The sequence below is a fragment of the Dietzia sp. IBK-p2-16D genome (genome assembly GCF_057773085.1).
The window spans coordinates 227,949-283,547 of sequence record NZ_JBYMTL010000002.1; the positions used below are offsets into that span (position 1 = coordinate 227,949).

General features: G+C 71.6%; 55 protein-coding genes (2 of these 55 running past the window's edge). 24 read left to right on the forward strand and 31 right to left on the reverse strand.

From position 1 onward, the window contains the following. Positions 1-236, forward strand: the final stretch of a protein-coding gene (locus AC3DE3_RS05385; protein WP_260486024.1) for a dihydrofolate reductase family protein. The gene continues 328 nt to the left of window position 1, outside the view; only the last 236 of its 564 coding nucleotides appear in the window; its start codon lies off the left edge, out of view; it ends in the stop codon at positions 234-236. 212 nt (positions 237-448) lie between these two features. Next, the gene (locus AC3DE3_RS05390) at positions 449-1,909 is read left to right on the forward strand and encodes an MFS transporter (RefSeq protein WP_260486023.1); all 1,461 of its coding nucleotides are present in this window, start codon (positions 449-451) and stop codon (positions 1,907-1,909) included. A 184-nt stretch (positions 1,910-2,093) separates the two neighbouring features. Here the strand turns inward: AC3DE3_RS05390 and AC3DE3_RS05395 are convergent, their stop codons facing one another. The 8 genes from AC3DE3_RS05395 to AC3DE3_RS05430 all read right to left on the reverse strand — a co-directional run bounded on the left by AC3DE3_RS05395 (position 2,094) and on the right by AC3DE3_RS05430 (position 9,870). Continuing rightward, positions 2,094-2,612, reverse strand: coding sequence for an HdeD family acid-resistance protein (locus AC3DE3_RS05395; protein ID WP_260486022.1), 519 nt, complete (start codon positions 2,610-2,612; stop codon positions 2,094-2,096). 203 nt (positions 2,613-2,815) lie between these two features. Continuing rightward, a complete protein-coding gene (locus tag AC3DE3_RS05400) occupies positions 2,816-3,313 on the reverse strand; it encodes a beta-class carbonic anhydrase (protein ID WP_260486021.1) in 498 nt (165 codons plus the stop codon). Between the two features lie 72 nt (positions 3,314-3,385). After that, entirely contained in the window at positions 3,386-4,585 is a 1,200-nt protein-coding gene (locus AC3DE3_RS05405) for an oxidoreductase (RefSeq protein WP_260486020.1), read from the reverse strand. A 124-nt stretch (positions 4,586-4,709) separates the two neighbouring features. Beyond that, the gene (locus AC3DE3_RS05410) at positions 4,710-5,642 is read right to left on the reverse strand and encodes an NAD(P)H-binding protein (RefSeq protein ID WP_488369250.1); all 933 of its coding nucleotides are present in this window, start codon (positions 5,640-5,642) and stop codon (positions 4,710-4,712) included. Further along, on the reverse strand, positions 5,639-5,896 hold the full coding sequence (locus AC3DE3_RS05415; RefSeq protein WP_488369251.1) for an HPr family phosphocarrier protein: 258 nt from the start codon (positions 5,894-5,896) through the stop codon (positions 5,639-5,641). Before AC3DE3_RS05415 ends, AC3DE3_RS05410 begins: the two co-directional genes overlap by 4 nt. A gap of 74 nt (positions 5,897-5,970) precedes the next feature. Further along, on the reverse strand, positions 5,971-8,064 hold the full coding sequence (locus AC3DE3_RS05420; RefSeq protein WP_488369252.1) for a PTS fructose transporter subunit IIABC: 2,094 nt from the start codon (positions 8,062-8,064) through the stop codon (positions 5,971-5,973). Between the two features lie 82 nt (positions 8,065-8,146). Next, positions 8,147-9,106 (reverse strand): 1-phosphofructokinase family hexose kinase, encoded by a 960-nt coding sequence (locus tag AC3DE3_RS05425; RefSeq protein ID WP_488369253.1) that lies wholly within the window; start codon positions 9,104-9,106, stop codon positions 8,147-8,149. Next, a complete protein-coding gene (locus AC3DE3_RS05430) occupies positions 9,103-9,870 on the reverse strand; it encodes a DeoR/GlpR family DNA-binding transcription regulator (protein WP_488369254.1) in 768 nt (255 codons plus the stop codon). The genes AC3DE3_RS05425 and AC3DE3_RS05430 overlap by 4 nt, the downstream gene beginning before the upstream one ends. A gap of 140 nt (positions 9,871-10,010) precedes the next feature. Here AC3DE3_RS05430 and AC3DE3_RS05435 point away from each other — a divergent pair, with 140 nt between their 5' ends. Next, positions 10,011-11,747 carry a phosphoenolpyruvate--protein phosphotransferase gene (locus tag AC3DE3_RS05435; RefSeq protein ID WP_488369255.1) on the forward strand — a complete coding sequence of 579 codons (1,737 nt, stop codon included), beginning with the start codon at positions 10,011-10,013 and terminating at the stop codon, positions 11,745-11,747. 80 nt (positions 11,748-11,827) lie between these two features. After that, positions 11,828-12,595 (forward strand): dienelactone hydrolase family protein, encoded by a 768-nt coding sequence (locus tag AC3DE3_RS05440; RefSeq protein WP_488369256.1) that lies wholly within the window; start codon positions 11,828-11,830, stop codon positions 12,593-12,595. Positions 12,596-12,614: 19 nt separating this feature from the next. Here the strand turns inward: AC3DE3_RS05440 and AC3DE3_RS05445 are convergent, their stop codons facing one another. From AC3DE3_RS05445 to AC3DE3_RS05460, 4 genes are all read right to left on the reverse strand, one after another. Continuing rightward, positions 12,615-14,789 carry a bifunctional lysylphosphatidylglycerol flippase/synthetase MprF gene (locus AC3DE3_RS05445; protein WP_488369257.1) on the reverse strand — a complete coding sequence of 725 codons (2,175 nt, stop codon included), beginning with the start codon at positions 14,787-14,789 and terminating at the stop codon, positions 12,615-12,617. Between the two features lie 133 nt (positions 14,790-14,922). Further along, positions 14,923-15,450, reverse strand: a complete 528-nt coding sequence (locus AC3DE3_RS05450; RefSeq protein WP_488369258.1) for a bifunctional adenosylcobinamide kinase/adenosylcobinamide-phosphate guanylyltransferase — start codon at positions 15,448-15,450, stop codon at positions 14,923-14,925. Beyond that, the gene (locus AC3DE3_RS05455; RefSeq protein ID WP_488369259.1) at positions 15,450-15,746 is read right to left on the reverse strand and encodes a hypothetical protein; all 297 of its coding nucleotides are present in this window, start codon (positions 15,744-15,746) and stop codon (positions 15,450-15,452) included. The genes AC3DE3_RS05450 and AC3DE3_RS05455 overlap by 1 nt, the downstream gene beginning before the upstream one ends. Beyond that, the gene (locus AC3DE3_RS05460) at positions 15,743-15,961 is read right to left on the reverse strand and encodes a hypothetical protein (RefSeq protein ID WP_488369260.1); all 219 of its coding nucleotides are present in this window, start codon (positions 15,959-15,961) and stop codon (positions 15,743-15,745) included. Before AC3DE3_RS05460 ends, AC3DE3_RS05455 begins: the two co-directional genes overlap by 4 nt. Positions 15,962-16,152: 191 nt before the next feature. Here AC3DE3_RS05460 and AC3DE3_RS05465 point away from each other — a divergent pair, with 191 nt between their 5' ends. The 4 genes from AC3DE3_RS05465 (at position 16,153) to AC3DE3_RS05480 (ending at position 20,218) form a co-directional block, all read left to right on the forward strand. Further along, positions 16,153-16,971, forward strand: coding sequence for a mycofactocin-coupled SDR family oxidoreductase (locus AC3DE3_RS05465; RefSeq protein WP_260486007.1), 819 nt, complete (start codon positions 16,153-16,155; stop codon positions 16,969-16,971). Positions 16,972-17,183: 212 nt separating this feature from the next. Continuing rightward, complete coding sequence (locus tag AC3DE3_RS05470; protein WP_488369261.1) at positions 17,184-17,861, forward strand: potassium channel family protein; 678 nt, start codon at positions 17,184-17,186, stop codon at positions 17,859-17,861. Then, the gene (locus tag AC3DE3_RS05475; protein WP_488369262.1) at positions 17,858-19,303 is read left to right on the forward strand and encodes a protein adenylyltransferase SelO; all 1,446 of its coding nucleotides are present in this window, start codon (positions 17,858-17,860) and stop codon (positions 19,301-19,303) included. The genes AC3DE3_RS05470 and AC3DE3_RS05475 overlap by 4 nt, the downstream gene beginning before the upstream one ends. 138 nt (positions 19,304-19,441) lie before the next feature. After that, complete coding sequence (locus AC3DE3_RS05480) at positions 19,442-20,218, forward strand: hypothetical protein (RefSeq protein ID WP_488369263.1); 777 nt, start codon at positions 19,442-19,444, stop codon at positions 20,216-20,218. A 14-nt stretch (positions 20,219-20,232) separates the two neighbouring features. Here AC3DE3_RS05480 and AC3DE3_RS05485 read toward each other — a convergent pair whose 3' ends face one another. The 4 genes from AC3DE3_RS05485 to AC3DE3_RS05500 form a co-directional block, all read right to left on the reverse strand. Further along, positions 20,233-21,801: an FAD-dependent oxidoreductase gene (locus AC3DE3_RS05485; protein ID WP_488369264.1), complete on the reverse strand. Its 1,569-nt coding sequence runs from the start codon at positions 21,799-21,801 to the stop codon at positions 20,233-20,235. A gap of 11 nt (positions 21,802-21,812) precedes the next feature. Further along, on the reverse strand, positions 21,813-22,808 hold the full coding sequence (locus AC3DE3_RS05490) for an AurF N-oxygenase family protein (protein WP_488369265.1): 996 nt from the start codon (positions 22,806-22,808) through the stop codon (positions 21,813-21,815). Between the two features lie 513 nt (positions 22,809-23,321). After that, positions 23,322-23,984 (reverse strand): TetR/AcrR family transcriptional regulator, encoded by a 663-nt coding sequence (locus AC3DE3_RS05495; RefSeq protein WP_488369266.1) that lies wholly within the window; start codon positions 23,982-23,984, stop codon positions 23,322-23,324. Beyond that, entirely contained in the window at positions 23,981-25,018 is a 1,038-nt protein-coding gene (locus AC3DE3_RS05500) for an AraC family transcriptional regulator (protein ID WP_488369267.1), read from the reverse strand. Before AC3DE3_RS05500 ends, AC3DE3_RS05495 begins: the two co-directional genes overlap by 4 nt. Before the next feature lie 90 nt (positions 25,019-25,108). On the opposite strand from AC3DE3_RS05500, the gene AC3DE3_RS05505 reads away from it, so the two are divergent. Both AC3DE3_RS05505 and AC3DE3_RS05510 read left to right on the forward strand, forming a co-directional pair. Continuing rightward, entirely contained in the window at positions 25,109-26,704 is a 1,596-nt protein-coding gene (locus tag AC3DE3_RS05505; RefSeq protein WP_488369268.1) for a flavin-containing monooxygenase, read from the forward strand. Continuing rightward, a complete protein-coding gene (locus AC3DE3_RS05510) occupies positions 26,701-27,534 on the forward strand; it encodes an SDR family NAD(P)-dependent oxidoreductase (protein WP_488369269.1) in 834 nt (277 codons plus the stop codon). Before AC3DE3_RS05505 ends, AC3DE3_RS05510 begins: the two co-directional genes overlap by 4 nt. A 34-nt stretch (positions 27,535-27,568) precedes the next feature. Here AC3DE3_RS05510 and AC3DE3_RS05515 read toward each other — a convergent pair whose 3' ends face one another. Genes AC3DE3_RS05515 through AC3DE3_RS05525 form a run of 3 tightly spaced genes read right to left on the reverse strand, consistent with a single transcriptional unit; the run spans position 27,569 to position 31,325 of the window. Beyond that, positions 27,569-28,660, reverse strand: a complete 1,092-nt coding sequence (locus AC3DE3_RS05515) for an ABC transporter ATP-binding protein (RefSeq protein ID WP_260485997.1) — start codon at positions 28,658-28,660, stop codon at positions 27,569-27,571. After that, a complete protein-coding gene (locus AC3DE3_RS05520) occupies positions 28,653-30,233 on the reverse strand; it encodes an ABC transporter permease (RefSeq protein WP_260489218.1) in 1,581 nt (526 codons plus the stop codon). The genes AC3DE3_RS05515 and AC3DE3_RS05520 overlap by 8 nt, the downstream gene beginning before the upstream one ends. 48 nt (positions 30,234-30,281) lie before the next feature. Continuing rightward, positions 30,282-31,325, reverse strand: coding sequence for an ABC transporter substrate-binding protein (locus tag AC3DE3_RS05525; protein WP_488369270.1), 1,044 nt, complete (start codon positions 31,323-31,325; stop codon positions 30,282-30,284). A gap of 150 nt (positions 31,326-31,475) precedes the next feature. On the opposite strand from AC3DE3_RS05525, the gene AC3DE3_RS05530 reads away from it, so the two are divergent. Next, positions 31,476-31,940 carry an SRPBCC family protein gene (locus tag AC3DE3_RS05530; protein ID WP_488369271.1) on the forward strand — a complete coding sequence of 155 codons (465 nt, stop codon included), beginning with the start codon at positions 31,476-31,478 and terminating at the stop codon, positions 31,938-31,940. Between the two features lie 104 nt (positions 31,941-32,044). On the opposite strand, the gene AC3DE3_RS05535 is transcribed toward AC3DE3_RS05530, so the two are convergent. Both AC3DE3_RS05535 and AC3DE3_RS05540 read right to left on the reverse strand, forming a co-directional pair. Beyond that, the gene (locus AC3DE3_RS05535; protein WP_488369272.1) at positions 32,045-32,254 is read right to left on the reverse strand and encodes a hypervirulence associated TUDOR domain-containing protein; all 210 of its coding nucleotides are present in this window, start codon (positions 32,252-32,254) and stop codon (positions 32,045-32,047) included. A 52-nt stretch (positions 32,255-32,306) separates the two neighbouring features. Continuing rightward, a complete protein-coding gene (locus AC3DE3_RS05540; protein WP_488369273.1) occupies positions 32,307-33,185 on the reverse strand; it encodes an alpha/beta fold hydrolase in 879 nt (292 codons plus the stop codon). Positions 33,186-33,455: 270 nt separating this feature from the next. On the opposite strand from AC3DE3_RS05540, the gene AC3DE3_RS05545 reads away from it, so the two are divergent. Then, positions 33,456-33,797 (forward strand): transglycosylase family protein, encoded by a 342-nt coding sequence (locus AC3DE3_RS05545; protein WP_312027409.1) that lies wholly within the window; start codon positions 33,456-33,458, stop codon positions 33,795-33,797. Positions 33,798-33,924: 127 nt separating this feature from the next. After that, the gene (locus AC3DE3_RS05550) at positions 33,925-35,265 is read left to right on the forward strand and encodes an MFS transporter (RefSeq protein ID WP_488369274.1); all 1,341 of its coding nucleotides are present in this window, start codon (positions 33,925-33,927) and stop codon (positions 35,263-35,265) included. On the opposite strand, the gene AC3DE3_RS05555 is transcribed toward AC3DE3_RS05550, so the two are convergent. Then, entirely contained in the window at positions 35,262-35,855 is a 594-nt protein-coding gene (locus tag AC3DE3_RS05555) for a dihydrofolate reductase family protein (RefSeq protein WP_488369275.1), read from the reverse strand. The genes AC3DE3_RS05550 and AC3DE3_RS05555 overlap by 4 nt on opposite strands. Positions 35,856-35,968: 113 nt before the next feature. Between AC3DE3_RS05555 and AC3DE3_RS05560 the strand changes: the two genes are divergently transcribed. The 3 genes from AC3DE3_RS05560 (at position 35,969) to AC3DE3_RS05570 (ending at position 39,051) form a co-directional block, all read left to right on the forward strand. Beyond that, on the forward strand, positions 35,969-36,463 hold the full coding sequence (locus AC3DE3_RS05560; RefSeq protein ID WP_488369276.1) for a glutathione peroxidase: 495 nt from the start codon (positions 35,969-35,971) through the stop codon (positions 36,461-36,463). 81 nt (positions 36,464-36,544) lie between these two features. Beyond that, on the forward strand, positions 36,545-37,786 hold the full coding sequence (locus AC3DE3_RS05565; RefSeq protein ID WP_488369277.1) for an alpha/beta hydrolase: 1,242 nt from the start codon (positions 36,545-36,547) through the stop codon (positions 37,784-37,786). A gap of 86 nt (positions 37,787-37,872) precedes the next feature. Further along, on the forward strand, positions 37,873-39,051 hold the full coding sequence (locus AC3DE3_RS05570; protein ID WP_260485988.1) for an alpha/beta hydrolase: 1,179 nt from the start codon (positions 37,873-37,875) through the stop codon (positions 39,049-39,051). Between the two features lie 128 nt (positions 39,052-39,179). On the opposite strand, the gene AC3DE3_RS05575 is transcribed toward AC3DE3_RS05570, so the two are convergent. The 3 genes from AC3DE3_RS05575 to AC3DE3_RS05585 form a co-directional block, all read right to left on the reverse strand. Further along, the gene (locus tag AC3DE3_RS05575; RefSeq protein WP_488369278.1) at positions 39,180-39,554 is read right to left on the reverse strand and encodes a type II toxin-antitoxin system death-on-curing family toxin; all 375 of its coding nucleotides are present in this window, start codon (positions 39,552-39,554) and stop codon (positions 39,180-39,182) included. After that, positions 39,551-39,754 (reverse strand): CopG family transcriptional regulator, encoded by a 204-nt coding sequence (locus AC3DE3_RS05580; protein ID WP_488369279.1) that lies wholly within the window; start codon positions 39,752-39,754, stop codon positions 39,551-39,553. The genes AC3DE3_RS05575 and AC3DE3_RS05580 overlap by 4 nt, the downstream gene beginning before the upstream one ends. A gap of 195 nt (positions 39,755-39,949) precedes the next feature. Then, a complete protein-coding gene (locus AC3DE3_RS05585) occupies positions 39,950-41,179 on the reverse strand; it encodes a pyridoxal phosphate-dependent aminotransferase (protein ID WP_488369280.1) in 1,230 nt (409 codons plus the stop codon). A gap of 95 nt (positions 41,180-41,274) precedes the next feature. On the opposite strand from AC3DE3_RS05585, the gene AC3DE3_RS05590 reads away from it, so the two are divergent. From AC3DE3_RS05590 to AC3DE3_RS05610, 5 genes are all read left to right on the forward strand, one after another. Continuing rightward, the gene (locus AC3DE3_RS05590) at positions 41,275-42,816 is read left to right on the forward strand and encodes an aminotransferase-like domain-containing protein (RefSeq protein ID WP_488369281.1); all 1,542 of its coding nucleotides are present in this window, start codon (positions 41,275-41,277) and stop codon (positions 42,814-42,816) included. 46 nt (positions 42,817-42,862) lie between these two features. Further along, entirely contained in the window at positions 42,863-43,690 is an 828-nt protein-coding gene (locus AC3DE3_RS05595; RefSeq protein WP_488369282.1) for a mycofactocin-coupled SDR family oxidoreductase, read from the forward strand. Between the two features lie 108 nt (positions 43,691-43,798). Then, on the forward strand, positions 43,799-45,259 hold the full coding sequence (locus AC3DE3_RS05600) for an FAD-dependent oxidoreductase (RefSeq protein ID WP_488369283.1): 1,461 nt from the start codon (positions 43,799-43,801) through the stop codon (positions 45,257-45,259). A gap of 129 nt (positions 45,260-45,388) precedes the next feature. Beyond that, positions 45,389-45,796, forward strand: a complete 408-nt coding sequence (locus tag AC3DE3_RS05605; RefSeq protein ID WP_488369284.1) for a cupin domain-containing protein — start codon at positions 45,389-45,391, stop codon at positions 45,794-45,796. Positions 45,797-45,821: 25 nt separating this feature from the next. Next, complete coding sequence (locus AC3DE3_RS05610; protein WP_488369285.1) at positions 45,822-47,078, forward strand: glutaminase; 1,257 nt, start codon at positions 45,822-45,824, stop codon at positions 47,076-47,078. On the opposite strand, the gene AC3DE3_RS05615 is transcribed toward AC3DE3_RS05610, so the two are convergent. From AC3DE3_RS05615 to AC3DE3_RS05635, 5 genes are all read right to left on the reverse strand, one after another. Then, positions 47,075-48,517: a flavin-containing monooxygenase gene (locus AC3DE3_RS05615; RefSeq protein ID WP_488369286.1), complete on the reverse strand. Its 1,443-nt coding sequence runs from the start codon at positions 48,515-48,517 to the stop codon at positions 47,075-47,077. The two genes, AC3DE3_RS05610 and AC3DE3_RS05615, sit on opposite strands and share 4 nt — an antisense overlap. A gap of 50 nt (positions 48,518-48,567) precedes the next feature. Continuing rightward, positions 48,568-49,497, reverse strand: a complete 930-nt coding sequence (locus AC3DE3_RS05620) for a patatin-like phospholipase family protein (protein WP_488369287.1) — start codon at positions 49,495-49,497, stop codon at positions 48,568-48,570. A gap of 72 nt (positions 49,498-49,569) precedes the next feature. Beyond that, entirely contained in the window at positions 49,570-50,007 is a 438-nt protein-coding gene (locus AC3DE3_RS05625; protein WP_260485977.1) for a nitroreductase family deazaflavin-dependent oxidoreductase, read from the reverse strand. Between the two features lie 75 nt (positions 50,008-50,082). Further along, on the reverse strand, positions 50,083-51,288 hold the full coding sequence (locus tag AC3DE3_RS05630; RefSeq protein WP_488369288.1) for an alpha/beta hydrolase: 1,206 nt from the start codon (positions 51,286-51,288) through the stop codon (positions 50,083-50,085). 1 nt (position 51,289) lies between these two features. Then, on the reverse strand, positions 51,290-51,739 hold the full coding sequence (locus AC3DE3_RS05635) for a pyrimidine dimer DNA glycosylase/endonuclease V (RefSeq protein WP_260485975.1): 450 nt from the start codon (positions 51,737-51,739) through the stop codon (positions 51,290-51,292). 56 nt (positions 51,740-51,795) lie between these two features. Here AC3DE3_RS05635 and AC3DE3_RS05640 point away from each other — a divergent pair, with 56 nt between their 5' ends. After that, positions 51,796-52,473: a DNA alkylation repair protein gene (locus AC3DE3_RS05640; protein ID WP_488369289.1), complete on the forward strand. Its 678-nt coding sequence runs from the start codon at positions 51,796-51,798 to the stop codon at positions 52,471-52,473. A gap of 69 nt (positions 52,474-52,542) precedes the next feature. Here the strand turns inward: AC3DE3_RS05640 and AC3DE3_RS05645 are convergent, their stop codons facing one another. Then, the gene (locus AC3DE3_RS05645) at positions 52,543-53,733 is read right to left on the reverse strand and encodes a glycosyltransferase (RefSeq protein ID WP_488369290.1); all 1,191 of its coding nucleotides are present in this window, start codon (positions 53,731-53,733) and stop codon (positions 52,543-52,545) included. Between the two features lie 61 nt (positions 53,734-53,794). On the opposite strand from AC3DE3_RS05645, the gene AC3DE3_RS05650 reads away from it, so the two are divergent. Further along, positions 53,795-54,712, forward strand: coding sequence for a WcbI family polysaccharide biosynthesis putative acetyltransferase (locus AC3DE3_RS05650; RefSeq protein ID WP_488369291.1), 918 nt, complete (start codon positions 53,795-53,797; stop codon positions 54,710-54,712). Continuing rightward, positions 54,709-55,599, forward strand: partial view of a glycosyltransferase family protein gene (locus AC3DE3_RS05655; RefSeq protein ID WP_488369292.1) — the 5' portion only. Its footprint extends 132 nt past the window's final position; 891 of the gene's 1,023 nt are visible here — the first part of the coding sequence; its start codon is at positions 54,709-54,711; the stop codon falls past the right edge of the window. Before AC3DE3_RS05650 ends, AC3DE3_RS05655 begins: the two co-directional genes overlap by 4 nt.

Below are 55,599 nucleotides of genomic sequence, written 5' to 3' on the forward strand. Positions count from 1 at the left end.
ACACGCTGCGCCGCATCGTCGACGAAGCCCCGGGCGAGGTCGAGATCTTCGGGCCCACCACGGCGGCGGAGGCGATCCGGGCCGGGGTGGTCTCCGACTTCAAGTTGTTCGTCGTCCCCCGGGTGGTGGGCGGCGGGCTCCGTGCCCTGCCCCCGGACGCGACGCTGGATCTGGAGCTCGTCGATCACCGCGTCTTCGAGAACGGAACCGCCTATTCGCACTACCGGAGGCGCTGAGCCGGGTCACCACCTCACCCGCCCTCACCCCCACGAGCATCGAGGGCGGGGACTGCGATTGGACACCGTGCGCAGCCGTCGCGAAAATCGATGGGCTGATCTGTGCCACCTGCACAACCATCACCGGGCAGGGTGACCGACATCACTTGACCGCCTAGCCTTGTCGCGGTCGACGGTCGTCGGCACTCTCCGCCTGACGCCCTAGGAGGAACATGGCAACGCCGGACGGGTCCACCGAACCCCACGGGACGGGTACCGCGGTCACCGAGACGATCTCGGCCGAGCCGGTGCCCCGGCGACGGATCATCCTCGCCTCGCTCATCGGTACCACGATCGAGTTCTACGACTTCTACATCTTCGCCACGGCCGCGGTATCGGTCTTCCCGCTGCTGTTCTTCGCGGGCGGTGACTCCGGAACCGCTCTGCTGGCCTCGATGGCCACGTTCGGCACGGCGTTCATCGCGCGGCCGCTCGGGTCCATCGTCTTCGGCCACTACGGGGACCGCCTGGGTCGCAAGGTCACGCTGGTCGGCGCGCTGCTGACCATGGGTATCGCCACATTCCTCATCGGCCTGCTGCCGACGATCCACCAGATCGGCCTGTGGGCACCGGCGATGCTGACGATCCTGCGCTTCTTCCAGGGCATCGGCCTCGGTGGCGAGTGGTCGGGCGCCGCGCTCCTGGCGTCCGAGACGGCGCAACCGGGCAAGCGGGCGTTCGCGGCGATGTGGCCGCAGCTCGGCGCACCGTTCGGCTTCATCCTGGCCAACGGCATCTTCCTGCTGCTGACGATCTGGTTCTCGTACGACTCCACCGCGGCCGATCTGGACGACCCGTTCCTGGTGTGGGGTTGGCGCCTGCCGTTCCTGTTGTCGATCGTCATGGTCGGTGTCGGCCTCTACGTGCGGCTGCGCATCGAGGAGACCCCGGTCTTCGCCCGCGCGATCGTCAACAACGAGCGGGTCAAGACCCCGGTCTCGGAGGTGTTCCGCAAGAACTGGTGGGAGATCATCCTCGGCACGTTCATCATGCTGGCCACCTACGGCCTGTTCTACCTGATGACCACGTGGATCCTGTCGTTCGCGATCGGTGACGCGGACGCCGGCGGGCTCGGCTACGGGTACCAGTCGTTCCTCATCATCCAGGTGATCGCGATCCTGCTGTTCGCCGCGTTCGTCCCGATCGCCGGCTGGCTGGCCGACCTGCTCGGACGCCGCCGGATGCTCATCGGCGTCACCGCCGCGATCATCCTGTTCGGTCTGAGCTTCGGGTGGTGGCTCGAGCCGGAGGCGATGGGGACGGGCGACGACCTCGACGTGACCCGCATGCTGCTGTTCCTGTGCGTGGGCATGATGCTCATGGGCCTGACCTTCGGGCCGATGTCCGCCGTGCTGCCCGAGCTGTTCCCCACCAACACCCGCTACACGGGCTCGGGGGTGGCGTACAACTTCTCCGCGATCCTGGGTGCGGCGCTCACCCCGTTCGTCGCGGTGTGGCTGGTGCAGAACTACTCGGTCGCCTACGTCGGCTACTACCTGGTCGGGCTCAGCGTGCTCACCATCATCTCGCTGGTCTTGGCGCCGGAGACCAGCAAGACCTCCCTGTACTCGGACGAGACCGGCCCCGGAGCATCGTCTGCGGGCGAGACGCAGGCCGGCGTCCGGACCTCCTGAGGACCAGCCCTCGCGAGGGAAGGCCCCGGGACCGATGTGGTCCCGGGGCCTTCTGCGTTGTCCGGACCGATCAGGAGAGGCCGCCGAGGACGTCGGTCGGCAGCAGGCCGGTCGTGGCCGCAGTTCCCCAACGCAGTCGCAGGCCCGCCCTCCCGGGACGGTTGCGCGACGCCGGCCCACGGGGTCAACTCCTCAGCGGGAACGCACGCACCACGTTGAGGATCCCGAGCACGAGCAGCGAGATCGCGAAGAGCCACCAGAGGAATCCCGCGCCCCACACCGGGGTGCTGAGCAGGGCGAAGCCGGCGAGGACCGAGATGATCGCGAACAGGACCGTCACGGCGGTCGATCCCGTCTCACCGAGGGTGAACAGCGCCGTGAAGCCCTCCACGATCCACATGACGCCGATCATGATCGTGACGAACAGTGCGAGAAAGACCGCGGATTCTTGGAGGGAGGCGAACGCGTACGCCCCGGCGAGAATGAACAGCAGGCCCAGCAACCCGTGACCGATGCGGCTTCCGGTGCTCTGCCATGTGGCGACGACGGCGACGGCGATGTAGACGAGACCGGCGAGGATCGCGTACACGGCGAGCACGCCGGTCACGGCGAGGGCGGTCTTGACGGGCCAGACGAGGACGGCGATGCCGAACCCGACGGCGATGAGGCCTCCGATCAGCAGGGCGACGCGGAACGGGTTCACGGAACGAGTGTTCTCGGCAGTGTGACTGGGTGCGGACACGGCGTGAGCTCCGATCGGGATCGCCGGGGTGGCCCGGCGCTGAGTGAAGGAACTTTCAGCGTAGGCCGATCGCCACCTGCCGGGAAGGGAGCTCGCGGACCCTGTTGACGTGACTCGGCCGGGGCGGATCCCTCGAGCGTCTCCCGGGATCGCGTGTCCGGGTGTCAGTCGCGGGCGACCTCGCGCAGTTCGCCGGTGCCGACGTCGTAGACGAAGCCGCGGACGGCGGTGGCGTGGAGCAGGAACGGGTCGGACTCGACCCGGGCGATGGACTGGCGCACGTCCGCCTCCGGCTCGGGGAACGACTCCGGGGCCCAGCGGGGCCGCAGTCCGGTGTCGGCCTGGACCCGGTCCTTGAAGTCGTCGTCGCGGAAGGTGAGCATCCCGCAGTCCGTGTGGTGGATCAGGACGATCTCCTCGGTGCCGAGGAGGCGTTGGCTGATCGTCAGCGAGCGCAGGACGTCGTCGGTGACGACCCCGCCGGCGTTGCGGATGACGTGGGCGTCGCCCTCGGTCAGGCCCAGCAGGCCGTAGGGGTTGAGGCGGGCGTCCATGCAGGCGACCACGGCGATCTTGCGGCCGGGGGGCATGGGCAGATCGCCCTTGTCGAACCCGGCCTGGTAGGCCCTGGCGGCCTCGAGCAGTTCATCGGTGACGGTCATGGCCGAAGGCTAGTCCCGATTCAACGGGCCGGCCAGGGTTCGTTTCTCGCCGCCGGAAACCCGCACGCCGGGTCAGGCGGGCGCGCGCAACGGCATCTCGTGGACCTCGCGGACGAACTCCGGCAGCGGCCCGGCGCCGCGCAGGACCCGGGCGATCGCGGGGTCGGCCAGGTGGAGTCGGCCCACGGAGATGAGGTCGAACTCGCCGCGCTCCAGGCACTCCACGACCGCGTCGATGTTGTCTGCTGCGATCGCGGGCGTGCCCGACTTCTGCTCGCGCAGGGACGTCCCGATCCCCACCCCGCCCACCGCGCCGCTCGGCTTGCCGGTGAGCCTGCGGGCCCACCCGGCCAGGGTCACCTCGCCGTCGTCGCCTCCCAGGTCGGGGAAGGCCGGGTCGCTGAACCGCCTGGTCGAGGCGTCGAACAGGTCGGCGCCCGCCTCGGTGAGCGCACCCAGGTAGACGCCCAGTTCATCGGGAGTGGCCGCCTTGCGGACGGTGTAGTCCTGCTGTGTGTGCTGCGAGAACCGGTAGAACAGCGGCGCCTCGGGGCCGATCGCCCCACGGACCGCCGCGACCACGGCTGCGGGGAAACGGCTGCGCGCGGCCAGGTCACCGCCCCAGTCGTCGGTGCGGCGGTTGGTGTCGGCCCAGACGAACGCGTCGAGCAGGTAGCCGTGGCCGCCGTGCAGCGTCACGCCGTCGAACCCGGCGTCGATCGCCAGTCGGGCGGAGCGGGCGAACGCGTCGATCACCTCGGTGATGTCGCCGTCGGTCATGGGTGCGACCTCGGGCGACCACCGGGCGACGCTGCGCTCGGAGTACGTGGTGACGCCCGGCGTGCCCCATCGGCCGGACGGGCGCATGGGGTGCATCTCCATCAGCCGGTCGCGGTGATCGCGGTCGAAGCGGGCGTTGGCGCCCCAGAGCGGACCGACGTGCCACAGCTGGGCGATGATCCGCCCGCCGGCGGCGTGGACGGCATCGGTGACCACGCGCCAGGCCGCCACGGATTCCGGCGTGTCCAGGCGGGGGATCCCCGAGTGGTCGACCGAGGTCGGGTGGTCCACGCCGATCCCCTCGGTGACGACGAGCCCGGTCCCGCCGGCCGCGCGGGCGGCGTAGTAGTCGCGGTTGACCTCGTCGGGCAGGCCGCCTGGGCAGCCCATGCGGGTCATGGGGGACATGACGAGGCGGTTGGACAGCGCGAGGGAGCGGACCGCGAGGGGGCGGAACAGCGGCTCACGACCGGGGGCGACGGAAGGCGTCATCGCGGGCTCGACCTCATGGTTTCTGTTCGTGGAGTCGGTGCCGGGGCACGGCAGCGCCGCCCCGCACCGGTTGACATGTGTCAATGATAGCCGGTCCGGCAGCCGATGCGCGGGGAAAACCCCGTCAGGGCCCACCGCCGGGGCCGTGACCGGGGCCCCCGTCGAGCGCGAGACGGATGGCCTCGTCGACCCCCGTCATCACCCAGCCCTCGGGGAACACCCCCGTGGCCGGTTCGCCGACCACCATGTCGTGTTGCAGGCTCTCGATCAGTGCGCCGACCGTGGCGCCTTCCTGTTCCACCAGGGGCGAGAGTCCCGCGGCGACGAGGTCCCACGGCACCCCGGGCACCGGCACCCGCACCGTGGCCAGTCCGGCGAGGCGGGAGTAGCGGGCGAGCAGGGCGGGGTAGGTCAGGGCCTCGCCGCAGCCGAGGTCCGCGTGGCCGGTGCGGGGCTCGCCGTCCAGGGACCGGCACAGGGCCTCCACCACGTCGCGTTCGGCGACGGGTTCGACCCTACGATTGCGCATCCACCGCGGCACCGGCTGGACGGGGAGCAGTTCGCACAGCGTGCGCAGGACCTCGAAGCTCGCCGAGCCGGCACCGAGGATCACCCCGGCCCGCAGGGTGAACACGGGAGTGGGCCCGGCGGACAGCAGCGACTCCACCTCGAGCCGGGACGCCATGTGCCGGGACAACGCGGGTCGATCGCCGCCAGAGGGGGCCAGCCCGGAGACGTAGGAGCACCGCCGTGTGCCCGCGGCCGCCATCGCCTGGCGCATCGCGACGGCACCCGCCGCGTCCTCCCGCCGGAAATCGGGGCCGGCGCCCATGCGGTGGACCAGGTACACCACGTCGTCGACCCCGTCGAGGGCGTCCGCGAGGCAGGACGGGTCGAGAACGTCGGAGTGCACCGTCTCGACCCGGTCCGACCAGGCGTGCTCCACCGCCCGACGCGGATCGGACACCCCTGCTCGCACGCGGTGGCCGCGTGCGAGCAGGGCGGGGACCAACCGCGAGCCCAGGTACCCGCCGGATCCGACGACGAGGACGGTCACTCCGCGTCGAGGTCCTGCTCGATGAGGGCGGCGATCTCGGCCACCGCGTCGGCGTTCTCACCGCTCACCGTGACCTGGGCGCCCTTCTCGGCCCCGAGGGCCATGATGAGCATGGCGGAGGCGGCGTCGGCCTCCTCCTCGCCGTAGGCGATCTCGATGTCCGTCTCGTACTTCTCGGCGGCCTCGGCGATGATCCCCGCCGGGCGGGCGTGCAGGCCCTCGGCGGATCCGACGGTGACGGTGGTGCTGGGCATGGTGTCTCCTTCTCCTACGCGGTGGTGCGGCGTTCCGATGACGGGACGTTCCCGCCATCGTGCAGGCTCCGGCCTCAGGCCGCGACCGGCTGGGCCGCGGCGACCGGGGTCGGGGTGGGGTCGCGGCGGGCCGTCTTGGCGGCCACCACGGCCGCGCACGCCACCAGGGTCCCGGCGAGGATCGCCAGGAGGTAGCCCCAGACCGGGTTGATGGCGAACACCACGAACAGGCCGCCGTGGGGCGCGTACGACTCCACGGAGAACGCCATGATCAGCGCACCGGTCACGGCGCCGCCGGCCATCATCGACGGGATCACGCGCAGCGGGTCGGCGGCGGCGAACGGGATGGCGCCCTCGGAGATGAAGCTCGCGCCCAGCAGGAACGCGGCGCGGCCGTTCTCCTGCTCGACCGGGCTGAACAGCCGCTTGCGCACGACCGTCGCCAGGCCCATCGCCAACGGCGGGACCATGCCGGCGGCCATCACCGCGGCCATGATCCGCAGCGTCGCGGGGTTGTCGGCGACCAGTCCGGCGGTGGCGAACGTGTATGCCGCCTTGTTGACGGGCCCGCCCAGGTCGAAGCACATCATCAGACCCAGGATCACGCCCAGCAGGATCACCGAGGACCCGGTCATGCCGCTCAGCCAGGACTCCATGGACTCGGTCAACGCGGCCAGGGGACGGCCGAGCAACAGGAACATCAGCAGACCGATCGCGAGCGACCCGATCAGAGGGATGAGCACCACGGGCATGAGCCCGGCGAGCCAACGCGGCGTCTTCCAGGTGGTCATCCAGCGCACGAGGTAGCCGGCGAGGATGCCGGTGACGAGCGCGCCGATGAACCCGGCGCCGAGGGTGGCCGACAGCGCGCCACCGACGAAGCCGGGCGCGATGCCGGGACGGTCGGCGAGCCCGTAGGCGATGTACCCCGACAGCACGGCGATCATGAAGCCCATCGCCGACTGGCCGATCGCGAACAGCACTGCACCGATGTAGAGGCGCAGGCCCGCGTGGGTGAGGGCCTCTGCACCGGCGGTTCCGGCCGAGACGATCTCGCCGTCGAGGTACCACACCTCCCCGGGCAGCTCGGTGAGCGAGTAGCCGGTGGCCAGCTCCTCCCACACGAACGCCACGTCGTAGCCCGCGAACAGGAATCCGAGCGCGAGCAGCAGGCCGCCGGCTGCGACGAACGGGATCATGTAGGACACCCCGGTCATGACCGCCCGCTGGAGGCCCCGGGCCCAGTGCTCGTCCGAGCCGGACGACGCCGACCCCGACGATCCCGAGCCGGACCCGGCCTCGGCCGACACACGGCGGGCCTGCGGGTCACGGGCCGCGGCCAGCGCCTCGTCGAGGACCTGGTCGGGCGCGTCGATCGCCTTCTTCACCCCGTACTCGACGACGGGTTTGCCGGCGAACCGGCCGCGGTCGCGCACCCCGACGTCGGTGGCGAACACGACCGCGTCGGCGGCCTCGATCACCGCCGGGTCGAGAGGGGTGGCGCCGGCCGAGCCCTGGGTCTCCACGTGCAGCTCCACGCCGCGCGCCTCCGCTGCCTGCGCGAGCGAGTCGGCGGCCATGTAGGTGTGGGCGATGCCGGTGGGGCAGGCGGTCACCGCGACCACGCGGGCCGGTGCCGCCGCCGAGGACGCAGCCGCGGGGGACCCGGGTGACGACGACGACGGCGACGACGAAGCCGCCGAGGTCTTCGGCTCCGCCGTGAGCACCCCCTCGATGACCGCGACCGCCTCGTCGGGGGTGGCCGCGGACCGGAGGGAGTCCACGAACTCGGACCGCACGAGATTGCGCGCGAGCGTGGCCAGCAGCTTCAGGTGCTCTTTCCCGCCGCCGGCGGGCGCGCCGATCATGAGGACGAGGTCGGCGGGGCCGTCCTTGGCCCCGAAGTCCACGGGCGGGTCGAGCCGCGCGAAGGCCAGGCTCGGCGCGGACACCGCCTCGGACTTGCAGTGCGGGATGGCGATCCCGCCCTTCATGCCGGTGGCCGCCTTGTCCTCCCGGGCCATCAGGTCGCGCACGAGCGCGTCGTGATCGTCGGCCCGGCCGGCATCGACCAGGGTCCGGGCCAGGGCCATGATCACCTCCTGCTTGGTGCCGCCCAGATCGGCGTCGAGCCGCACGGCGGCGGTCTCGATGATCGGCTGGTTCATGGTCGTACTCCGTGTCCTGTGAGGGGTGCTGATTCAGACGGGTCGGGTGTGGATCGGATGGGTGCGGCGCCGGCGGGGTACATCAGTCGAGCCTGCGCACCGTGGCGCGGAACGTGGACGGGTCGAGCCCGAGCGGCAGCCCGGTGCCGGGCAGGGAGGCGGCCACACTCCCGTGACAGACCGCCCACACGAGCCGGTCCCGCGGCGGGAGGCCGCGGGCCTCGGCGAGCAGATATCCCGCGAGCGCGGAATCACCGGCCCCCACCGTGGACCTGACCTGCACGGCAGGGGTGTTCGCGAACCACGCCTCGCCGTCGTCGACCAGGACCGCACCGGCCCCGCCGAGGGTGACCAGGGCTGCGCCCACGCCCCGGTCGCGCAACGCCCTGGCGGCCTCCACCACGGGGGTCGTGTCGCCGTCGGCGGCGCGCCGCTCCAGCTCGGTGCCGTCGACACCGGCCAGCTGCCCGAGTTCCTCGCCGTTGGGTTTGACCAGGTCGGGGGCCGCGTCCGGGAGTCGCGCGGCGAGTGCCTCCAGCGGCGCGTCGGAGGTGTCGACGGCGAGGCGCGCGCCCGCCGGGCGGAGTGCACCGACCAGGTCGGCGTAGAAGTCGTCCGGCACGCCACGCGGCAGGGAACCGCACAGCACCACCCACCGTGCCTCCCGCGCGAGGGCCGCGACCGCGGAGCGCGCGCGGTCCAGGGCGGCGGTGTCCAGCTCGGGACCCGGGGCGTTGATCTTCGTCGTGGCGCCGTCGGGATCGGCGAGGGTGAGGTTGATCCGCACGGCGCCGTCCGCGGGGACCACGGTCGTCGTGATGCCGGTCCCGGCACACATCGCCACGAACGGGTCGGCGGCCGGGGCCGGGAACACCGCCTGTGTCCGGACCCCTCCGGCGGTGAGGACCCGCGCGACGTTGACGCCCTTGCCCCCGGGGGAGTCGTCGACGGCCGCGATGCGGTTGACCCCGCCCACGGCGAGCGGTGCGGGCAGCTGCGCGGTGCGGTCCACCGACGGGTTCATGGTGAGCGTGACGATCATGGGAGCACGACCTCGATTCCGTGGGTGTCCAAGGCGGCGGCCAGTGCGGCCGGTGGGGGAGCATCTGTGACCAGGATGTCGATCCGGTCCAGGGGGGCGAACGACACCAGGAACTCGTGGCCGACCTTGCTCGAGTCCGCGAGTGCGACCACCCTGCGGGCCGCCCGGCACATGGCGTTCTTGACCGCCGCCTCGTCCGGGTCCTGGGTGGTGAGGCCGCGTTCGGGGTGGAGGCCGTTGGTGCCCACGAAGGCCACGTCGACCCTGATCGCGTCCAACGCCCGCAACACCGACGGGCCCACGCACGCCCCGGTGAGGCCCCGGACCGATCCGCCGAGCACGTGGAGGTCGTCCGTGGCCGCGCGGTGCAGACCGTCCGCGATGGGGATCGAGTTGGTGACCAGAGTGAGGCCGTGGTCGGCGGGGAGCGACTCCGCGAGGGTCGCGGTGGTGGAGCCCGCGTCGAGGAGGACCGAGCCGCCCGCGGCGGGTAGGAGACGCAGCGCCGCCCGACCGATCGCGGACTTGGCGGCCACGTTCTCCGATCGCCGCGCGGCGAGTGTCCGCTCCACGCGGCCGCCCGGTACCGCGGGCACCGCCCCGCCGTGGGTGCGCTCGAGCTGGCCCTCCGATTCCAGTAGCGACAGGTCGCGGCGGATCGTCTCGGCGCTCACGTCGAGGTCGGCGGCGAGATCGGCGACGGTGACGCGCCCGGAGGCGGCCAGTGCCTCGGTGATGTGCCGCCGTCGCTCGCTGCCGTACATGTGGGGACCGACCTTCGTTTGAGTGACTGATTGTGTTGGATTCTGCCCGATACGGTTGGAAAGTCAAGCCGATTTAGTTATTCTCGTCACATAACCCACCACTGGGCCGGACGCGGGTGTCCGGTCCGCTAGGAGTTCCCATGACGCAGCAGTCGAAGGCCGGGGCGGTCATCCGCGGCACCGGCGTGGTCGCCGGACTGGCCTACGGACCCGCCCGATGGGTCATCCGGCCGGACGCACCAACTCCCGGTGCCGCGGCCGGCCCCGCGGGCGACGCGGCGGACGCGGGTGCGGTGCCGCCGGACGAGCAGCAGGTCGAGGCGGGCCGCGAACGCTTCGTCGCGGCGGCCCGCACCGTCGCCGGGCGCCTCGACCAGCGAGCCGCCCTGGCCACCGGCGTCAGCGCCGAGGTCCTGTCCGCCAACGCCGTCCTCGCCCGGGACCGCGGGTGGGCCAAGGCGGTGGTGAAGGAGCTGAGGAAGGGCGCGGCGGTCGAGGCCGCGACCGTGGCGGCCACGGAGACCTTCGCCGCGATGTTCGCGCGGGTCGGCGGCCGGCAGGCCGAACGCATCACCGACCTGCGCGACATCTGCGCCCGTGTGGTGGCCGAGCTGCGCGGTCTGCCCGAGCCGGGCATCCCCGACCTCGACGAGCCGGGCGTCCTCATGGCGGACGACCTCGCCCCCGCGGACACCGCCGGACTCGACCCCGCCATGGTGCTCGCGATCGTGTGTGAGCACGGCGGCCCCACCTCGCACACGGCGATCATCGCCCGGCAGCTCGGCATCCCGTGCATGGTCGCGGCCGGGGGACTCGCCGCGGTCGCGGACGGGACGCAGGTCCTGGTGGACGCGGCCGCGGGAACGGTCACCGTCGAGCCCGAGGAGGGCTCCGCCCGGGCCGCCGCCGAGGCCGACCGGCGCACGCGGGCCGTCGCCGCGGACTGGAGCGGCCCCGCGGTCCTCGCCGACGGGCACCCGATCCGGTTGCTGGCCAACGTCCAGGACGGCGCGGGCGCGGAGGACGCGGCGTCGGGCCCGGCCGGCGGGATCGGGCTGTTCCGCACCGAGCTCGCGTTCCTCGACCGGGCCAGCGAACCGACCCACGACGAGCAGGTCGACCTCTACGCCCGGGTGCTCGGTGCCTTCCCCGACACCCGGGTCGTCACCAGGACCCTGGACGCGGGTTCGGACAAGCCGCTGGCGTTCGCGGGCATGACGGAGGAGGACAACCCCGCACTGGGGGTCCGCGGAATCCGCGTGGACCTCATCGACCGCGGGCTGCTCGACCGGCAGCTCGATGCGCTCGCCGCGGCGGGCCGCCGGGTGGGCGGGGCGCAGTCCTCCCCGTGGGTGATGGCACCCATGGTCGCGACCGTCGACGAGGCCCGCGACTTCGCCGACCGGTGCCGCCGGCGCGGACTGACGCCCGGGATCATGGTCGAGGTGCCCTCGGTCGCGGTCGCCGTCGACAGGTTCCTCCCGCACGTGGACTTCCTGTCGATCGGCACCAACGACCTCACGCAGTACGTCATGGCGGCCGACCGGATGTCCTCCGACCTGGCCTCGCTCACCGATCCGTGGCAGCCGGCCGTGCTGCGTCTCATCCGCGCGGTGGCCGACGCCGCGGGCCGGGCGCCGGACGGCCGCGCGATCCCGGTCGGGGTGTGCGGTGAGGCGGCGGCCGACCCGAACCTGGCGTGCGTCCTGCTGGGACTCGGGGTCGGCTCACTGTCCGTGGCCACCGCGGCACTGCCGTTCGTCGGGGCCGCCCTGGCGGGGGTCACGCTCGAACAGTGCAGGCGGCTCGCGGAACTCGCGCTGGACAGCGACACCGCGCTCGACGCGAGGAACGCGGTGCTGGCGGCGCGGAACTGAGCGCGCGCGAGCGGCTGTACCGTCGGGCGCACAGCGTGTGGGACGACGGAAGGGAACCGACTGTGGGCCTGGGAACCGGAATGACCGTGGATCTGACCATCGACACCGCCGACGGCAACGCCGAGGCGTTCGTCTCCCGGCCGGGAAGCGCCGACCGTGACCTGCCGGGCGTCCTGCTGTTCCCGGACATCTTCGTCCTGCGGCCGCAGATCCGGGCGATGGCGGACCGCATCGCGAGCTGGGGCTACGTCGTCCTGGCCCCGAACGTCTTCTACCGGTCCGGCACCGCCGACGACCTCGCCCCGACCGTGGACCTGCGCGAACCGGGCGAACGCGACCGGTACATCGAGACCGCGTTCCCCCGGATGGCCGCGTTGACCTCCGAGAGGTCGCGGGCGGACACCGCCGCGTACCTGGACGCACTGCTGGCACTGCCCGGGGTCTCGGTCGGGGCCGGGGTCGGGGTCGTCGGCTACTGCATGGGAGCGCGACTCGCGTTGCGCGCGGGTGGGGACCACCCGGACCGCGTCGCCGCCGTCGCCGGATTCCACGGCGGCAGGCTCGCGACGGACGATCCCGACAGTCCGCACCTCGGTCTCGCGACCACCCGGGCCGCCGTCCTGCTGCGGCACGCCGACGACGACCCGTCAATGCCGCGGGAAGGGATGGACGTCATCGCGTCCCTGGCCCGGGAATCCGGTGTGCCCTTGGACCAGGACGTCTACCCCGGCGCCCCGCACGGCTACTCGATGGCCGACACGTCGATGTACGACGCGACTGCAGCCGAACGGCACTTCGAGGACCTGCGCGAGCACCTCGCCCGGCGCCTCGCCCGCCACGGCGGGTGAGCTGAACGCGCGCCCCGACCTAGACGTCGACGGTCTCGGACGCCCCCGAGCGGGCCAGGGCCGCGAGCTGGCGGGTCGTCGCGCCCGGCAGGTACGCCCGACCGATCGCCACCCCGATCCGGGGCAGATCGGCCTCGTCGCGGAAGCACAGGTAGACGGGTTCGATCCTCGGATTGAACTTGGCCTTGAACTGGTGGAGCGACCGGAACCCGTAGTAGGGCTCGAGTGCCTGACCCAGCAGATCGAGTCCGCGGTCGAGAACGGCCACCTCGTCGTCGTCGTCGCCACTTCGCGCCAACGGGGCACCGGACAACGACACGTAGTCGGCGCCCTCGTCCTTGAACTCCAGCGCGGAGCGGGCGATGAGGAACTCGACCATGTTGTTCGCACCGGGGCCGTTGCGCTTGCGCATGAGGTCCAGGGTCCAGCCGCGGACGCCACCGTCGGGCCCGCCGCGGTAGACGGGCAGCCAGGACAGCGCCGCCTGGACCACCCCGCCGGAGTCCACGGCCAGCGCGATGCGCACGTCGTCGTCGAGCGCCTCCTCGACCGTGCCGAGCGTGAAGCCCATCTCCGGCAGCTCTTTGTCCCCGACCCACTGCTCGGAGATCTCCCGCACCTGCGCCAGCACCGCGGCCGGTTGCTCGCGCAGCAGACCGGAGACGTAGGTCGTGCCGCTCTTGGACGCCTTGTTCATGGCGGAGCGGATCTTCTGCCACTTCTTGCCCGTGAACTCCAGGTCGGGCAGGTCCATGATGGTGTCCTCGGCGATCTGCAGCGCCCGCCACCCGTGCGCGCGCATCCGGTCGGCCGTCTCCCCGGACACCGAGAACAGGCACGGGACGGCCGCCTGCGCCTCGGCAAAGTCGACGAACGAGCTCAGCAGTACGCCGCGATCGGCGGGGTCGGCGACCGGGTCGGCCAGCGCGATGATGGTGCCGACGTGCATCCGGTACCCCACGACGCCCGCCGAGTCGGGGCCCGCGGTGCCGTCGCCTCCGCCGAAGAAGTAATTCATCGGCTGCCACGTGATCATCCACGACATCGTGCTGCCGCCGTGGGCCCGGATGAGATCGCGGACGCGTTCGACGACGTCGTCGGAGTGCACGCGCGACCCGGTCACCCGTCGCCGCACCCGCGCGCCGAACGCGCCCCTGCCCACCACCAGCAGCACGGCCTCGCCCACCCAGAGCAGACCGGTGCCGAGGGTGACGGCGCCCAGCGACTCGAAGTCGGCGGCGACGACCAGGACCGTGACGACGAGGGTGACCGCAGCGGTGAGCAGCGCATACGCGAGTGCCACGCCCCAGGCGACCCGGTATCCGCGGCGGAGCAGCTCCGCGGTCGCGGCGGCGACGAGGACGGACAGGAGCATGCCGACCAGGTTCACGTCCTCGGCCTCGGTGGGGCCGAGCGGGCCGTCGGAGGGGAGGAAGTACACCACCACGTGGACCGCGGCGATGAACCACATGCCCGCCGAGGCCAGCAGTCGGGTCTCGCGCCGGGTCCGGGGACCCAGGCCGTGCTCGCTGCGGGAGAAGAACTTCTCGCCGACGGCGAGGAACACGACGAACGCCACCAGGTGGGTGAGGTCGGCCAGGCTCCCGACGAACAGGAACGACACGATCACGTAGCCGTAGAGGAGCGCCCGCGCGCGCAGGCGCCAGGGCGAGACGAGGGTCGCCGAGGCGGCGGCCAGCACGGCGACCACCGCGGTCGAGCAGCCCACGTCCAGCACCACCGACAACTCCGTGGCCCACGCCCAGCCGACGGCGTCGCCGGGAACGATCACGGCCACCGCGCCGAGCACCCCGATGAGCTGCCCGCCCGCCGCCGCCCACGCCGTCCGGGCCGGGCCCAGGCGCCACTCGCCCATCCCGATCCCCGCCGCCACCAGCACCAACAATGACAGGTGCTGGAGTGGGGTGAGCCCGAGCCAGGGTCCGGTGACGAGCGTCCACCAGCGGCCGCCCTCCAGCGCGGGCACCCCGTAGGCGACGTCGGGGAACCACGTGGCGTGGCGGGCGCTGCGGAAGAGGGCCTCGAACACGACGCCGGTGACGAGCAGTGCGGCGACGATCACCGCCGTGACGGGGAGCCGGCGCGCGGCCGTGACCACCGCGCGGCCCGCGGTGGCCAGGGGTGGGGGCGAGGCGGGCTCGTCGGTCTTCTCGGCGATCTGGTCGGTGCTCACGGGGTCCTTCGGGGCGGCGCGCGGCGCGGGGCGGGGTCGTCCAAGTATGGAACCCGGGCCGTGTGAGCGTGTCGTTATTCGCGCAGGAAAAGTGGTGTGATGCCCGTCTCGTGCCGGTGGGCGGCGCTGCCCGTCACAGGGTGAGGACGCGCCCGCACACCACCAGGTGCACCTCGTCGCAGCACTCGGCGACGGTCTGGTTGAGCGCGCCCAGCAGGTCGCGGAACACCCCGCCCGAACGGTACGGGGGAACGACCCCGGAGCCGACCTCGTTGGTCACCAACACCACGTCGTCCCGGGCGGTCAGGGCGGCGCAGAGGGCGTCCGTGCGTTCGTCGACCGCGGCGCGCGCCTCGTCGGTGGGGGCGTCCCACAGTCCGAGGTCGTCGACGGTCGCGGTGAGCCAGGTGCCCAGGCAGTCCACGAGGACCGGTCCGGGCGCGTTGCGGAGCGCGGAGGCCACGTCCGGGGACTCAATGGTGCGCCACTCCGCCGGACGGTGCGCTCGGTGATGGCCGACGCGCCCGGCCCAGTCGGGGTCGTCGAGCTCGTCGGCGGGCCGGCCCGGCGCGACGAACGTCACGGCGTCCGCGCCGTCGAGCAGTCGCACCGCGTGCCGGGACTTTCCGGACCTGACGCCCCCTGTCACCAGGACGCGCATCAACCCCGCCGCCCGCGGCCGCCGGCGAGGGCGGGCCCGGAGAACAGGGACAGTCCCACGACGAACCCGAAGTCGTACCAGTTGCCGTTGTTGTTCACCTCGTAGATCGTCACGGTGTCGGTGAACAGGGAGATGACGAACGTGACGGGGAGGATGATCCCGTGCCACAGGCCGAGCCAGAACCCGGCGCCGGCGGGGGCGACGTCGACGTTGGGCCCGGCCGCGCACGCGCCGAGGGCGAGGACGACGACGAGGAGGACACCGGCGGCCAGTCCGGCCCGTGACCGGGTGTTCACGACCGCCGCCCGCGGGTGAAGTAGAGGATCGGCCCGATGAAGTTGATCGCGATGATGGCGGCCCACTTGCCCTTGGAGCCCTGCACCTTCGCCGCCGGCCGGGCGGCGAGGTCCGCCCACGCGGTCGCGGCGAGTGACACCTGGACCGAGATGGCGGTCAGCAGGAGGGCCTTCTGATTGTCGGTCAGGTCGTTCCAGCGCTTCTTGGTGGCCATCGTGTTCCTCCCGGTTAGATATTTTCTTACCCTAGTGGTTTTCCGGTTCCGTCGATACGGTGCTCGCGGGCTTCCTCCGGGCGGGGTTGCCGGGCAGCAGCCGGGACCGCGAGTAGTCCCCGATCTGCCCACTTATTGGGACAGCCGAACCTATGGTGAGCGGCAGACGACACCGAGGACGGGAGTTCGACATGGCGGGACGACTCGGGGGCAAGGTCGCGTTCATCACGGGGGTCGCGCGCGGGCAGGGCAGGACGCACGCCGTCCGCTTGGCCGCGGAAGGGGCGGACATCATCGGTCTCGACCTGGCGGGCCCGCTGCCGGACGCCGTCCCCTATGACCCCGCCACGCGCGAGGAGTTGGACGAGACGCGTCGGCTGGTCGAGGAGAAGGGTCGCCGCGCGCTCCTGTCAGTCGGTGACGTCCGGGATCTCGGGGGCATGAAGAAGATCGTCGACGACGGGGTGGCCGAACTCGGGCGTCTCGACGTGGTGGTGGCCAATGCCGGCATCTGCACCCCTCAGGTGTGGGACACCATCACCGCGGAGGATTTCGCCGCGACCATCGACACCAACGTCACCGGCGTGTGGAACACCGTCATGGCCACGGCCCACCACGTCATCGACGCCGGTGGTGGGTCGATCATCCTCACCAGCTCGTACGCGGGCAAGAAGATCCAGCCGTTCATGATCCACTACACCACCTCCAAGCACGCGCTGGTCGGGATGACCCGGGCGTTCGCGGCGGAGCTGGGGCCGAAGAACGTGCGGGTCAACAGCATCCACCCCGGCGGTGTGGCCACCCCGATGGGTGGCGGCGACATGGTGAGCACGCTGGAGAAGGTCGGCGAGTCCAACCCGCCGCTCAACCTCATGGGCTCGACGTTCCTGGAGCAGACCTGGGCGGAGCCGGAGGAGATCTCCAACGTCGTGGCGTTCCTGGCCTCCGACGAGTCGAAGTTCATCACCGCTGAGCACATCAGCATCGACGGCGGGTCGCAGTACTTCTGAGGCCACCATGCGTGTCCCAGACCACCGTGCCGCTCCCGGGGGGATCATCGACGGGTGACGGAAACACGGTGGAAGGAGTTGGCGGAGTGGCCCCTGATGGGTGCAGCTCTGGCCTTCCTGGTCGCCGCCGCGGCGATGGTGGTCGGGCAACCCGTGGGTCCGGTGGGAGCGGTCACCCGGGTCGTGATGGCGGGACGTGGCTTCTGTTCTTCGTGGACCTCGCCGTCCGGGTGGCGTTGGCGGAGCGTCGCGGACCCTGGTTGCTCAGACACTGGTACGACCTCGCGGTCCTCGTCCTGCCGGTCCTGCGACCGCTGCGACTTCTCCGGCTGGTGACCATGCTCGGGGGGATGAGGCGGTCGGCGGGCACGGAGGTACGCGGGCAGGCGATCACGTACGCCGCGGGGTGGGCGGTGGTGCTGCTGGTGGTGTCCTCGCTCGCGGCGTTGAACGCGGAACGTGGGGCGCCGGGCGCGACGATCGAGACCTGGGGTGAGGCTCTGTGGTGGGCGACCGTGACGGTGACCTCCGTGGGGTACGGCGATTACTCGCCGGTGACCCCGGTGGGCCGCGCGATCGCAGTGGGACTGATGTTCGGCGGGATCGCACTGCTGGCCGTGGTCACGGCGACGCTCGCCTCGTGGATCCTGGAGAGGGTAGCCGAACTCGATGGCGCCAAAGTCGGTGACGCCGAACTCGGTGACGCCGGAGAGGATCGGGCCGGACCCGGAGAAGTCGGCCCGGCGGCGACCCGGGCCCAGGTGACCGAGCTGGCCGAGGAGATCGCCGCGTTGCGACGCGAGCTGGCCGCGCGAGACGCCCGAGGCGCCCCGCCGGGTGATTTTCCACATGACCCGCCCGGCGGCTCGTCCGTATCGTCGGGTCCATGACCACGGACACCGCACGACCCCTCTCCCTCGGCTCCCGGTACGCGAGCGAGTTCCCCGAGCTGGGCGTGCCGTGGAAGGCCGCGGAGGCGACCGGGCCGCGCCTGCTCGTCCTCAACGAGGCACTGGCCGACGAGTTGGGCCTCGACGCCGATTACCTGCGCGGCGACGAGGGCGTGCGGGTGCTCACCGGCAACCACGTGCCGGACGGGGCCACGCCGGTCGCGCAGGCCTATGCCGGCCACCAGTTCGGCGGTTACTCGCCACGGCTCGGGGACGGACGGGCCCTGCTGCTGGGTGAGCTGCCCGACGGGCGTGACCTGCACCTCAAGGGCTCCGGCCGCACCCCGTTCGCCCGCGGCGGCGACGGATTGGCCGCGGTGGGTCCCATGTTGCGCGAATACGTCATCAGCGAGGCGATGCACGCGCTCGGCGTGCCCACCACCCGCTCGCTCGCCGTGGTGGCCACCGGCAACACCGTGTACCGCGAGGAGCCCCTGCCCGGCGCGGTGCTGGCCCGTGTCGCCGCGAGTCACCTGAGGGTGGGGACGTTCCAGTTCGCGCGATCGGTCGACGACGACGAGCTGCTGCGCCGACTGGCGGACCACGCAATCGCCCGGCATCACCCGCACGCCGCCACCGCGGAGAACCCGTACCTGGAGTTGTTCGCCTCCGTACTGCGCACTCAGGCGGAACTCGTGGCCCGCTGGATGCTGCTGGGGTTCATCCACGGCGTCATGAACACGGACAACACCACCATCTCGGGCGAGACCATCGACTACGGGCCGTGCGCCTTCATGGACGAGTTCGACCCGGCCACGGTCTTCAGCTCCATCGACACCGGCGGGCGCTACGCCTACGCCAACCAGCCGCCGGTGCTGCAGTGGAACCTCGCCCGGTTCGCCGAGACCCTCGTCCCGCTGGTCGACCCCGACCAGGACGAGGCGGTCCGCCTGCTCACCGAGGTGCTGGGCACGTTCCCCGCGCACTACCAGCAGGCGTGGACGGCCGGGATGCGCGCCAAGATCGGCCTCCCGGACGAGGTCGCGGACGCCGAGGCGACCGACCTCATCGACGAGCTGTCCCGGCTGCTCAGTGCGACGCGGGCCGACTACACGACGTTCTTCCGTGCCCTGGGGGCTGCCGCGGACGGGGACGACGATCCGGTGCGCGAGCTGGTCGGCGTCCTGGCCGAGGGCTGGCTGACGCGGTGGCGGGCCCTGGGGCCCGACCGGGGATCGATGGACCGGGTCAACCCGGTCTACATCCCCCGCAACCATCTCGTGGAGGAGGCCCTGGACGCGGCCACGGCAGGGGACATGGGGCCCGTGACGGAACTCCTCGTCGTCGTCACCGATCCGTTCGCCGAGCGGGCCGGTTACGAGCGCTACACGCGCCCCGCCCCGCCCGAGGCCGCGCCGCACGTCACCTACTGCGGAACCTGAGACGACTCCTCCAGCAGTACAAGCGTATTGATACGAAACATTTATCTTTCATCTCCCCCTTTTGTCAGCCGTTCATATGACACTGAAGTTGTCACATCAATCTTGCGGCTCCGGCGCAAGGCGGCTGGGGGGTCACACGTGCGGATACTCATCGCGGACAGCGACGGCGGATATCGCCAGACCTCGGCGATCCTCGGCAGGTTCGTCGAGGATCTGCTCGGCTTGACCGGTGCCCGGGAGGCCGTCCGTGTGCAGTGGCCGGCTCCGGGCGCGGTCGGGCGCCGTCGGTCACACACCTGGGAGTCCTCGGCCGCGGCGGGGGTGGCTGACCTCAACCGACTCGTGAGGCTCCATCCGTCCGACGACCTCGTGCTCATCGGCGCCTGCTGCGGGACCCGCGTGATCCACGACTGGATGGACGCGCATCCCGAGGATCTGGACCGGGTCGTGGCGGTGGGACTGGTCGCGGACCCGTTCCGACCGAGCGACCGCTGGCTCGTCGGAACGTCGGACCCGGGCGGGCAGGGCGTGGCGGGACTGCGACGAGGCCCGATCCCCGAACGCACGCACTGGCTGTCCGTGCCGGGCGACCCGCTGAGCGGGGTGCAGCCGACGAATCTGCTGCGCGGGGCGGTGAGGGACTCGACCCTGACACCCGCCCAGGTGTACGACGACCTGCTCGAGAACCTCCCCGACACCCGGACCAGGTTCGCCCTGCGGCTGCACGTCGTGAACAACCCGGCGCTGTGGTCACCGCATCTGCTCCGTCAGCTCGACGACGCCACCGACACCCTGACGACCTATCGCGACGCCGGGTACGCGGCGCGGTACGAGGCCGACGGCGACGGTGCCTCCCCGCTGGGTCGGCTCGCGCGGGTCATCGCGGACCGGGTCGCGCAGGAGCAGGCCGCCTGAGCGGTTCGGTACGCCTATACGGTCGCCGGGGCCGGGCGGCGGCTCCGGAGCAACTCCTCGAAACGCGCCGCCGGGCCCGGAGTGGGCAGACGACCCTCGTTCGCATCGGCGAGCAGGGCGTTGACCGTCTCGCGCGCGCACGTCTTGTTGGAGCCGATGAACCCGCGCGGGCCCCGCTTGATCCAACCCACCACGTACAGTCCGGGCAGCTCGCGCCCACCGACGCCGTCCAGTACGCGGCCACCGCGGTGCGGGATGGTCGAGGTCTCCGGGTCGAACGGCACCCCGGGCACCTCGACGCCCCGGTACCCCACCGAGCCCAACACCAGTCCCGCCGCGATGGTCTCCTCGGAGTCCGGACGGGGCACGGCGTGGACCCGGCCGTCGGCGCCTGTGGCGAGTTCCGTCCGCGCCACCCGCAGGCCCTCGGCACGAGAGGAGCCCGTGACCTCCAGGGGTGCGGTCCGGAACCGGAGGATGATCCGGCGGCGCGGGGGAGTCTGCGGGGGCCCGTCCGCGGTGTCGTGCGAACGGGCGGCGATCCGCGCGAGGTATTCCAGCTTCAGGCGGCCCTGGCGGGTGGTCGCGGCGGCCGGGTCGATGCCGCCGGGGGCGTCGATGCGCAGGTCGATGTCGTCACGGGCGGCCAGTCCGACCAGCTCGGGCAGGGTGAACGCCGCGTGCTCGGGGCCGCGGCGGCCGAGCACCACCACCTCGCGGACCCTGCTGCCGCGCAGCGCCTCCAGCGCGTGGCGTGCGATGGAGGTGCCGGCAAGCCGCTCCGGGTCGGTGGCCAGGATCCGGGCCACGTCCAGCGCCACGTTGCCGTTGCCGACGATCACCGCCCGCTCGTGATCCAACGGGACGTGGGCGTCGGCATGGTCGGGGTGATCGTTGTACCACCCCACGACCTGCGTTGCCGACGTGCTCCCGGGCAGGTCGACCCCCGGGATGTCCAGGGGTCGGTCCGTGCCCGCACCGGTCGCGTACACGACCGCGTGGTGGTGGGCCGCCAACTCCTCGGTGGTGACGTCCTCGCCGATGTTCACCCCGAGTCGGTAGGTGAAGCCGGGCTGGTCCTCGATCGCGGTGAACAGGTCCGCGACGGCGCGGGTGTCGGTGTGGTCGGGGGCCACCCCGTGCCGGGCGAGCCCGTGGGGGACGGGCAGACGGTCGAACACCGTCACCTCCACCCCGGGCTGGCGGAGCAGTTCGTCGGCCGCGTACAGCGCGGCCGGGCCGGCGCCCACCACGGCCACCCGGAGCGTCGTCCGCGTGGGGCCCAGGCGCACGAGCGTGGGCACCCGCGCCTGGGGCCTGGCCGGGCGGTCGGTCCCGGTCAGGGCCTCGTTGATGCCGAGGAAGTCCTGCTGTTCGGGGGCCAACGCGGTGTGCGGCATGATCGCGCCGACCGGGCACGCCCCCACGCAGGCGCCGCAGTCCACGCAGGACACCGGGTCGATGTAGAGCATCTCGGCGGTGGCGAAATCGGGCTCGTCGGGTGTCGGGTGGATGCAGTTGACCGGGCAGGCGTGGACGCACGAGGCGTCGGCGCAGCAGGCCTGCGTGATGACGTGGGGCATGGCGGGCGGGCCTAGACGCGGAACGCCACGGGCGGCTCGCCGCGGTACCGGGACGGGCGACCGTCGATCTTCAGCGCCTTCCACACCCGACGCGCGGCCGGGTTCATCAGGCCCGAGTCCTCGGCGAGCATGCGGACGTCCCCGAACAGGTCGGACAGGAACCGCTGCGACTCGGGGCTGTCCCAGTAGAGTTCCCGGACCACCTCGTCCGGGATGTCGAACGTCTCGCGGAACTCCTTGGTGGGCTTGAGGATCGCGTCGCACAACACCCGCATGATCACGGGGAAGAGCAGCGAGACCACGTACTTGTCGCCCCGGGAGAGCCGAGGGGCGTTGCGTGCGACGTAGGTGTGCGCGAACGAGATGTGCCGGGCCTCTTCCGCCACGTGGATCTCCATGATCCGCGAGAGCACCGGCGGGAGGGAGTCCGAGTTCCGCAGGACCTGCTTCTGCGTGTGGTCGATGGGCTCCTCGCCGGCGAGGACGCCGATGAAGAACGCGACGGGAAAGCGGCCGGCGGCCAGCGGGAGCACCGGCGAGAGACGGCGCATCCACCCGGGCATTCCCGGGACGTCCGCGCCGATCCGGTTGACGCCCTGCTGGAACATCTGGGTGTGGTGGCACTCCTCGGTGGCCTCGTGGGTGAGGTACCGGAACTCCTCCGAACCGTTGTCCGCCTTGAAGACGTACTGCATGATCCCGCGGATGAGGATGTTCTCGAACTGCAGGCCGACCTTCATGACGTTGGCCTGACGCCACAGGCCGATCGCGATCTGCTTCTCGAGCGGCAGGCTCTTGTACCAGGGATGACCGCCCAGGGGATCGATTCCGGCGGGCAGGACCCACCGCTCGTCGGTGGGGTCCACTTCGAAGTCGGGGTGGTCCCAGGGGATGTCCTTGAAGGGGTCGAAGCTGCGGTGAACCGAAGCGTGTGACAGCCGACGGAGCGTGTCCTCGTACTGTTCGCGACTCGCGGACGGGGCGGGTGCGGGGGCTGCAGCGGACATGATCATCCTTCCGGTCACCGGCCGGTGGGGCCGTGAGCGTGGATCCTCGGATGCGGATGAGACAGAGAGACATCCGCGATCTATCTGTCTCTGACGCTAGACATGGGGGTGCGTTTCGTCAAGCAGTCATGAGGGTCTGATCGGCTTCGCACACGCCCCGGCGGGGCTGCGCCCGTGGTTCGGCGCCGCGCTGGGACGGGCTTCGCCAGCTGGCGGTGCGCGGCGGGATTCTCCAGGGCTCGCGCCGATCCGCCCCTCTGATTTCCATCCACCCGCGGGCCCCCGCGCGCGCATGGAAATCAGAAGGGTGAATCGAAGTGGGCGGCGGAAACGGCGGGGGCGGATCGCATTCCGAGGGGCGGACCGGCGCAGGAGGCGGGGCCGGGATTCGCGGACGCGGACGCCGCCGGCGCTACGCGTCGGCGCCGGGACAGTTGTTCTCGCCGGCGCTGCTGCGGGCGCATTCGCCCTTGCTGGCGTTGGTGCTGCCGCGGACGTTGGCGTTGGCGCTGCTCAAGGACCTAATTGGTTGGCCGCGCCGCCGAGCAGTGGCCCGAGGTGGTTGCGCGCGAAGGCCCGGGAGACCTCCGGGTCGTCCAGATCGATGGTCGTCGACGGCGTGAGCACGAAGGACACGACCAGCCGGGCGGTCAGTTCCGCCACCACCAACACCTCCTGGTCGCTCCGCTCGTCAGGGGCGGCCCGCGAGATCTCCGCGGCGAGGAAGTGCGCGGCTGCGGTGATGAGGGGCGCGCCCTGCACGGTGAAGTGGGGGACGGTCGCCTCGGGCTCGGTCTCCAGGAGGCGGTTGAGCAGGTCGTGGTCGCGCAGCGCCTCGACGGTGAAGGCGAAGCCCTCGGTGAGTTTGTCCTCGATGGTCTCGTGGGCGTCGATCTCGCGCTGCAGGTCGGCGAGGAACCAGGCGGCCTCCCTGAGCAGGGTCGCCTCGACCAGTTCCTGCTTGTTCGCGAACCGCCGGTACAGCGTCATCCGTGCCAGGCCCGCGCGTCGCGTGATGTCGTTCATCGTGGACCGTGCGATGCCGACGCTCTCGAACTGGGCTGCCGCCGCGTCGAGGAGCTGCTCGCGGATCGGGTCGTCGATCACCGTGTCGTCCGGGAGTCCGCGCCCGGAACGCAGCATCGCCAGCGGATCGGACGCGGAGATGTCGCTCATGCTCGTGATTCTCCCACCCCTGGTGAGGTCGTGCGTCCGTGCCTGAACTCGCGCGCCGTCATCCCCCACCACCGTCGGGCGTACTGGCTGAACGTCGTGGCGTCCCCGAGTGCCAGGGCCGAGGCGATCTGGGAGAGCGGGATCTCGGTGGTGGTGAGCAGTCGCGCGGCGATGTCGCGGCGGGCCTCGTCCCGCAGGGTCGCGAAGCTCGTGCCCTCCCCGGCCAGCCCGCGCTGCAGCGTCCGCGGGGAGACGGAGAGCAGCCTGGCGACCTGCGGCAGCGACGAGGTGCCGGTGTCGAGGGACTGGTGCAACACCGTGCGGGTCCGCTCGGTCATGGTCCGCCGGTCCTCGGGCAGGTGCTGGTCCAGATACCGCAGTGCGAGCTGCTGGACCGCGTCGTCGCCGCCCGAGATGGGGCGGCCCAGCAGCGAGGAGGGCACGCGCAGCACCGCGGCGGGGGCCGACGGCGTGACCGGGGCGCCGAAGAGTGATTCGTACCGCGCGGCATCGGTGTTGAGCGGATTGGGCAACTCGACCGCCAGCAGGCCGTAGTCGCCGCCGAGCACGCTGCGCATGGCGCGATGGAGGAAGAGCAGGACGAGATCCACTGTCTGCGGAGGGATGAGCTGCCCGGGTTCCCGGTAGCCGAACCGCACCCCGAGGACGTCGGCCTCGTCGCGTGGATCGGGCACCACGGTGATCTCGATCGAGCGGGAGTGGAAGAACAGGTACTTCGAGGTCATCTCCAGTGCCTGGGTGGTGGTCCGCGCGTTCTTCACGGCCACGGCGACCGGGCCCAGCATGTCGAGATCCTGGTGCCCGGCCACGCGCAATCCCAGGTCCGGGCACCCGAGTTCCGCGGCAGCGGTCTCCAGCAGGAGGGCGATCGACAGGTCCTCCACCAGGATCTCGTCGCTGTCGAGGGCGCCGCCCGGCAACCCGGACCGGCGGGCCAGGTCATCGGGGTCACCGCCGAGTTCGGTGACCACCTGCCGGACCCCGCGCAGGCCGGCCGATCGGATGAACGCCATGGAGTCACCCTGCGGCACTTGGCGCGATAGAGCAACTTATTGGCGCATTCGAGCAAGACCGGGTCGCCGTGGGCGGATACCGTACCGGTCATGACTAGTTCCACGAATCGTCCGGAGGGCCCGGGCGCAGCACCCGGAGACCCGCTGGACCTGCTGATCGTCGGCGCGGGGCTGTCCGGCATCGACCTGGCCCACCACGTCCACCGCGCGTTCCCCGACTGGCGGTGGGAGATCCACGACGCCCACGACGACCTGGGTGGTACCTGGCACACCTTCCGCTACCCCGGCATCCGCTCGGACTCGGACATGGCGACCTTCGGGTTCCCGTTCCGGCCCTGGCCGCACGGATCGACCCTCGGCAGCGGCGCGGAGATCAAGGAGTACCTCCGCGACACCGCCCGCGAGGCCGGCGCGCTCGACCGCCTACACCTGCGCTCCTGGGTGGCCGACGCGGACTGGCGCAGCGATCACCAGCTGTACCGGGTCACCTGCGTCACCGATACCGGCGCGCGCACCGTGTGGGCCCGGCGCGTCCACTTCGGCTCCGGCTACTACTCGCACACCGAGGGGTTCCGTCCCGAGTTCCCCGGGGAGGCGGACTTCCGCGGCGAGATCATCCACCCGCAGCAGTGGCCCGACGACCTCGAGTACGACGGCCGGAAGTTCGTGGTGATCGGGTCGGGCGCGACGGCCGTGACGCTGGTCCCGGCGCTCGCCGAGCGAGGCGCGGACGTGACGATGCTCCAGCGCACCCCCAGCTACATCGGCCCGCTGCCGGAGAAGGACCTCATCAGCGCGGTGTGGCGGCGACTGCTCCCCGCGCCGTGGAGCTACCGGGCGGCGCGGCTCAACCACGGCGCGCGGGACACGGCCCAGTTCGTCATCGCCCAGCGGTTGCCCTGGCTGTTCAAGGCGGGCCTACGGCTCATGCAGCGGCGCTACATCTCCACCGAGCAGATCGACGAGCACTTCACCCCTCCGTACCGGCCGTGGGACCAGCGCGTCTGCAAGGCCCCCGACGGGGACATCTTCCAGGCCATCCGGCGTGGGGCCGCCCGGGTGGTGACCGGACACATCGACCGGTTCACCGACACCGGCATCCGCCTGCACTCGGGGGAGGAGATCGAGGCCGACGTCATCATCACCGCCACCGGCCTCAAGCTCGAGGCCTTCGGTGGCGGCACGCTGAGCATCGACGGCGAGGCTCTCGACGTCCCGTCGCTCGCGACCTACCGCGGCATGATGTTGGCGGGCGTGCCCAACTTCAGCTTCACGGTCGGCTACATCAACTCGTCCTGGACTCTGCGGGCCGACCTGGTCTCGCAATACATGGTGAAACTGTGGAAGACGGGCGAGTCGGTGTACGCGCCACGGCTGCCGGGCGAGCCCGCCGACCGGCTGCTGCTGGACTTCGACGCCGGCTACATCCAGCGTGACGGCCACAAGTTCCCCAAGCAGGGCACCGCCCGGCCGTGGCGGTACGTCCAGAACTTCCTGGTGGAGATCCCCGAGTTGGCTTTCGGTGACCAGCGCCGCGAGATGGCGTTCGGGGACCGCGTGGAGCTCACCGACGCACGCCGAGCCCGCGTTGATGACCGTTACGGCGCCGACCGCAGCGACGACGACCGCGACGACGACCGTGACCACGACGACCATGACCACGACGACGAGGTGGCCCGAGCATGATCCGATTTCTCCCACGGAAGAGCGCCGATCGGTCCGGGCGGGCAGTCGCCCCGGGCGGTGCCCGGCGAGTGTTCATCACCGGCGCCGCGTCGGGGCTGGGGCTGGCGCTGGCCACGGAGTACCTCGCGCTCGGTGACGAGGTGATCCTCACCGACGTGCACGCCGATCCCCCTCCCGCGGTGCAGGGGTTGCAGGGGCGGTGGACCTACCGCCGACTCGACGTGACCTCCGACGAGGACTGGCGGTCCGCCGCCGCGGAGATCGACTCGCTCGACATCCTCGTCAACAACGCCGGTATCGCGATCGGCGGTCCGCTCGAGTCCACGTCGATGGAGTCGTGGCGGCGGATCGTGGACATCAACCTGCTCGGCGTGGTGCGAGGCTGTCGGGCGCTCGCGCCCAAGCTGGGCCGGGGAGGCCGGCTGGTCATCACCGCCTCGGCCGCTGGTCTGGTGCACGCCCCGCAGATGGGCGCGTACAACGCGACCAAGGCCGCCGCGGTGGCGCTGGGGGAGACCCTCGACGCCGAGCTCCGGCCCCGCGGGGTGTCGACGTCGGTGATCTGCCCGCAGTTCTTCAAGTCCGGATTGGCGGACTCGCTGTCCGGTGAGGACGCGCGTGCGGACGAGATGGCACGCACGCTGCTGTCGCGGACGAGGTTGACGTCGGAGATCATCGCCCGGCGGTCGGTGCGCGGGATCGAGGCCCGGCGCGTGGTGATCACGCCCGACGCCCTGGCGACGTTCTTCTGGTACTCCAAGCGCTTCACGCGCGTGCCGTTCCTCGGCTCGACGCGGTTGATCGGCAAGGCGGTGGCACGCCGCCGCTGAGCGTCGACGGCCCCGCGGGCCGGAGGCGGCGGGCTCAGGCCCGCGGGTAGACGAACCCGCGGCTCACGTCGATCCCCACCGCCTCACCGACCCGCGTCGGCACGGCGCTGCCGACGGGAGCGAGGACCCGCAGCTCGATGTCCTCGTGCCGGCAGATGACGGTCCGACCGCTGCGACCGTAGAGCGAGGTGACGAACTCGGCTCCGATCCGGTCAGGCCAGGCCTCGACCCCTGCCGCGCCCCCGGCGCCGGGAGTGGACAGCGCGAGTCCGGCCGGCAGGAGGGCGAGCGTCGCGGGGCCCGTCACGGGCCCGGCGGGGCCGGCCAGCGCGTCCGAGCCGAGGGTGATCCCACCGGTATCGGAGCGGAACCCCTCGTCGGTGACCGTCCCGTCGACCAGCGTGGCGTCGTGCAGGAATCCTGCGACGAACGCGCTGTTCGGCGCCGCATCGAGCTGGTCGGGCACATCGCACTGGACCAGTCGGCCCTTGTGCAGGACGGCCACCTCGTCCCCGATCGCCAGGGCCTCGCCCCGGTCGTGGGTGACGTGGACCATCGTGAGGTCGTGCTCGGCCGCGAGCCGGCGGAGCATCAGCCGGAGCGACGCACGGAGGGGTTCGTCGAGTGCGGACAGGGCCTCGTCGAGGAGCAGGACGCCCGGCCGCGCGACGATCGCCCGTGCCAGCGACACCCGCTGGCGCTGACCGCCGGACAGGGTGTCGGGCCGGCGGCGGGCGAAGTCGCCCAGCTCGACGGTCTCGAGCGCGTCCGCCACCAGCTTCCGCCGGCGGGCGGCCGGCACCTTCGCCCGGCGCAGGGGGTAGGCGACGTTGTCCTCCACGCTGAGGTGGGGCCACACGGCGTGGTGCTGGAAGACCATACCGAGGCCCCGCTGTTCGGGTGGGAGGTGGACCCCGTCTCCGACCAGGGTCCGGTCCCCGACGCGGATCGTCCCCTCCGAGGGGCGTTCGAATCCGGCGATGGCGCGCAGGAACGTGGACTTGCCGGATCCGGACGGACCGACGAGCGCGAGGATCCTGCCGGAGTGGACCTCCACGTCGAGGTTGTCGAGCGCGACGGTGTCGCCGAAGCGGACGCCGACGCCGTGGGCGACGAGGTTAGGCACGGATACTCCCGGTTGCGGATTCGGACCCGGTGGCGGGTCGGCTGTAGCGGGCGCCGAAGGCGGCCAGGACGAGCAGGCCCACCACCATGAGCACCGCGGACAGGGCGGAGGAGGCGTTGTAGTCGCCCGCCCGCTGGTACTGGAAGATCACCACGCCGAGGGTCTGGGTGCCGGGCGCGACGAGCAGCACCGAGAGCGTCAGCTCGCGGACCGCGGTCACCGCGACCATGATCATGCCGATCCCGACGGACGGCAACGCCAGACGGACGCTGGTGTCGAGTCGGGAGCGCAACGCCGTGGCCCCACCGATCCGCGCGGCCTCCTCCATCGACGAGTGGATCCCCGCGAGCGGCCCGCGGACGGTCTGGACGACGATCGCGGTGAACGCCGTGACGTACGCCCCGAGGATGACCCAGCGGGTGTTGAACAGCCCGGTGTAGCGGCCGAGGATCAGCCACCCGGTGGCGATCACGAGGCCCGGGACGGCCTGCGGCAGCAGTACCGACAGGAGCATCGGCTCCCGGTCCCGACCGGACAACCGCGTGGTGAACAACGCGACGAGCAGGCCGAGGACGCCGCACACCAGGGCCGCACCGAGCGCGAGCACCACCGAGTTGGTCACGCCGTCGACCGTGGTGGACGCGGTGAGTGCGCGGCGGAAGTTGTCCAGGGTCGCGGTCTCGAGGGTGAGCGGGACCCCCGGGGCCGGCAGGAGCGCCCGGACAGCCAGTCCGACGAGCGGGGCGAGGGTCACGACGACGCCGGTGACCCACGCGATGAGGCCGAGCGGGACCCGCGCCCGGCCGAGGGCCTGGGGATCGGCGGGCCGTCCGGTGCCCCCGAACTCCACGGAGCCCTTGGTGACCTGACGGTCGAGGAGGGTGCCGAGGACACCGAGCAGGAGCAGCACGATCCCGATCTGGGAGACGGTCTGCAGTGGTGAGGCGACGGACCCGGACTCGAGGAACCGGTAGACCATCGTGGAGAGCGTCTCGTACCCGGCCGGCAGGCCGACGATGACGGGGATCCCGAAGTCGCCGATCCCGCTGACGAAGGTCAGGGTGAACGCCGCCGCCATGGCCGGGCGGATCAGCGGGAGGGTGATGTCGAACTGGGTCCGCGACGGCGTCGCGCCGGAGAGACGGCTCGCCTCCTCCAGTTCGGCCGGGATCCTCCGCAGCGCCGCGGCCACCACGAAGTACGCCATCGGGTAGGCGTGCAGGGTGAGGAGGAAGACCACGCCGGGGCCACCGTAGAAGTTCCACGGGGAGAACCCGAACATCCGGTCCACCAGGCCGCCGTCGGTGAGCAGGCCGCTCCACGCGATGGCGCCGATGAAGGGAGGGATGAACAGCGGGGTGAGCAGCAGCAGCCGGAGCGCACCCCGCCCGGGCAGGTCGGTGCGGTCGAGCAGGAACGCCATCAGCGTGCCGATGATCACGGCCCCGATCGCCGAGAGGGCGGAGCTGACGAGGCTGTTGGCGGTCGCGCGCAGGAGGCCCTGTTCGATGAGTTCTGGCAGATGGTTGGCCCCCAGCCCCAGTGAGATGACCAGGGCCAGGGGCAGGACCATGACGCCCGCGAGGGACGCCCACAGTGCCAGCCGGAGCGGGAGCGTCACCTACCGGACGGCGGCGTTGAAGGCGGCCACGGCCTGGTCACGGGAGGCGGCGATCGCCTCGAGGTCCTGGTCGAATAGCGTGAGGTCGGTGAGCGACGGCGCGCCCTCCGGGGTGCCGGCGTCATCGCGGACGGGCAGGTAGTTCTGCTCCACGGCGATCTCCTGCCCCTTCTTGGAGACGATGAAGTCCAGGAAGAGCCTGGCGGCCTCGGGGTTCGGGGCGTCCGCGAAGATCGCACCGGGCTGGGTGATGTACGGGACGCCCTCGCTCGGGTAGCTCACGGCGATGGGCGAGCCCTGCGCGGCGAGGTCGCGGACCAGGTAGTCCACCACGATGCCGACGGGCCTGGATCCCTCGGCGACGGCCTGGGAGACGGGGCCGTTCGACTCGGCGACCTGCGGGTTGTTTGCCCCGAGCCGGTTGATCCACTCCTCGCCGAGGTCGGGCTGCAGGCTCCACGCGGCGGCGTTGAACGCGGCGGCGCCGGAGACGTCCGGGTTGGGCAGGATGATCCGGTCGAGGTACTCCGGCTCGGCCAGTTCCGCCCACGACGTGGGTGGCTCCGTGACGTCGCCCGTGTTGTAGGCGATCACGGTGGGGATGATGCGGGTGCCGACGTAGAACCCGTCCGGGTCGACGGCGACATCCTCGATGGCGTCGGCCTCGCTCGGCTCGAACTCCCGGAAGAGGTCTTGGTCCTTGTAGTCCTCGAAGGTCGGGACATCGGCGGCGAGCAGGATGTCGGCGGCCACGGCGCCCGTGCTCCGCTCCGCCTCGATCCGGGCCTTGAGATCGCCGGTCCCCGCGCGGAAGACCTTCACCTCGATGTCCGGCTGCTCCTCGTTGAACGCGGAGATGATCTCGTCGATCTTGGCCTGCGGCTCCGAGGTGTACAGGGTGACCTCCCCGGACGCCGCCGTGGACTCGGACGCCTCGCCGGATCCCGTGGTGGTGGGCTCGGAGCAGCCCGTCAATCCGAGGGCGCCGACCGCGAACACCGCGACAGACGCCAGGACAGCCCGACGACCAACAGACCTCGACACAGCGACCACTCCACTCTATGAACTGAGAACCAATACCCCATCCTGGCACCCGAGTCAGTCGGACCAGGGCGATCGGGATGAACCCACGGTGAATTCGGAGCGGGGCCCCGACCGGATGCGTTCCGGCGCCGCGGGGTGCACGGTGGGGTCATGAGCGAATCCACTGCCATCACCGTCGAGCGAGTGATCGACCACTCGGCGGACGAGATCTTCCAGTTCCTGTCCAATCCGGAGAACCACGCCCGCCTCGACGGGTCGGGCTTCGTCCGGGGGGACTACAAGTCGGACCGGATCCAGCAGGTCGGCGACGTCTTCTCCATGGACATGGAGGGCGAGCACATGGGCGGCGAGTACCGGACCGACAACCACGTCACCGGCTTCGCCAAGGACAAGCTGCTGGCCTGGCAGACCGCGCCCGCGGGCACCGACCCCAAGGGCTGGGAGTGGGTCTGGGAGCTCGAGCCGCAGGGCCCGGACTCCACGCTGGTCCGTCACACCTACGACTGGACCAAGGTGACGGACAAGGACGTGCTGAAGAAGGTGTCGTTCCCGCTGGTGTCGGAGAAGCAGCTCGAGGACTCGCTGGGCAATCTCGCCTCCGCCGTCTCCGGCTGACCCGCCCGGGCTCGCCGACCACCTGACCTGTCGGATTCCGCGTGACGCGCGGGACCCCACAGGTCAGGCGCATTCTGATGGGTCAGTTGTGCGGCCGCGCGCCGTCAGTCGATCTTTTGCAGCGCCGAGCCCTTGTGCATGGCCAGGTGACCGGTCTTGTCGCTCTCGATCTCGTACTGCGGCTCCTCGGTGCTGCAACGCCGCATGCGCCCCTTGAACTCGACGTCCTCGGTGTGGATCTCGCGGATCACGCCGCGCACCATCCCGGCCTCGGAGTTCCACTCGACGTGGTCGCCCTTCCTGAAATCACTCATGGGGCCAGTATGTTGGCCGCGCGGCGGGCGTGCACCCACAATCACTGCGAGGTCACGCGGATGCGGTCAGCGCCCGCAGCATCTCGTCCCAATGGGCCAGCGGCAGCAGATGCCCCTCGCCGGCGTAGACCGTCAGGTGGGCCGAGCCCAGATGCGAGGCGAGCCATCGCCCGTGTCCGGGTGGGGCCATCTCGTCGTCGTCGCCGTACCAGAGCAGTACCGGCGCGGCGACGTCCTCGACCCGGAAACCCCAGGGCCCCACGAACGCCACGTTGTCCCACGCGATCGCGTCGGCGCCCCGGCGCAGCGCCTCGCGGAAGTTGACGAACAGGGCCCGCCGGGCGTCGGGGTCCACGACCACGGCCGGGTCGCTGGCCGCGAACATCCAGTCGACCCAGGGCGCCGCCTCGTCGTCTCGGACCGAGAGCATCGCGTCGAGGAAGGCGGCGTTACCGTCCCGGAACACCTCCGCCGCCCGGGCCGGGTCGCCGGGGAGGTGGGACAGCGCGTCGAGGTCATTCGGGGTGAGCGACTCGCGGGCACCCGGCCGCCCCTCGTACGGCGCGAGGCCGCCGGCGACCCCGACCCGCAGCACACGCCCCGGGAGCGCGGCCGCCGTGGCCAGCGCGAACGCCCCGCCGCCCGACCACGCCGACACGGCGAACGTGCCCAGGCCCAGGTGGTCGGCGATCGCCTCGACGTCCCTCGACACGCCCGCCAGGCTGATCGGCCCCGCGTCCGACCGGCCGTACCCGGGGCGGTCGAACCCGATCACCCGGACGCCGGCCCGCTCGGCGAGCCCGGCCCCGAACACCGTCTCCAGCCGCGACCCCGGGGTGCCGTGGAAGTGGATCAGCGGCACGCCGGACGGGTCACCGCACTCGTGCACGGCCACGGTGCGTCCGTCGATGTGCACCCGGTGTTCGGTCATGGAGCCGACTCTAGGCGGGTCGACGACGACGAGGTGAGCCATCTCACGCGCCCGATCCCGCCACCACGGGATCTGCCGAACCGGCGCGATGACCTGCCACGATGCGGTCCCGGCCCACCCGGAGCGGCGCCCCGGCACCGGCCCCGGACCCGCGGAGGGGTTGCGAGGGCCCACCGGTCGGTTCGTAGTGTCGGCCGCTGTCCGACGACATAGTCGAAGACGCCCTGCGGCGTCCATGCACGACACGAGACCTTGAGGAGGTCACGAGGGATGCAGAAGAAGCTCGTTCGAACCCTGACCGGCGCGATCATGGCCGGCGGTATCGCCGCCGGGGGCGCGTCACTCGCCGCCCCGGCCGCGAACGCGGCCACGCCGAGCGCCTGGGACCAGGTCGCGCAGTGTGAGTCCGGTGGCGACTGGCACATCAACACCGGCAACGGCTACTACGGCGGCCTGCAGTTCGCGGCCCAGACGTGGAGCGGGTACGGCGGCGGCGAGTACGCCGCGACGGCCGACCAGGCCTCCCGCGAGCAGCAGATCGAGATCGGCGAGCGCGTGCTCGCCGGCCAGGGCGCGGGTGCCTGGCCGAACTGCGGCGGCCCGCTCGCCTGATCCGGGCGGACGCGCAGACGGAGCACACGACCGGCGCCGGGGTGATCCCCCGGCGCCGGTCGTCGTCTGCCCGGGCCTGGGAGGTGGCCCGAGTGCCGCGGGCGGCGTGCCGCTACTCTCCTGAACGGTGACCACCGCCGACCGCTTCTACTCCCGCCTCGTCACCCGCGACGCCGACTCGGAGCACGACCTGCCCGACGCCGTCCGCCGCGAACTCCCGCGCAACGGGCTGCGGCTCGTCGCCGCCAATACGCTGCAGTCCTCGGGCGATCAGACGGTCAACGCGTCGACGGTGTTGCCGTGGTTGTTCCACGTGATCGGCGTGCCGGCGGCGTTCGTGGGTCTGCTGGTGCCGATCCGTGAGTCCGGGTCGATGCTGCCGCAGGCGTTCCTCACCCCGCTGGTCGTGCGGGTGCGTCGCCGGAAGTGGGTCTTCGTCACGGGCGCCCTGGTGCAGGCGGTGTCGGTGGCGGTGATGGCCGCGATCGCCGCGCTCGGACACGGGACGGCGGCGGGCGCCGGGATCCTGGCCGCGCTCGTGGTGTTCTCCCTGGGCCGGTGTCTGTGCTCGATCGCGTCGAAGGACGTGCAGGGCCGCACCATCCCGTCGGGGGAGCGCGGTCAGATCATCGGGCTGGCCACGTCCGCGGCGGGGCTGGTCGCGATCACGCTCGGCCTGGCGATCCGGATCCTCGGCGGCGGCGATCTGGACAGCACCGAGTTGGCGCTGCTGCTGGTCGCGGGTGCGGTGCTGTGGGCGCTCTCGGCGTCGACGTACTCCCGGGTGGTCGAACCGGCCGGCGAGCCGGGGCCCCGCGGGGACGCCGAGGGCGGCGACGGGTCGTCCTCGTGGTTCGCGGATGCGGCCCGCCTGTTCCGCGAGGACGCCACGTTCCGCAGGTTCGTCACCGTCCGTGGCCTGCTGCTGGTGTCGTCGCTGAGCCCGCCGTTCATCGTGTCCATGTCGGTCGCGGCGGGCACCGGCGCGCTGACCGGGCTGGGCGGGTTCATCCTCGCCTCCGGAGTGGCGTCGCTGATCGGGGGGCGCATCTTCGGGCGGCTGGCGGACCGGTCGAGCCGACTGCTCATGGCGGGCGCGGCCACGGCGGCGTCGGTCGTGGCGGTCGCCCTGGTGCTCGCGGTCGCGCTCCCGGGCTTCGATGGCGGGTCCGCGCTCGGGGCGACGGTCTTCGTCGGTGCCTACTTCCTGCTCACGCTCCTGCACTCCGGTGTCCGCGTCGGCCGCAAGACCTACGTCGTGGACGTGGCCGAGGGCGACCTGCGGACGACGTACGTGGCGGTGGGGAACACGGCCATGGGGGTCATCCTGCTGGTGGTGGGCGGGATCAGTTCGGCGCTCGCCGTCATCGGCGTGCAGTGGGCGCTGGTCTTCCTCGCGGTGCTCGGGGTGATCGGCGCGGTGTCGGCGGTGACGATGCCCGAGGTGTCCCGCGGCGCGGCCCGCTAGCCCTCGACGTCCGGGTCGGAGCCGACCACGTCGTAGATCAGCTTCTGCACGCCGTTGGGGTACGCCTGGCTCTCGATCAACGCCAGCTTCTGCCTGGGCTTGTCGGTGTCGCTCCACATGCGTTTGCCGGCGCCGAGGACGAACGGGAACACCAGCAGGTGATAGCGGTCGATGAGCCCGGCGTCGGAGAGGTTCCGGGCCAGTGTCGCCGATCCGTGTACCAGGATCGGCGCACCCTCGGCCTGCTTGAGGGCCGCCACCTCGTCGAGGCCGCGCAGGATCGTCGTCGTCCCCCATCCCTCCACGAGGTCGCCCTCGGCCAACGTCGTGGACACCACGTACTTCGGCATGGCGTTGTAGCGGGGGAACTCGTCGGTCATCTGCGGCCACACGGCGGAGAACGCCTGGTAGCTGACCCGGCCGAGCAGCATCGCCCCGGCCTCGTCCTGCTCGCTGGCCTTGAGGCTGTAGACGTCCTCGTCGAAGTCCACTGCGAACGACCACCCGGTGTTGCGGTACCCGGGCTCGCCGCCGGGGGCCTCCACGACGCCGTCGAGGGAGACGAATGCGGTGTAGATCAACTGGCTCACGGCGGACTCCTCACGCGGGTCTGCCAGAGTACGCCCGCACGCGGCGCCTGAGAACGGTGACAATGGCGGGGTGAGCCGGCCGACCGGGGTCGGTACGACGACGAGGAGTTCCCATGCCCGACGCCCAGACCACCCTCGCGGATTTCCGGGCGAGCCTGCTCGACGGGAGCGGCAAGGAGTTGTCCGACTACGCCGGGCAGGTCGTCCTGGTGGTCAACACCGCGAGCAAGTGTGGATTCACGCCGCAGTACAAGGGGCTGCAGGAGCTGTACGACGAGTTCCGCGACCGGGGGTTCGTGGTGCTGGGTTTCCCGTGCGACCAGTTCGCGCACCAGGAACCGGGCACCGACGAGGAGATCGGCGCGTTCTGCGAGCGCAACTTCGGTGTGGAATTCCCCCTGTTCTCGAAGATCGAGGTCAACGGATCGGGCGCCCACCCGCTCTACGACTGGCTCAAGTCTGAGAAGTCCGGGGTGCTCGGAGGTCGGATCAAGTGGAACTTCACCAAGTTCCTCGTGGGCCGCGACGGCCATGTGATCGAGAGGTTCGGGCCCAACCGCAAGCCCGAGGACCTGCGTGGGGCGGTCGAGGCGGCACTGCGGGGGTAGTGACCGACGCCGCGCGAGTAACGATTTCAGCTGAGAGGCGATTAAGCTCAATAAGTCACTACTTACAACATTTGGAGCTTCATGTCCTTCGGACTCCGCCGCGCCGCGGCTGCGACCGCCGGCGCCCTCGCCGTTGCCCTGACCCTCGGGACCACCGCCCCCGCCTACGCCCAGTTGGATGCTCTGGACCCCGCCTCGCTGAGCCCGTCGGAATTCGACGCCCTGCTCAGCGTCAGCGGTTCGCTGCCCCTCGGCTCCACGCTCGGTTCGGTCGGGTCGCTCGGCTCGTCCGACTTCCCGCTCACCGGCTCCGCGAGCCCGATCGGCACGCCTCGCCCGGTCGACGAGAACATCGAGACCTCCGAGTTCATCGAGGTCGAGTCCACCGATGGGGACTACGAGTACTGGCGGGTGACCTCGGCGGCCATGAAGCGCGAGGTGATCCTCGAGGTCAAGAAGTCCAAGGTCGCCGGTGAGGGCTCCGCGCCGGTCCTGTACATGCTCGACGGCGTCGACGCCCCGGAGTACAACTCCGGCTGGCACCATCAGGCGAAGATCCACGAGCGTCTCGCCACCGAGAACGTCCACGTCGTCGTCCCGACCGGCGCCTTCGCCGCGTACTACGCCGACTGGAACGAGGCGGACCCGCGGCTCGGCTACAACAAGTGGGAGACGTTCCTGACCCAAGAGCTGCCCGCCATCGTCGACGAGCAGCTCAACACCAACGGCAGGAACGCCATCGGCGGCATCTCGATGGGCGGCCAGGCGGCCATGCACCTCGCGGCCACCTACCCGGAGCTCTACCAGGGCGTCATGTCCTTCAGTGGCTACTACTCCACCATGGACGAGCTGGGCTACCAGACCATCCGCGGCACGATCGAGACGCGCGGCGGCGACGTGAGCAACCTGTGGGGCCCGCGCGGTAGCGAGCAGTGGAAGCGTCACGACACCATCTCGCACCCGGAGGGCCTGGAGAATACCGCGGTGTACATGTCCTCGGGCGCGCCCGTGGTCGATGACAACGACCGTGCCAACTACGGCACGCAGCCGGGTTGGGAGCTCAACATGCTCCTCGGTCTCCTGCTGGAGAGCGGCGTCCTCGAGGGCACCAAGGCGTTCGAGCGGTCGCTCGACCGCGCCGGGATCGACAATGTGAAGATCGACTACGCCCCCAGCGGCCTGCACAACTGGCCGAACTTCCTCAAGAACTTCGAGTCCGGCTGGGACTACATCGAGCCGGCCCTGTACGGCGACGACGTCGATCCGGGGACGGGATCCCCGGGCTCCGGCTCCGCGGGCTCGTCCGGGTCACTCGGTTCCTGAGCACCTTCCAGACAGGCGGTCCTGCGTCCCCACTCCGGGGCGCAGGGCCGCTCCTGCATCACCACTACTCACAGCTGGGAAGCCTGATGAACACCCGTCTCCGTCGCCGCGCCACCGCCAGCGCCCTCGCGGCCGCCATCGCCCTCGGGTTCGCCGCCCCAGCCTCCGCCCAGATCGGCGGCGGCATCGACACCTCGTCCCTGGGGTTCGAGGACGTGGAGCTGATCGGGTCGGCGACCGGGTCGCTTCCGTTGGGCTCGACACTCGGGTCCCTCGGGTCGGCCGGCTCCACCAACATCCCGCTCGGTGGCACCGGGTCATACGTGGAGCTCCCCAACCCGCCGCGAGAGCGCGACGAGTCGATCGACTCAGTCGAACTCCGCGGCATCACCCGGCACGGAGAGTACGAGCACTGGCTCGTCACGTCCGCAGCCATGCAACGCGAGATCGTTCTCGAGGTGCTCCCGTCCCGCGTCAGGGACGAGGGGCCGGCACCCGTGTTGTATCTCCTCGACGGGGTCGACTCGGTCGAAGGCAACTCGGGCTGGAAGCGGGCCGGGAGCCTCCCCGCGCGCATGGCCGGGGAGAACGTCCACCTGGTGACACCCACGGGAGGGCCCTCCACGTACTGGTCCGACTGGCAGCGCGAGGACGAGATCTTCGGCTACAACAAGTGGGAGACGTTCCTGACCGAGGAGCTGCCCGGTCTGGTCGAGGCGGAGCTGGCAACCCGGGAAACGAAGCACAACGGCAAGAACGGCATCGCCGGCGCGTCGATGGGTGCGCAGGCCGCAATGCATCTGGCGGCCACGTATCCGGAACGGTATGCCGGGGTCATGGGTCTCTCCGGTTACTACTCCACCACCGACGAACTGGGCTACCAGTCGATCCGCGGTGCGGTGGACGGCCGCGGCGGCGATTCCACCAACATGTGGGGCGCGCGCGGGAGTGAACTGTGGAAGTACCACGACACGATCTCCCACGTGGAGGGTCTGGAGGGCACCGCGGTGTACTTCGCGACCGGGGGCACCGCGGTGTCCGACGGGGATCGCGCCAACTACGGCGATGACTACTTCGCGATGCTGCAGGGGCTGGTCCTGGAGAAGGGGGTCATCGAGGGGGCCAAGAGCCTGTCCCGCGAGCTCGACCGCCACGGCATCGCGCATCGCGTGGATTACGGCGACGAAGGCCTCCACGGGTGGCAGACGTTCGTCGACTACATCACGCCCGGCTGGAACCACATCAAGCCGGCTCTCCAGAACTGATCCGCGGCGGGCCGCGTTCATCGCGGCGGGCCTCGTTCGTCTCGGCGCGGCCCGCCCATCGAGAAGACAGTTCCGCACACCCGCCTCTCGCGCGATGTGTGCGGAACCGTCTTCTCGTCGAGACGGGGTCAGCGAGCCGGGCGCGTCCATTCGGCCAGGCTCGTCGCGACACTCGACGGGTCGCCGGACCCGTCGGCCACCGAGATGACGAGGTCGTAGGCGGGATCGTCCGGAGCGTCGAGGATGACACCGTTGATCTGGTAGAACACGGCGACCGCGAGCCACCCCAGTCGCCTGTTCCCGTCCACGAGCGGATGATTCGAGACGATGGCATGCAGCAGTACTGCGGCCTTGAGGTCGAGTCCTTCGTAGGACTCCTGTCCGAGGATCCACGACGAGGGGCGATGGGCGGCAGAGTCGAGGAGGCCGACGTCGCGTACGGGCCCCACGCCGAGATCGTCGACCAGGGCCATGAGGTCCTCGACGTCGAGGTAGTGGGTCATCGACCGAGGCGGTCCAGCAGATCCGCGTAGCGCTGACGGTTGTCCGCGGAGGCCCGCCGAACCTGCTCGCGATGCGCGGTGCGCTCGGCTGCGAATCGGATCGCTCGGAGCGTGGCCTCGTGTTTGCTGACGCCTTCGGCCTCGGCGAGTGCGGCGAGGAGGCGCTCGTCGTCGTCGCTGAGCCGAAGTGTCATAGCCATGCCGCGATGATACCAACGTGATACCGCTCCTGGCGGTCCCCGACGCGGTTCAGGCTGACCCTGGCGGAGCCCCCCGCCCACGCCCGTCGAGAAGACAGTTCCGCACACCCGCCTCTCGCGCGATGTGTGCGGAACTGTCTTTTCGACGGGGTCGAGGGAGTCGAGGGAGTCGACGGAGTCGAGGGGGAGAGCAGGTCAGGCGGCAGCCAGGCGTCGACGGTCCAGGTGTCGGGCGATCGCGTCGAGCGCCCGGTCGAGCACCGGCGCCTCCGGTAGGCACACGATGCGGAAGTGGTCGGGTTCGGGCCAGTTGAAGCCCGTGCCGTGGGTGACCAGGACGTGCTCGGAGCGCAGGAGGTCCAGGACGAACTCCTCGTCGCTCGAGATGCCGAACATCTCACGGTCCAGGCGCGGGAAGCAGTACAGCGCGCCCCGCGGTGCCACGCAGCTCACGCCGGGGATCGCGTTGAGGCGCTCGGTGGTCATGGCCAGCTGCCGTTCGAGTCGGCCGTCTGGGTCCACCACGTCGTGGCCCCACGCTGAGTCCTCGGCCAGGGCGACGGGGATCGCGTGCTGTGCGGGGACGCCGGGGCAGACCCGCATGTTGGACAGCAGGGTGAGTCCCTCGAGCAGGTCCGCGGCGTCGGCGACCGGCCCGGTCGCGACCACCCAACCGGCCCGGTATCCGCACACCCGGTACGCCTTGGACAATCCTCCGAAGGTCAGGCACAACACGTCGTCGCCGGCGGCCCGCGCGGCGTGGTGGTGGCGGGCGTCGCCGAAGAGGACCTTCTCGTAGATCTCGTCGGACAGCAGGATGAGCCCGTGGCGACGCGCGATGTCGGCCATTCCCCGGACGGTGTCTTCGCTGTACACCGCGCCCGTGGGGTTGTTGGGGTTGATCATCACCAGGGCGGTGGTGCGTGGGGTGACCTTCGATTCGACGTCCTCGAGCGACGGGTTCCAGCCGTCGGACTCGTCGGCGAGGTAGTGCACGGGCACGCCTCCGGTGAGGTTCACGGCCCCGGTCCAGGTGGGGTAGTCCGGGGCGGGGACCAGGATCTCGTCGCCGGGGTCGACCATGGCCTGCAGGACCAGCGTGATGAGCTCGCTCACGCCGTTGCCGAGGAAGACGTTCTCGGGCGAGACGCCGCCGATCCCGTGCCGGCGGTAGTAGTCCGACACGGCCTCGCGGGCGGCGGGGATGCCGCGGGAGTCGGAGTAGGCCTGACCGGCGGCGAGTCCCGCCGCCACCGCGTCGACGAGCTCCGGTCGGGCGGTCAACCCGAAGGGCTGCATGTTGCCCAGGTTGAGGCGCAGGATCTCGTGGCCCTCGGCCTCGAGGCGCATCGCCTCGGTGAGGATCGGGCCTCGCACGTCGTAGCGTACGTCGCGCAGGCGTCGGGATTGGCGGTAGGTCGTCATGGGGACCATCCCACCCCGGAAGTGGAGCACCCGGAAGGTCCATTTCGCGCAATTTCGAGAGACCACTTTCCGGCGGCGTGGACTACCCTCGGCCCATGGCCCGTACCGCTCGTCCCGGATCACTGGTGGTGGGCGAGGTGTCGGGGGCTGCGGAACTGGCGGACGCGATCATCGACCTGGTCGCCGACGGGTCCGTGGCCGACGGCGACAGGCTGCCCTCCACGCGCGCGCTCGCCGAGCAGACCGGACTCTCCCGCGGGACCGTGGTTCGTGCCTTCGACGAATTGTCCGCGGCCGGCTTCGTCGACTCCACCCAGGGATCGGGCACCCGGGTCGCTGCCGGAGCCGGTCAGGCGGCACGGGCCGGGGCGCGGACGCGCGGAGGGGGCCGCACCTCGTCGTCGTCGTCGTCGTCACGGTCGTCCCCGCGGTCGTCACCGCGGGCGTCCGCGCGGGCGTCCTCACCCTCGACACCGGTCCCCGAACCCCGTCACGGCCGGTCACCGCGCGATCTCCGTCCCGGGATCCCCGACGTCTCCCTCGTCGACGATCGTGCCTGGCGGTCGGCGGTGCGCGTCGCCGCGGCGCAGGGCCTGGCGGGTCTGAACCCGTGGGAGGAGCCGAGTCCGTCGCTGCGCACCGCGTTGGCGCGACATCTGCGCCGACACCGGGGCATCGCCGCGGGCGACCCGGTGCTGTTCGACAGTTCGCGGTCGGCGATCGCGGCCCTGTGTGCGGCGTTCGTCGCCGGGCAGCACGGGCGGGCCGGGGGCGGGACCGTGCGGTTCCACACCGAGGACCCCGGCTACCGCGGTGCGGTGCTCATGGCCCGTGAGCAGGGCCTGGAGGTGCGGTTCCATCCCGCGCGGCCCGGCGGTCTCGACGCGGCGCTGCTGGGGTCGGAGCCGGCGATCGTGTTCACCACCCCCGCGCACCACTTCCCGCTCGGCCACCGCATGAGCGTGGACCGCCGGGTCGCGCTGGTGGAATGGGCACGGCGGACCGGGTCGCTGGTGATCGAGGACGACTACGACGGCGAGTTCCGCTACGGCGTCGCCCCCCTGCCCGCGCTGGTCAGCCTCCCCGCCGCCACCGATCACGTCGCCTACGTGGGCACCTCCTCCAAATCCGTGGCCCCGGACCTGCGCGTGGCGTGGTGCCTGCCGCCGGCGGCGATGCGACGTGAGGTCGAACGCTGGCTCGCGGTCCACCGGCGGGGCCCGTCGACACTGCCCGCCGAGGCGTTGGGCGCGTTCATCGCCTCCGGCGCGATGGACCGGCACCTGGCGCGGGCGGCGCGCGTGTACAGCGATCGCCGCTGGCGGCTCGTGGCGGCGCTGCGCCGGGAACTCCCGGACCTCGAGGTCACGGGCGTGGAGGCGGGCCTGCACCTGTGCGTGGTGCTGCCGGGGTATGACGACGACGAGGTGGTGCGTGAGCTCGAGCGGGCCGGGTGGCGCACTCGGTCTCTCAGCGGGCAGTCCGCGCAGCATGCCCTGTCCGGGCTGGTGCTGAGCTACTCGCGGCTCTCGTCCCGCGACGCGGCCGCGTTCGCGGTGGAGCTCCGACAAGTGCTGGAGCGGCTCGGATCCGGAGGAACGCCGACCACTCGGGCCCCGGCGGTGCTTGAATCCTGACGGTAGTCAACTCACACGACACGTCGGACCGGGGAGCGGGACACACATGGGGCACGAGCAGTCACTGGCGGGCAAGGTCGCCTTCATCACCGGCGCGGCGCGGGGTCAGGGCCGCAGTCACGCGGTGGAGCTCGCCCGGCGGGGCGCGCGCATCCTCGCTCTCGACATCTGCGAGGACATCGAGACCGTGCCGTACGGGCTGGCCACCGCCGACGACCTGCAGCAGACGGTCGCCGAGGTCGAGGCGGTCGGCGGCGAGATCGTCGCGGTGACGGGCGACGTGCGTGAACCGGCGGACGTCGCGGCGGCGGTCGACGCCTGCCGGGAGCGCTTCGGCGTGCCGGACATCGTGGTGGCCAACGCGGGGATCAACTCGCAGCGCGGCGAGGAGCCGGACCCCCACCGGGCGTTCGTGGACACCATCATGGTGAACCTCGTGGGGGTGTGGAACACGGTCCACGCGATCGCGCCGCTGATGATCGAGCGCGGGGAGGGCGGGTCGATCGTCCTCATCTCGTCGACCAACGGCTTGTCCGGGCGGGGAGGCGACGGGTCCGGCGCGGCCACGGGGTACACCGCCAGCAAGCACGGGGTGGTGGGGCTCATGCGCAGCTTCATGATCTGGCTCGCGCCGCACAACATCCGGATCAACACGATCCACCCGGCCGGAATCCTGACGGCGATGGTGGCGCACGACGAGATGGCCAGGTGGTTCGCGAACAACCCCGAGGGCCACACGATGGGCAACGCCCTGCCCGTCCCGATGCTCGAGCCCATCGACATCTCGCGGGCCGTGCTCTACCTGGTGGAGGAGTCGGGTCGCCACATCACGGGAGTCACCCTGCCGGTCGACGCGGGGTTCACCGCGAAGTAGCCCGGCCGGCCGCGTCGAGCCGCCTCCACGAGCGGGTGCGGACACCGCCGTGCGGTCCTACAGTGAGCGCCAGCGACATCCGCGGCGAGCACGCATAGGAGACGCACGATGGGCACATCTTTCTGGCGACGCACGACGATCGATCCCCCGGCGCACGAGTTCCCGGACGGCGAGCACGTCGACCTGGTGATCGCGGGCGCCGGGTTCACCGGCCTGATCACGGCGCTGATGGCCGCCGCGCGCGGTAAGTCGGTGGTGGTTCTGGAGGCGCACACGGTGGGCGCGGGCGCGAGCGGCGCGACCACGGCCAAGGTCTCGGTCCTCCAGGGCACGCGGTTGTCGAGCATCCGCTCCAAGCACGGACTGGAGACGGCGCGCGCGTACGCCGACGCCAACCGCTACGGACTCGACTGGTGGGCCGACTTCTGCGAGACCCACGGCGTCGACTCGCAGCGCCGCCGCGCGGTGACGTTCTCCAAGGGACGCAGGGGCACCTCCACCCTGCGCAAGGAGATGAAGACCCTCGTCGACCTGGGCCTGCCCGCGCGCTGGTACGACCACGTGGACGTCCCGTTCCCGGCCCGGTCGGCCGTGGAACTGCCGGATCAGCTGCAGATCGACCCAATGGAGGCGCTCGCGGCGTTGGTCCGGGCGGCCACGGCTCTGGGGGTGCGGATCGTCGAGCACGCCCGCGTCACCGGACTGAAGGCGCAGGGGACCGGCGAGGACGCGTTCGTCGAGGTCACCGCCCATCCGGGCACGATGACCACCCGCGACGTCGTGTTGGCGACCGCCTCGCCGGCCCTGGACCGCGGCCCGACCGTGGCGACGATGGAACCCGAGCGGTCCTACCTCTGCGCGTTCGAGTACTCCGGCGGACTGCCGGAGGGGATGTACGGCTCGGTCGAGAGCCCGGTCCGCTCGCTGCGGACGGTACCCACGCCCGGTGGGGAGGTGCTGTTCGTGGGCGGCAACGGCCACCGCACCGGCACGGCCACGGGGACCGCGTCCAAGATCGACTCGCTACGGGAGTACGCGGAGAAGTACTTCCCCGGCGCGACGATGACCCACGGCTGGTCGGCGCAGGACTTCCACCCCGTGACGATGCTGCCCAAGTCCGGGCCCCTGCCGTGGGGCAGGGGGCGCGTGCACTTCGCCGGCGGGTACAGCAAGTGGGGCCTCACGGGCGCGCCGGCGGCGGCCGGGATCATGGTCGACCGACTCGAGGGCGTGGACCCGCGGGTGTCGTTCGGCAAGCCGACCATCATGGGCATCGCGAAGAACGCCGTCCCGTTGTTCGCGGACGTACCGGTGCAGTTGGCGGCCACCGCGGCGCAGGCGGCGGTGCGCAGGCCACGGCCGACCCTCCGACCGATCGGGGAGGCGACGGGCGACGACGGCGAGACCTGCCGTGTCGGCCTGCTGTGCCCGCACATGGGAGCCGCACTGACGTGGAACGACGTGGAGCGGTCGTGGGACTGTCCGTGGCACGGGTCCCGCTTCTCTGCGTGCGGTGAGCTCATCGAGGGCCCGGCGACCAGCGACCTCAAGCGGTACGACACGACGTGACCGGTCGCCGATGAGCCGGCCCGGGCGCGGCGCCCGTGGTTGCACGCATTCGGGGAGTCGTCGAAACTCGGAGGGGAACATCGGCCACCGGCCACCTTCTACACCCGTCTACGGAAAGCAGGAGCATCGATGAGCCCCACCGACCAGGGTCCGAACCCGTTCGTCGTCGACATCGAGGACGCCACCCTCGACAACGACACCTACCGGACCACGTTGTGGACGGGATCTCACATGCAGCTCACCGTCATGAGCATCAAGCCCGGGGACGACATCGGTCTCGAGGTGCACGACGACCACGACCAGTTCCTGCGCGTCGAGGCGGGCAGGGGCCGGGTCGAGATGGGCCCGGCGAAGGACCAGCTCGACTTCGTCCGCGAGGTCTCCGACGACTGGGCCATCCTCGTACCCGCCGGGAGCTGGCACAACGTCACCAACATCGGTGAGGACGACCTCAAGGTGTACTCGCTGTACGGCCCGCCGGAGCACGAGCACGGCACCGTCCACCCGACCAAGGCGGACGACCATCACGACCACTGACCGTCCGGCATGACACGCTGGTGACGTGAAGACGCCGGTACCTGACTATCTGCTCGAGATCCGTGACGCCTGCTCGAACGGCGACGACGGCCGGCTCGCCGACTACATCCCCGAACTCGCGGCCGTGGACCCGAACCGGTTCGCGGTCGCGGCCTGCACGATGGACGGCATCGTCTACACCGCCGGGGACGCGGACGCCGAGTTCACGATCCAGTCGATGAGCAAGCCGTTCGTGTACGCACTGGCGTTGCGCGATCGGGGTATCGAGGCCGTGCTGGAGAAGGTCGAGGTCGAGCCGTCCGGCGACGCGTTCAACCAGATCTCCCTGGACAGGGAGACCGGTCGACCGCGCAACCCGATGATCAACATCGGGGCCATCACCACGCACACCCTCGTGGGGCCGGAGGGCGCGACCGAGGCCGAGCGGGACCGGGCGTTGTTCGAGGGGCTCTCGTCGTTCGCGGGCCGGCCCCTCGAGGTCGACAGCGCGGTGTTGGACTCCGAACTGCGCACCGCGTTCCGTAACCGGGCCATGGCCAACCTGGTGCGGGCCGGCGGCATCATCGAGGAGGACCCCGACTCGGCGGTGCGGGGGTACACCCGGCAGTGCGCCTACCGGGTGACTGTGCGGGACCTGGCGGTGATGGCGGTGACGCTGGCGACCGGGGGCATCAACCCGGTGACCAAGGAACGGGTGGTCTCGGCCCCGGTCGCGCGGCAGGTGCTCGCCGTGATGGCCACGTGCGGGATGTACGACGCCGCCGGGGACTGGATGTCCACCGTGGGGATCCCCGCCAAGAGCGGGGTGTCCGGCGGGATCTTCGGTGCGCTCCCGGGGCAGGTCGGGCTCGGGGTCTTCTCCCCACGGCTCGACGAGCACGGCCACAGCGTGGAGGGGGTGCGGACCTTCGAGCGGCTGTCCCACGATCTCGAGTTGCACCTGATGAACACCACGGTCACGGAGGTCGAGGCCGTCCGATCGGTGCGGTTCGACGAGGTCACCGGACGACGCACCTTCCGGCTCCAGGGGCCCATGACGTTCGCGAGTGCGGAGCAGGTCCTGCGGCGGCTCGCCGAGATCCCGGAGGGGCCGGGCGAGGTGACCCTCGACCTCAGTCGGGTGTCGTCGGTCAACTCCAGCGCTCGGCGGATGCTGCTCGAGGCGATGCGCCGGCTGTCGGCCGACGGTCACGTCGTGGGGCTCGCGGATCCGGGTCGTCGGCTGCCCCGGCCGGATCTGGGCGACGGGACCCGGCCGGAGACCAGGCGCGCTGCACGCTAACCGGTCACCCGGAAGTGCGAGTGGTCCGGCGTCCGGAGCAGCTCCGCGAGCCGCGCCCGGTCGAAGGGGAACAGGTCGATCGTGCCGCCGTCGTGGAAGTACCAGGAGCGACAACCGGTGTTCCAGACCGTCGGCCCCATCGCCCCCGCGACGTCGACGGTGAACTCCGCGGTCGCCTCGTCGGTCACCTCGACCGTCCGGATCGAGCCGTCGCGGAGGAGGTCGAGCCAGTGGGCGATGTACCGGGCGGTGAGCTCGGCGGTGTGCTGCAGTGAGATCGAGCCCGTGGGGGAGTTGGGCCCCAGCACGGTGAACGCGTTGGGGAAGCCCGGGACGGCGGTCATCCGGTAGGCACGCGGCCCGTCGGCCCACTCGCGCTCCAGGGTGCGGCCGTCGCGCCCGACGACCTCCATGGGGCGCATGTAGTCGTGGGCGCGGAAGCCGGTGGCCAGCACGATCACGTCGGCGGGCCGCTCGACGCCGTCGGCGGTGCGGATCCCGTCCGGGGTGACCTCGGCGATCGCGTCCGTGACGAGCGCGGCGTTGGCCCGCTGGATGGCGCGGTAGTAGGTCCCCGAGACCACCTGCCGCTTGCACAGTGGTTCGTCGTCGGGAGTGAGTCGGGCGCGCAGGTCGGGATCGCCCACCTGCAGACGGAGAGACAACCGGGCGAGAGCCTGCACGGTGCGGCGCCGCCACGATTGTCTGATCGTCACGTCGGCGACGATGCCGGATCCCCACTGCAGCGCGGCGTACAGCGCGCGGTGGGCGGTGGGGAACCGTCGCAGTACCGAGCCGACGACGGCGAGTTGACGCATCCCCATCGGGGCCCACAGGACCCACTGGGGCGTGCGGGCGTAGTGCGTGACCGATCCCGCTTCACCGATGAGCGCGGAGACCACCTGGACGCCGGTGGAGCCGGTACCGATCACCGCGATGCGGCGGCCGGCGGTGTCGAGCCCGTCCGGCCAGCGTGCGGTGTGGACGACCTCGCCCCGGAAGTCCTCCAGGCCCGGGATCTCGGGGACGGACGGGTTGTGCAGGACCCCGGTTGCGAACACGACGACGTCCGCGGTGATGATCTCGCCGTCCGGCCCGGCGGTCGTCAGCTCCCAGGTCGCCTCGTCGTCGTCCCAGTGGGCGGTGACGACCTCGGTGTCGGTCCGGATGTGCCCGGCCAGGCCCAGGTCCTCGACGACCCGGCGGTGGTAGCGCTGGATCTGGCGGCCGTCGGCCCACACGTGCGTCCAGTCGGGCTTCGGTGCGAACCGGAACTGGTAGAGCTGGGAGGGCACGTCGCACGTCAGGCCCGGGTAGCGGTTCCAGTACCAGACCCCACCGACGTCGGACCCCTTCTCGAGCACGGTGACGTCGGTGAAGCCCCGCTCGCGGAAGACGTGCAGGGCCGTGATGCCGGCGACCCCGGCCCCCACGATCACCAGCCGAGGCTCCCGCGGCGCGGACGAGGGCGGGTGAGTGCCGGACGGGGTCACACGTCGGCCCCGTTCGCCTCCAGCGCGGCGCGGACCGTGTGCGGGGCGGTCCTCATGGAAGACTCGAACGCCGCCACCCGTCGGGACCCGTTCATGAAGTTCGGGGTCAGGCCCGCGAGGTCGGCGGGGGTGGGCAGGATCGGCACGACGGTGGTGCCGCGCGCGCGGGCGGTGGCGATCTCCGCGTGCAGGACGGTCGACATCGGGCGGCGGATCATCCGGTACTCGACGCCGCCTCCGGGCCCGGGGATGCGGACACCGGGCGCGGACGCCATCGGGGCCAGGACATAGACGAGGTCGGCGTCGCCGGGGGAGATGAGGTCGACCGAGGCGGTGGAGCCCATGCCGCCGTCGACGAAGATCCGGTCGCCGATGGGGACGGGCGGCATCCACCCCGGGGTCGCCCAGGAGGCGCGTAGTGCCTCGCCGACGGTCGCCATCGGCGAGTCGGGGGCGCCGAACAGGACGCGCTCACCGGCCCGGACGTCGTAGGCGACGATCCGGGCGCCGGGGTGGGGTAGCCAGGAGCCCACCTCGAACCCCTCGGCGAGCCGCTGCAGCCACGAGGCGTCGCCGCGGCCGGTGGGTGCGATGCCGGTGAGGGCGGCCAGCCCGGAGTGCGTGCGGAGCAGGCCGGGGTTGAGCAGCGGGAGCCGCGGACGTGGCGGGCGGCTCGGCGGGGTGGACGCGATGTGTTCCCGGAGCCGGGGATCGCAGGCTCGTCCGCGCTGCATGTCCACGAGTTCGTCGACGCCGATGCCGCCGGCCAGCATCGTCATCAGCTCGGCGCCCGCGGAGGTGCCGAGGAGGACGTCCGCCTCCCGGGGATCGAATCCGGTCTGCTCCGTCAGGGCGTGCAGAGCGGCGATCATCCACGCCCCGCCGATCGTGCCGCCACACCCGAGGACGAGGGCGATCCGGCTCATCCGGTGGCCTTCCCGGATCTCGCGCAGTACTCCGTGAGGACTCCAGCCGCCGCGCGCAGATCCGCCCCGGGGTTAATCGCGGGGCTCCAGTACGAACACGGGGATCGTCCGGTCGGTCTTCTCCTGGTAGTCACGGTAATCGGGGTACACCGCCACCGCCCGCTCCCACCACTCGTCGCGCTCGGCGCCACTGAGCTCGCGCGCGGTGTAGTCGCCGACGCGGTCCCTGTCGCGGACCTCGACGTGCGGGTGGGCCGTGATGTTCCAGTACCAGACCGGGTGCGTGGGAGCGCCGCCCTGGGACGCGACCGCCGCGTAGGACCCCTCGTGCTCGACACGCATCAGCGGGGTCTTGCGCAGCTTCCCGGACTTGCGGCCGACGCTGGTCACGATGATCACGGGGATGCCGACCAGGTCGCCGCCCTCGGCCCCGTCGGTCTTCTCGTATGTCTCGACCTGCATCCGCACCCATTCGCTCGGGCTCGGCTCGTACTCGCCGGTCAGCGGCATCGGGTCTCCTCGGCTACGGGGATTACATCGGTTGATGGCGACACTACGCCTGGGATGGCCCGTCTGCGGGGCCCATCAGGCCAGACCGTCGGTGAACCGCGCGACCGCCTCGACCACCGCGAGGTAACGCGGCGAGCGCACCGCGTCGAACCCGTGTTGGGCTCCGTGGAGCTCCGCGTAGATCACCGGGTTGGTCGACCCGGCGCGCAAGTGCCGGACGAGCCGCCGGGAACCCTTCACCGGGGTGTAGGTGTCATGGGTGCCGTGGATGATCGCGACCGGTGGGGCGCCGGTGGCCGGGTGACGTACCGGGTCGGAGACGTCCCTGGTCTCCGCGCCCAGACGGCCGTAGTAGCCGTACAGGCCGATCGCGCCGTTGACCGCGGTGTCGCCGGCCTCGAACCCGGGCTGGAACCGCGGGTCGTTGGCGGTCAGGGCGGTCATCATCGCGAGGTGCGCCCCGGCAGAGCTGCCGGCCACCACGATCGGCGCATCGGGCCCGATGCCGTGCGACGGGCCCTCGGTGCGTACCCAGTGGAGGAGTCGTTTGATGTCCACGAGGTGCTGCGGGAACCCCGACTCCGGCGTGGGCGACAGGTGGTAGGTGGTGCTGATGGCCGCCCACCCCCGCGCTGCGTGGTCGAAGAGCATCGCCCGCGACTCCCGGCTCGGGCCGCCCGCCCGGAAGTGTCCCCCGTGGATGTGGATCAGGACTCCCCGGGCGGCACCCTCGCCGAGGTCGTCCGCACGGGTGTAGAGGTCGAACCGGTTCGCCACCGCGTCCGGACCGTAGACCATGCCCCGGCGGGCCCGCACCCCCCGCGGCCGCAGCGGCACCGGGCGGGTCAGCACCGTCGGCCACGGCGTGCGGGGCAGGGGAGCGGAGCTCGTCGTCGTCGTGGATCCTCCGGCGCCGCACCCGCCGACGTCCGCACCGTCCGCGCGCGCGGCACCGGGACACTCCCGCAGCGCGCCGTCCAGGGCGTCCCGCGCGGCGACGTGCCGCGCGACCACCACGCCCAGCCCCGCCCAGGTCAGCGCGGCCATACCCACCCCGAGGCGGTCCGAGGCACTCGCGGCCCGGCGGGCGAGCACGGGCGCGGCCACCGCCCCGACCAGTGCGCCGACGTGCAGCGGGAGCTCCTGTGCGGCCAGGCTCGTCACCCATCCCGCGGTCGCGGCGACGAACGGCCGGCGGATCGGCCACAACGCCAGCGCCGTGGACGCCGCGGCGGGCGCGACGAGCACGGGCAGGGGCACGCGGGCGGGCGGTCTCGGCACGTCAGGCCTCCGGGAGGGGTGCGCGTTCCCAGGCGGCCACCGGCCCCGGGACCAGGTCGAACATCGGGTGCGGGCGGGGCCCTGTCGCCTCGTACCGATCGAGCCGCTCGAGCCACGGCGGATCGCGCTCGATCACCTTCGCCCGCAGGTGCGCCCACTCCAGCGCGAGCTGACCGTCGGTGAGCGGGAGTCGCTCCGGCCCGGCGGGGAGGACGACGCGGGTGCGGTCGAAGCGGTACCCGCGCACGTCGGCGGCGTCGGCGAGCCCGTGCAGCCACGTGGCGATCCCCGCGACGGGGTCGACGAGGGTGCGGAAGCGTTCCAGCTGCGGATGACTGCGATAGCCCTTGGTCAGTCCGCGGAGTACCTTCTGGGCCAGGAGCCCCTCACGCCACCCCGCGACCAGCGCCGCGCGGTCGAGCAGGACGGGATCGATGCTCCACAGGCGCACCCCGGCGAGTATAGGTGCGTACGGCGCCGACGCTGGGCGCGGAGGAGGAGACGGATATGACGACGACGACACCACCCACCCTCGATGACGTGATGGCCGAGCTCGCGGACCTCGCGGACGCGCGGATCCGGGAGGTCAACGAACGTCACGGGGACGATCACGCGGTCAACCTCACCAGGCTCCGCGCGGTGGCCAAGCGGGTGAAGAAGAACCATCCCCTGGCACTGGACCTGTGGGCCACCGGCGATTCGGCCGCGCGGTTGCTGGCGCTGCTCGTCTGCCGGCCCAGGGAGTTCTCCGCCGGTGAGCTCGACACGATGCTGCGTGAGGCCCGCACCAGGAAGGTCCACGACTGGCTGGTGGGTTATGTGGTGATGAAGGGGCCGCACGCCGAGGAGCTGCGCGTGGCGTGGCTGGACGATGCCGACCCGGTGGTCGCCTCCGCCGGCTGGGCCCTCACCGCCGACCGGGTGGTCAAGAAGCCCGAGGGGCTGGACCTGTCCGCGCTGCTCGACGTGATCGAGGCCGAGATGGCGGGTGCGCACGCGAGGCTGCAGTGGGAGATGAACACCTGCCTGGCGCACATCGGGATCGAACACCCGGAGCATCGCGATCGCGCGCTGGCGATCGGAGAGCGCCTGGGCGTGCTGCGCGACTACCCGACTCCCCCGAACTGCACCTCGCCGTATGCGCCGGAGTGGATCGGCGAGATGGTCCGTCGCCAGGAGGCCTGACACGGCCCCGGGCTCGCTCCGCGGTCGCGGCGACGCCCTCGCGGCGGCCCGGCCGATCTCGCCGAGTGGTCAGAAGCGAGCCCGGGCGGCGCGGTAGACGAGGGCGTGCGCGGCGGCGACCGCGGCGTCCTCGGACTCGGGCGAACGCGGGGGGACCGCAGGGCCGTCGAGGGCGGCGGCCAGGGCGTGGCGCAGGTCCTCGGCGGTGACGTGGGCAGGGTCGTAGACAGCGGAGCCGGGTGCGTGGGGGTCGGAGCCGGCTGGGTGGGGATCGGCTGGGTCGGGATCGGGGGCGCCGGGGTTCCACTGCTCGGCCAGGTACCCGATCCGCGGGATGACCGGCGGTAGACCCAGGTCGCGGCACAGCTCCAGCCAGCCCGAATGGGTGCCGTGGCGGTGCGGCAGGACGAGCGCGTCGAACTCGGCCAGTGCCGCGCAGAGGTCGGCGTCGGACAGGAGCCCGTGCGCCCGGACCTCGACGTCCGGGTGGAGTGCCAGCCGGTCGAGCTCGAGCGCGGCTGTGTGCCGGGGATGCCCGGGATCGCGCGCGGCGGTCAGGGCATCCGAGCGGACCATCACCGTCAGTCGTGCGCCGTCCGGCAGGGCGGCGGTCAGCGGCGGCAGGAGCTCCTCCGCAGCCACCCCCGCGCGCAGCGAACCCAGCACCACGCCCACGGTTCGTCGACCCCGGGCGGTGCCCGCGCCGACCCGGCCGGTGCGGTCGGTCCGGTCAGTGCCGCCGAGACGCGTGACCCGGTGCGGCTCGGTGACCTCGGCGGCCATGAGACGGGGATGCGGGATGACCTGCGCGTCGACGCCCCACCGGTCCCGGATCTCCGCCGCGGCGCCGGTGGTCAGCGTGATCACGGCGTCGGCGCCGCGCACGAGGTGGCCGGTGCGCTCGAGATGGCGGGCGGGATCGGGCTCGTGCGGATTGGTGAGGTCGTGGACAGTGACCACCAGCGGCAGGCCCCGTGCCCGGAGTGTCGCGACGAAGTCGGCGATCTGCCCGGGTGTGCGGTGTTCGTAGCCGAAGTGCACGTGCACGAGATCGGCATCGTCGAGGACCTCCGGGCGGTCGGCGGCCTCGAGCGCCGGGTGCGGCCACCACCGGGCGGGCTCGGCCGAATCCAGCACGGGGTCGGCGAGCACCGTGACGCCGGCCGCGGGGGAGATCGCGTGGCGGACGTAGTCGTGGCCGGCCGGCACGGAGCGGACGCGGATCGACGGCGACGGGGCCGGGCAGGAGCCAGAGTTCACCCCGCCACCGTGCCACGCCCGCCGGTTGCCGCCACCTGAGCCCCTGCATACCCTCGGCCCGGTGAGCACCTCCGACCTGCCGACCGTCATGGTGATCGGCAACTGCCAGGCGGACGTCTACCGCGACCTGCTGCGCTCGTCGGGCGAAGTCGGGGTGGTCGACCTCCGGCCGGTGTACGAGATGACGGCCGCCGACATCCCGTCCCTGCACGCCGACCTCGCCCGCACGGATGTGCTGATCGTCCAACCCGTCCGCGACGACTACCGCGACCTGCCGCTCGGGCACAGCCAGCTGGCCGCGCAGCTGCCGCCCTCGGCCACGATCGTGCTGGTCCCGGTGCTGCGATATGCCGGGCTGCACCCGTACCAGGTGTTGATCCGCCCGCCCCGTGACCGGTCGCTGGTCCCGCCGATCGCGCCGTACCACGACCTGCGGGCGATCGTCGCCGCCGCGACCGGTGACCGGGCCGTGCTCGAGGCGTCGCCGAACGCCGAGCAGGCGACGGCCGCGGCCCGCGAGTCGGTGGAGGCGCTGCGCGTGCGCGAGCAGGCACACGGGACGCTGGTCGCCTCGGATCTGCTCGACGGCGTCCCGCGCTGGCACACCATCAACCACCCCGACCGGCACACCCTGGCGACCGTGTTCGACCGGATCCTCGACCGACTGCCCGCCGGCCTGCTCACCGACCCGCCCCGCATCGGCGACCGCGAGCCCCTCGGCGCCACCCGCGCCCCGGTGGAGCCCGCCGTCGAGCGCGCGCTCGGCCTGCCGGCCGGCGAGCCCGCCCCGAGCCGTGCCGTCCCGAGCCGTGCCGCCGCGACGGGAGCCCGCTCGGGCGAGTGGCTGGTCGACGGCTCGCCCGTGCCCAGCAGCGCGATCATCGACGCCCACCTCGACTGGTACTCGGCCACTCCCGGCGTGGTGGACGAGGGGATGCGCCGACACGCCGCCCGCATCGAGATGCTGGGGCTGAGGTGAGCGGCCCGCGCGTGGGTGAGGCGGGCGCGCCGCTGACGATCGCCCCGCTCACACTCGCCCTGGGGCCGCCCGACCACGGCGTGACACGGTTCGCCCTGGACTGTGCCCGCGCGGCCGGGACGGAGGTGCTCGAGGTCGCCGACGTGACCGGGCTCGCGGGCGCGCTCGCGGCACACCGGGGATCGCCGCTGTACCTGCACGTCACCGACTCGCTGTTCGGCGCCGACCCCGACGACGCTGCATCAACCGTCGAGCGTCTGGCACGGGACCACCCCGTGGGCATCACCCTGCACGACGTTCCCCAACCCGCCGAGGGAGCCGAACGGTGCCGTCGGCGGACGCGCGCCTACCAGCGCATGGCGGCCGTCGCCGGGCTGGTCGTGGTGAGCTCCGAGCACGAGCGCCACCTCTGTGCGGACGCGGACATCGCCGTCGACGCGGTCATCCCGCTGCCCGTCCCCGACCTCGCGCCGCCCGCCGATCTGGCCCCCGACGAGCGTTCGGTGGGTGTGTTCGGTTTCCTGCACCCCGGGAAGGCCGTCGATGTGGTCGCCGAGGCCGTCGCCGCGCTCGCCACCGCGGGAGACCGACACGTCTCTCTACGTCTGTTGGGGCAGGCCGCCGAGGGGCACGACGACTACGTCCGGGCCGCCCTGGAGACCGCCCGCGCGGCCGGCGCCCGGGCCGAGGTGACGGGACGGATCGACGACGACGACCTCGCCCGCGTCCTCGGCGAGGTCACCGTGCCCGTCGCCCTGTTCCGGAACGTGTCGGCGTCGGGATCCCTCAACACGTGGGCCGCGTCCGGGCGTCGGCCCCTGGTCTACGACTCGGACTACACGCGCGAGATGGAGCGCAGACATCCCGGCTCCCTGCTGATGACCGAC

Excerpts from the sequence above, each read along its gene's own strand:
- AC3DE3_RS05390 (WP_260486023.1), top strand. The coding sequence starts at position 449 with ATGGCAACGCCGGACGGGTCCACCGAACCCCACGGGACGGGTACCGCG.
- AC3DE3_RS05400 (WP_260486021.1), bottom strand. The coding sequence starts at position 3,313 with ATGACCGTCACCGATGAACTGCTCGAGGCCGCCAGGGCCTACCAGGCC.
- AC3DE3_RS05405 (WP_260486020.1), bottom strand. The coding sequence starts at position 4,585 with ATGACGCCTTCCGTCGCCCCCGGTCGTGAGCCGCTGTTCCGCCCCCTC.
- AC3DE3_RS05415 (WP_488369251.1), bottom strand. The coding sequence starts at position 5,896 with ATGCCCAGCACCACCGTCACCGTCGGATCCGCCGAGGGCCTGCACGCC.
- AC3DE3_RS05420 (WP_488369252.1), bottom strand. The coding sequence starts at position 8,064 with ATGAACCAGCCGATCATCGAGACCGCCGCCGTGCGGCTCGACGCCGAT.
- AC3DE3_RS05425 (WP_488369253.1), bottom strand. The coding sequence starts at position 9,106 with ATGATCGTCACGCTCACCATGAACCCGTCGGTGGACCGCACCGCGCAG.
- AC3DE3_RS05430 (WP_488369254.1), bottom strand. The coding sequence starts at position 9,870 with ATGTACGGCAGCGAGCGACGGCGGCACATCACCGAGGCACTGGCCGCC.
- AC3DE3_RS05435 (WP_488369255.1), top strand. The coding sequence starts at position 10,011 with ATGACGCAGCAGTCGAAGGCCGGGGCGGTCATCCGCGGCACCGGCGTG.
- AC3DE3_RS05440 (WP_488369256.1), top strand. The coding sequence starts at position 11,828 with ATGACCGTGGATCTGACCATCGACACCGCCGACGGCAACGCCGAGGCG.
- AC3DE3_RS05450 (WP_488369258.1), bottom strand. The coding sequence starts at position 15,450 with ATGCGCGTCCTGGTGACAGGGGGCGTCAGGTCCGGAAAGTCCCGGCAC.
- AC3DE3_RS05460 (WP_488369260.1), bottom strand. The coding sequence starts at position 15,961 with ATGGCCACCAAGAAGCGCTGGAACGACCTGACCGACAATCAGAAGGCC.
- AC3DE3_RS05465 (WP_260486007.1), top strand. The coding sequence starts at position 16,153 with ATGGCGGGACGACTCGGGGGCAAGGTCGCGTTCATCACGGGGGTCGCG.
- AC3DE3_RS05475 (WP_488369262.1), top strand. The coding sequence starts at position 17,858 with ATGACCACGGACACCGCACGACCCCTCTCCCTCGGCTCCCGGTACGCG.
- AC3DE3_RS05485 (WP_488369264.1), bottom strand. The coding sequence starts at position 21,801 with ATGCCCCACGTCATCACGCAGGCCTGCTGCGCCGACGCCTCGTGCGTC.
- AC3DE3_RS05490 (WP_488369265.1), bottom strand. The coding sequence starts at position 22,808 with ATGTCCGCTGCAGCCCCCGCACCCGCCCCGTCCGCGAGTCGCGAACAG.
- AC3DE3_RS05495 (WP_488369266.1), bottom strand. The coding sequence starts at position 23,984 with ATGAGCGACATCTCCGCGTCCGATCCGCTGGCGATGCTGCGTTCCGGG.
- AC3DE3_RS05500 (WP_488369267.1), bottom strand. The coding sequence starts at position 25,018 with ATGGCGTTCATCCGATCGGCCGGCCTGCGCGGGGTCCGGCAGGTGGTC.
- AC3DE3_RS05505 (WP_488369268.1), top strand. The coding sequence starts at position 25,109 with ATGACTAGTTCCACGAATCGTCCGGAGGGCCCGGGCGCAGCACCCGGA.
- AC3DE3_RS05510 (WP_488369269.1), top strand. The coding sequence starts at position 26,701 with ATGATCCGATTTCTCCCACGGAAGAGCGCCGATCGGTCCGGGCGGGCA.
- AC3DE3_RS05520 (WP_260489218.1), bottom strand. The coding sequence starts at position 30,233 with ATGGTCCTGCCCCTGGCCCTGGTCATCTCACTGGGGCTGGGGGCCAAC.
- AC3DE3_RS05530 (WP_488369271.1), top strand. The coding sequence starts at position 31,476 with ATGAGCGAATCCACTGCCATCACCGTCGAGCGAGTGATCGACCACTCG.
- AC3DE3_RS05535 (WP_488369272.1), bottom strand. The coding sequence starts at position 32,254 with ATGAGTGATTTCAGGAAGGGCGACCACGTCGAGTGGAACTCCGAGGCC.
- AC3DE3_RS05540 (WP_488369273.1), bottom strand. The coding sequence starts at position 33,185 with ATGACCGAACACCGGGTGCACATCGACGGACGCACCGTGGCCGTGCAC.
- AC3DE3_RS05545 (WP_312027409.1), top strand. The coding sequence starts at position 33,456 with ATGCAGAAGAAGCTCGTTCGAACCCTGACCGGCGCGATCATGGCCGGC.
- AC3DE3_RS05560 (WP_488369276.1), top strand. The coding sequence starts at position 35,969 with ATGCCCGACGCCCAGACCACCCTCGCGGATTTCCGGGCGAGCCTGCTC.
- AC3DE3_RS05565 (WP_488369277.1), top strand. The coding sequence starts at position 36,545 with ATGTCCTTCGGACTCCGCCGCGCCGCGGCTGCGACCGCCGGCGCCCTC.
- AC3DE3_RS05570 (WP_260485988.1), top strand. The coding sequence starts at position 37,873 with ATGAACACCCGTCTCCGTCGCCGCGCCACCGCCAGCGCCCTCGCGGCC.
- AC3DE3_RS05575 (WP_488369278.1), bottom strand. The coding sequence starts at position 39,554 with ATGACCCACTACCTCGACGTCGAGGACCTCATGGCCCTGGTCGACGAT.
- AC3DE3_RS05580 (WP_488369279.1), bottom strand. The coding sequence starts at position 39,754 with ATGGCTATGACACTTCGGCTCAGCGACGACGACGAGCGCCTCCTCGCC.
- AC3DE3_RS05585 (WP_488369280.1), bottom strand. The coding sequence starts at position 41,179 with ATGACGACCTACCGCCAATCCCGACGCCTGCGCGACGTACGCTACGAC.
- AC3DE3_RS05590 (WP_488369281.1), top strand. The coding sequence starts at position 41,275 with ATGGCCCGTACCGCTCGTCCCGGATCACTGGTGGTGGGCGAGGTGTCG.
- AC3DE3_RS05595 (WP_488369282.1), top strand. The coding sequence starts at position 42,863 with ATGGGGCACGAGCAGTCACTGGCGGGCAAGGTCGCCTTCATCACCGGC.
- AC3DE3_RS05600 (WP_488369283.1), top strand. The coding sequence starts at position 43,799 with ATGGGCACATCTTTCTGGCGACGCACGACGATCGATCCCCCGGCGCAC.
- AC3DE3_RS05605 (WP_488369284.1), top strand. The coding sequence starts at position 45,389 with ATGAGCCCCACCGACCAGGGTCCGAACCCGTTCGTCGTCGACATCGAG.
- AC3DE3_RS05620 (WP_488369287.1), bottom strand. The coding sequence starts at position 49,497 with ATGAGCCGGATCGCCCTCGTCCTCGGGTGTGGCGGCACGATCGGCGGG.
- AC3DE3_RS05625 (WP_260485977.1), bottom strand. The coding sequence starts at position 50,007 with ATGCCGCTGACCGGCGAGTACGAGCCGAGCCCGAGCGAATGGGTGCGG.
- AC3DE3_RS05640 (WP_488369289.1), top strand. The coding sequence starts at position 51,796 with ATGACGACGACGACACCACCCACCCTCGATGACGTGATGGCCGAGCTC.